Raw genomic sequence first — 57,671 nt, forward strand, 5'->3', positions numbered from 1 at the left:
CGCAGTTAAACCAGGGTCGAGAATTTAATGAGCTACTGAGCTGGCTCGACAGCCAGTTGCACGCAAGTATTCGGGTGGAGGATATGGCGGCGCGGGCGGGTTTGTCTGAGCGCAGTTTTCATCGCAAGTTTACTGCGGCTGTGGGCGTAACGCCGGCGAAGTATTTAGAGGTGCAGCGATTAGAGCGTGCCAAACAGCTACTCGAAGGTGGCCGGGCGATTAAGGCCGTGGCGGGCGATGTGGGATTTCGCTCCGAGGCAGCCTTTCGCAAGGCGTTTCAGACCCGTTATGGTCTGACTCCCTCAATGCATAAAACCATGCACGCTGCGAGTTAGTCGGGGGCCGCTCTCACGCAGTTTCGTCCGGAGGCTTTCGCCTCGTAGAGTGCCTGATCGGCGGCTTTTAAAAGCTGATCTGGCGTGTCGTTGATTTCCGGCTGCAGGGTTGCCACTCCGCAGCTGACGGTAAGATGCGGGAGCGAAACGCCCTTGGGAGACGGGATAGCGAGGTCTTCAACCGATTCGCGAATATGTTCCGCCAAAATTTGTGCCGGCTCCGCTTTCAGATTTGAAATCGTCGCAACGAACTCTTCGCCACCGTAGCGGGCGAAGAGTTCGTTGGCGCGTTTAAAAAAAGTACCTATCCGTTGTGCAACCCGTTTCAGGTATTCGTCGCCTTCGGCGTGGCCAAAGGCATCGTTATAATGCTTGAAGTGATCGATGTCGATAAAGATAACCGTTATCGGAAAATGTTCCCGTTTGGATCGCCGAAATTCCGAATGAATTCGCAAATCAAAAAAGCGCCGATTGGCAACACCCGTGAGTGCGTCCATGGTCGCCAGGTCCTTTAACTTTTTGTTGGACTTGAGCAGGAGTTTTTCCGAGCGTTTCAGAGCCTCTTCATATTTTCTTCGCTCGATCGCATTAACCAACATGTTGCCAAACAGCTGAAACAGTGCCAAGTCATCATTACTCCAATCCTTGTAATGATTAGCGGTGGACAAGCCCAAAACGGCGTGTAACTTCATGCCGTAGTTGACGGGAACAATCGCGATGGACTTTGTTTGCAATCGCTCCAGTTTTCGTCGGTCTTCGTTGGCTTCTGCTGGCAGGTTCTTTATGTCGGGGTAGTAAATCAGGTTCTTCTTTTTAGCCTGCCCGAGAATCCATGGAAATTCTGACACTTGAAACACTTCGCGCTTGGGCACAACCGGCTCGACGCCATCGCTCAGCCATTCGTGATTCTTAATAAAGGAGCGTTCGTCTTCAAGCACCTCCACAAAGTTGCAACGCTCTGCACCGCAATATTCACCCACGGATTTAAGAGCGTCGTAAATTCCAATATCAAAATCTTCAATTGGCAGATTGATAAATTTTGTGGAAAAGCTGGCCACGATCATCTCGAAATTGGCTTTGTGCTCCAGCTGAGCGGTACGTTCATTGACCAGGTTTTCCAGATTGGCTTTTTGTTGCTCTAGGGCGGCTTCGGCGGCTTGCCGGGCCTCGTGCCCCAGGGCCTCCCTGATGGCCAGTTCGAGATATTCGGCCACCTCGCGAGTTGCCAGAATTTCGTGTTCCTTCCAATGGTGCGGCGCATGGCTGTCCAAGCAAATCAACCCCACCAACCCTTCGGAGTGCAGTAGTGGTACATCCAGTACGGCAGCGGTATTACCTAGCTGCATACTTTCTTGCAGTGAATCGAAGCGGGGGTCAATCGATACATCCTGGACGACCAGTGCTTGTTGTCTTTGCAGCTGATTTAAATAGTCCGGCGCTATGGTCAGGTCTGCTTCCTGACCCTCTATGCTTGGCATGGCGTCCGGCGTAAAACAGACGGCGACCTTGAGCACCCCCCGGGTGGAGATGGTGGCATAAGAGGCTCGAAATTCCGGGAACTTTTTAAACAGTCTGGATAAGGTAATCATGATCACTTCTTGAGTGGACATTCCGGCTTTGATGCTGCTGGCGATACCGTTGATCAGTGCCAGGCGCTCGCTGGTCTGTTGTAAATTGAGCTCGGCCTGTCGCCTTTCGATTGACTCCATGGCCAGGGACACAAAGTTGGCGACGGAGGTGGCAAAATGTACCTCTTCTGAAGTCCACTTTCGAATCGGGCCGACATGCTCATGGCAAACCACACCCACCACTTTCCCTTTGTGACGAATCGGTATGTCCAGCATGGAGGTGATGCCCTGAGGGCGAAGATAACTGTGGTCAAAGTCGTTGGTACGGGGATCGGTTCGAGCGTCATCGGCGACGATGGTTTTTTCCTCTGCGAGCGCGTCGAAGTAATTGGGGTAGTCCTCAGAGCGAAGTTCTGTGCCTCTGGAGTGTTTCCCCAATCCAAGTTCAAACAACTCGACACATCGAATCAGTTGACGGTCGTCTGATTGAAACCAGGCGCTGACTCTCTCCACATCCATTGACCTGGCAGCAGTTTCCGTAATTACCTCCAGGGATTTCGTCAGACTGGTGGTCGACAAATGTGTATTGCGCGCAAGTTCAGAGAGGGCCTCATTGTACCTTAGCAGGGTCTCCTCCGTGGATTTGATGGTATTTTCCTTTTGCAGTACGGAGTGGGCCAGATTTCTCTCTTTAGCCAGCTGGTTCACCCGCCAGCGATAAAAAGACAGTGCCAGCAGCAGTGTTGCCAAAACGCCGATGGTCACAGTCGGAGCCACCGTCAGTAAACTCACCGAATATGCCGAACGCTGGGGGGTGACTTCCACTTGCCAGCGCCTCTGCATGAGCGAGAATTCCGATTGATAAAGCCGCGAGGGATTATCAACCGGGGGAGCCTCTTGATAGGCGTGGTTGCCATCGCTGCTATGATAGTAAAGGAAGCTCTCCGCGTTAGAGACATCTTTATCACGCAACAGGATATTCAGCGGCAACCTCTGTTGGTTATCAAGCGCCGTTTGTACCAGATCATTGACTCGGAATACGCCCAGCGTTAACCCTCTTAATCCAGGCAGCCTTTCCTCATAGGAGGCCGCCAGATCTTGTGAATCGAAAACAGGGTGAAATACCAGTAACCCCGATTGTTTGCTATGATCCTGGATCAGGTGTATACGACTGCTGGAGACGGATTTTCCGGAAACTACGGCGCGTTTGATGGCCTGTTCGCGGAAGGGTACCGCTGAGGGTGAAAGCCCAAGTGCTTTCTCGTTACCGAGATAGGGCTCCACGTAATACACCGGGAAAAGGATATCCTGTTCTCTGGCGGTGAATACGTTACCCGCTTCATCACGATCGGTAAATTCGAACTCCGGGAAGCTTTGTCTTGCTCGCTGTTCGAAGTCGTTGCGCGTTGCGGCGGTTACCTTGGGAACCCACTCCAAGGCCTGGATACCACGATGATGTCTGAGTTTGGTATCACTGAAGGTTCGAAACTGCTCTCTGGTCACTTGATCAGAGGATTGAAACAAGGCCGCCAGGTCCTCCACCACGTGTTCACTCAACTCAAACTCTCTTTTGACCGCATTGGCATAAACCATTGCGTGTCGATCGAAACGGCTGCTTGTCAACGTGGATTCTTGACGGTAGTGGGATAGTGATAAGACAACAGTGATCCCTAATCCCGCTAAGGAGATCAATAAGGATGCGAGAAATGCTCTGCTGTTTTCAGCACCAAGCAACGGATGTTCTCCTTGCGTCAGGAGATCAGATCAACCTTCAGTCCTATATAATATTTCAGCATAGCAAGCCGCGCTCATATTAAAATGTGCGGGTCTGAAATTTTTTGGATAACCCTGTTTTTAGTAAGGTGTCGCTATAAACCGAGACCGGCTTGATATCAAAAGGTTACATAAAGCGCTGATAGACTGAGGCCCATGAGCATTCTGCCGTAACCAGGGAAGCTCTGGAGGCGAGGAGAGCCTGTTCATTTTTATTTGGATCTTCAGCAACATTTGTGGGTTGTTTGGATTTAGACTATGGCGGTAAAGTGCCATAACCGGAAGTTCATAATCCTGGTTCAGGGCACCATGGGCCTTCGATGATGTCCGCAACGGCCGCACGAGGTAGGGTGGATTAGAAGCGCTTTGCGCTTCGTAATCCACCGATCCGCCGAAGGTTTAAATTGGCGGCGGCCGTGTACAAATCACCTGTTGCAGGCACATTCAAGGGTGTTAAAAACCGGGCCGAAGCCAACGAACATCTCCGGCAGAACCGGCGGATTACGGCGCAAGCGCCTAATCCGCCCTACGCATAAACAACGCCGTCAGAGTACCAATCCTGCGAATTTCTAAGACCGGTTATGGCACTTTACGGCCCGCCCGATCCCTCCCAATGCTTGCTGTAATTAACGCTCAAATAGAAAAGTTCGATCTTCAATATGAACAGCTGGAACTTCAATAAGTTAAACATCTTTCCGTGCAAATTATTGCCTCGAGTTCTTCGGAGCAACCTATTATTCTAACCAAGGCGTTTAACCTCAAAACTGTAGGACGGCTGCAGTTGGTCTATATCTTCCACGGGTTGGGGCGGGAGCCAGTTAAACATATCGAATACCAGTTTATCGGCAGTAACATCAATGAGGGAAAAGCCATTGTTCTCCAATGGTTTTAGGAGCTCCTTGACATCGAGATCCGACGGCACCTGGGCACCTATGCCGCGATACTGCGTGGGAAATCCCGGCCCGGAGCTTCCGAGCGGGCCGACGCAGAAACTGTGAATCGGGTTATCGCCAAAATCCAGCTCACCGCTGCGGGCAATTTGGCCGTAGGAAAGCGCGTGGAGATCACCTGATGCGATCACCGGTGTACGCTTTTTCTGAGCTTGTAACATTTTTAAAATGCGCTGGTGTTGCGACCACCAGCCTCGTGGCCAATAGGGCTTTGGTTTCTCTTGCCCCAATGAGCCATCACTCTGACGAATATCCGGGTACCACTCGCCCCATTTACCGGCGGACCATCCGATAGGTGTCGAGGGAATATGGAGCAAATGCCGGGTGTCTTCCGTCGCGGTGCGATCCGCGAGCCACTGTTCGGTGTTGGGCGGAAAGACGAAGGCGCTTTCTCCATCGATGCTGCAGTAGCGTTTGGTGTCATACATCAATGCTTCGAGCAGTTTGCCGTAACGCAAGGTACCATAAACTTCTGACAGGCCGGCACTGCGATCCGGACTGTTGCAACCGGATAATGATTGTGGTCGGTTGGCGTCGGGCAGAAATTCCGGGTAGTAGAGATATTGGGTTGTGCGAGCCGAAGCCAGCATATGTTGGTCGGGCGGCAGCGTAATAAAGTCGTCGTTGGCTTCGTCATTTTCAAACATGTCGTGGTCGTCGGTCAACATAAACACTGGCGTTGAACGAAACCGAACGCCGTATAAATAGGCGATTTGGGGGTCGACGATGCGAGTCAGTATTTCCTCGTTAGGGGAACCCAGCATGGGCAATTTCGGGTCCAGGGAGCCATATTCTTTGAACAGTTCCAGCCAGGGGGTTTTAAAGGCATCGGGTTTGTTGTGAACGGTGCGTTGATCCCAGTAGATATGGTCGCCATTGGAGATAACCACATCCGGGTTAAAGTCCATTCCCCTTTGCAGCAAACGATGGCGGGCTGCCATCGGCAGAAAAAACGGTGTGCCGTTGTCCATACGCAGTGCTTCGTTGCCACCGGCGCAGGTGTAAGCGAGGATGCGGAGTTGGTCCGGTGTAGCGTCGGGATGTGGAAAGGTTTTCAGCGGCCAGGGATCGGTAAGCGCTTTGCCGGTTCTGTCTTGCAACTGTAGTTCGTATTGTCTGCCCGCTTGCAGACCCGCAGCGTGGAATTGCCAGAAACGCCCCAGGGTGTCGCTGGGGCGACCGGCGACCTTACGGCCATCGATACTGAGGTAAGGGGTGACATCTTGTGCGCGAACAAATGAGGTCTTTATGAGTAGCTGTTCGTGGTTGACCAATGGGATCAAGTGGGCGAGCTCGCCTTGGTTCCAGGTGTCTTGAGACTCTGAAGCGGATGATGTCAGTTCTGCGCACGCCGGCAGCATGGCCAGGGATGTGGAGGCGGCTGCCAATTGCAGGAGTTTGCGTCTGGTAAGTAGTGTTTCAAATTCGCTCATTATTTCGGCTCACAATAGTAGTACTTTTTATTCCTGAAGCTTCGTCGCTCGGCATTGGGTGAATTACGCTTCGCTATTCCACCCAATGGTCCTCAGTGAAAACTCAATGTTGCTCATATTACTCGCCCCGGATTCAAAATTTGTTTGGGGTCGAGCGCCAGCTTTAGCGTTTTCATAAGCGCTATCTCCTGCTCTGTTCTGCAATAACCCAAATAGGGCTTTTTCAATACGCCTATGCCGTGCTCTGCGGAAATGGAACCTGAAAACTCGCCCGTAAGGCTTAGTACTTTTTGGCTGATCCAATCTTTGTCCTCTGCCCTGCCCGTGCCTGCACACACGTGCAGATTACTGTCGCCGATATGGCCAAACACCAACAGCGTCAGTTGCGGATGGGTTTGGCGAAGCTCGCTCTCCGTGCGTTGCAAAAAATCTGGAATCTGTGCGATCGGTAAACTGATATCCAAATTGGCGACCGGCCCCAGCAGCGGCAGTAAATCGGCAATGCCATCGCGAATGTTCCAGAACGTCTCTGCCTCCTTGAGTGACTGGGCGATGACGGCGTCTGTGACCAGCTCCGCTTCGATGGCCTCGTACAGTGCCTGTTCAAATATTTCCCGCGAGTTATCTCGGTCATTGTCTTGGTATTCGATCAGCGCATAGAGAGGATGTTGCTCTGCAAACGGACTCTGCAAGTGTTCAACGCTGTCCACAACGGTATCGAAATAGTTGGCCCACATCAGTTCGAAGGAGTTCATGCCGCCATTCAAACCGCTGCCGCAATAGCGTAGCAATGAGGTGGCGCTGGCGTAATCAGGCAAGGCCACCAATGCCGTGCGGGTATTGCAGTTGTGCGGGTATAACCGCAACACTACTTTGGTGACAACGCCGAGTGCTCCTTCGCTGCCGATAAACAGGTGCTTGAGGTCAAAGCCTGAGTTGTTCTTTAGCATTTTGTTCAGCGAGGAAATGACGGTGCCATCGGCCAGTACTGCCTCCACACCCAAGACCAGCTCGCGGGTCATGCCGTAGCGAATCACCTGGGTGCCACCGGCATTGGTGGCGACGTTGCCGCCGATGGTGCAGCTGCCGCGGGCACCGAGATCAAGGGGCAGGTAAAAGCCTGCGTCGCGGGCGGCCTCTTGCAGTGTTTGCAGCGGTGTGCCGGCCAGAGCGGTAAGTGTCATGGATTCGGTATCGAGCTCTTCAATTCCTACCAGGCGTTCGAGCGAGATTGCCACTTCACCGGTTTGGGGCGTAGCTCCGCCGGATAAGCCCGTCAGACCACCTTGTATAACCACCGGTTGATCGTGTTGGTGACAAAGTTGCAGAATGCTGCACAGCTCCTCAGTGGAGGATGGCCTTAGCAGCGCCTGTGGCGCACAGGGGGAAACGCCACTCCAGTCACCGTGGTGGTGTTCGCCGATCTCATCTCCGCTTCGAACGGTCGCTGGATTCAGCAGTTGATTTAACACATCGATTGTTATCGCCATTACTTCACCCTTACACTACTTGCAACGATGTTGGTTGTTGCACGGCAGATCCCGTTTCGAAATCTACACCTTGTTTTGCCATTCGCAGATAGCTGCTGTCCAGTTCTGCTACCGAAGGGCAACCCAACAATTGCAGGGTGCGATGGAATTCCTGTTGAAACAGTTGCAGTGCTCTCAGCACCCCCGCCTCACCGCCCGCGCTAAGCCCGTAGAGATAAGGGCGACCGACCATACAAGCCTTGGCACCCAACGCCAGGGCTTTGGCAACATCGGTACCGCGACGAATACCACTGTCGATAATAATCTCCAATTGAGCACCGACTTGATCCACCATTTGCGGCAACAGATCCAGTGTGGCGGCGGCGTGGTCCAGCTGGCGGCCACCGTGATTGGAAAGAACAATGCCATCTGCGCCCATGCGAGCGGCCATGCGGGCATCTTCCACGCTCATTAAACCCTTGATCACCAGTGGGCCGTCCCATTGAGAGCGCATCCATTCCACGTCGCTCCAAGTCACTGTGGGCGTCAGCTGTTGGTTAACGTAGGAGAGGAACGAGTTGGTGTCGTTTTTACCCGCCATGCGCTCACCGCTGACGTTGGCGGTGGTAACCGTGGGCGAGGTAAAGTGGTGCCATAACCATTGGGGATGGGTCAGGGTTTCCACGACGGTTTTAAAACTGGGTTGGGGTGGCACCGTAAAACCGTTACGCAGGTCCTGCTCCCGATTACCGGAGACCGCCGCGTCGACAGTCAAGCAAAGTGCCCTATAACCCGCTGTGCGAGCACGGTCGATAAATTCTTTCACCAGCGAGCGATCTTTGTAGACATAGATCTGGAACCACTTGGGGCCCTCAAACTCAGTCACCTTCTCGATGCTAACACTTGATAGCGTCGACAATGAGTAGATGGTGTTCATCTTACTGGCTGCAGCTGCCACGGCCCATTCACCCTGATGATGGAAGAGCCGCGATAATGCAGTGGGCGCAAGGATAACCGGAAAGTCGATAGACTCACCCAGCACTGTTGTGCTCGTATCTACATCACTGACGTCCCGCAACATGCGTGGTACAAACTCGTAGTGATAGAAGGCAGAGCGATTGCGTTCACCACAGACGCCATCTTCGGCGAAGCCAGCGATATAGTCGTACATGGCTCGCGGCAGGCGCTTTTTGGCCAGCAGACGCAGGTCGTCGATGTTGTAACATTGATCGAGCTTGGAAGTCATAACGGTTTTCTTTCGTAAGTCATGTTTAACCCATCACCATGAAATGAAGATAGTAGAGCCCGAACATGCCCATCAGAACGATGCCCACCTGGCTCCAGGTTTTCATCGCCACGCCGGGGCGATGCTCTTCAGCCACCTCGTTAGAGAAGACCGCACGGTGATTTAAAAAGGCCAACAGCGGCGCCGTTAGAAATGCGACGCTGGTGGCAAGATCGATAAAGGTTTTAAAGGAGCTCATAAAGAACAGCAGTACAGCCATGGCGCCACAACACTGGATCACCACCAATGGGGTGTAGTAGCGGTTGTCTTCACAATTGCCCCCGCCTTGGGTTGCCAAAGCACCCAGTGCTCGCGGGCAGGCGTCTATCAACGTTAACAGTGTTGATAACATCACGGCGACGGCCACTACGGCGATAATCGGATAGGCGAAGGCGCCAATCGATTGGGTGAACAAACCAATCAGTTGGGCGGCAAAGCCAGTGGAGCTGTCGGATACCACAATCTGGGGTTGGTACATCAGCACGGTACCCATAATCAGAAAGCACATCGCCAGCACCACGGTTACGCCGTAACCCAGATTAAAATCGAAACGGGCTTCTGCTTTGGTGAGCGGGCGGCCCAACGCCTTAGACTTGGCGCAGACCCACAGGGACTGAAACACTGATGCCCCCACGGCTGTCGGCATCCAACCGGCCAGAGCAATCATAAACAGCAGCGTGTGTTTCTCGCCGCTGAAAATGGGCGCCGGATTGAGGCTGCCGGATTCCAGATCGGGGGCGGACAGGGCCACTGCCACCAGTATCAACAGCATAAACAGGGCGACCAATCCTTTGGTGAGTTTCTCGAAAACCTGGTAGCGCCCGCTGATTAACACTGCAGCGCAGAGCCCCAACAGAACTGCAGTTAGAGCTGTCGCCGGTAAATCCAGTGACAGTACATTGTTGACCAACCCTGAGGTCACCAACCCCACCGCAGCTGTGGCGATAAACATGGTGACCATTACTTCGATGCCGTAGATCACCACCGCCCAGCGCCCTTGACGAAAATAGCTGTCAATCAGGGTCTGGCCAGTGGCGACGGCGTAGTCGGAACCAAAACGGAAGGCGGGATATTTAACCAGGCAGGCCGTAAGAATCAGACCTGCCATGGCCAACCCGTAGTCCGCACCCGCTCGTGTGGATTGCACCAGATGAGAGGTACCGACCGAACTGGCTGCGAACAATAAACCCGGCCCCAGTTTCTGGCCCAGGCGGGCCCACTCAGAGGTGGTAGCCTGGGCAAGGTTCTCCCGGGCGGGATTTTTGCTGGAATAGGAATCCATTGCCGTTCAGCCCATTCAGAACTGGTAGTCCAGTTTAACGCCAAACTCGCGGAAGCGGCCGGGCTCGCCCTGAATCACACCCAGTGGTTTACCGGCGTCCAGGTTGAGGCCACTGACCAGGTATTCTTCGTCCGTCAGGTTGGTTCCAAACACGCTCAGGCTCCAGTCAGCGTTGTCCGGCTGATAGGTCAGGTTGAGGTTCAGCAAACCGTAGGCGTCCTGAATCACGTAGTCGTTATCAGCCTCAACCGTGCGGAAGTCGTCCTTCCAGCCGTAGTCCAAGCGCGCAATCAGCGTATCGAAATCCGCCTCCAGTCCGATGGAAAATGAAAGCTCGGGCGCACGCGGAAAGTCGCTGTCCGTAGTCATTGCTGTAACCACATCGTCCAATTGAACGTACTCGGTATCGAGATAACCAAAGGTCGCGTCGATGGTGAGGGTTTCGGTGAGTGCGAACATCAACTCGGCTTCAATGCCTTTGATTTCGGACTCGCCGGCATTCTGCACGACGGTACGATTGGTGCCGGGAATGATGCTGCCCAGTTGCATATCGGTGTATTCGCCGAAGAACGCTGTGGCATTGAGACGCAGGCGGCGGTCCAACAGTTCGCTGCGAACACCGATCTCGACCATGTCGAGGATTTCTTCATCAAACTCGGTGATACCAAAGTGGTTGTCGGGCAGATTGGTGCGTATGCGGTCGTTAAAACCGCCGGAACGGAATCCGCGTGCAAAGGAGGAAAACAGGAAGATATCTTCCTGTACCTGCCATTCCAGGCTAAGGCGACCGGTGATGGCATCCCAGGTCTGGCTGCGATTGACCGTCTCCACTTTTTCCGCGCCATCGGCATTGAGCTCGTTTGCGCTGATTTCTTTTTCGTCTTCGGTATAACGCAGCCCCAGCGTAACGGACCAGGCGTCGTTAAGATCGTAAGTACCCTGCCCGAACACGGCCCAGCTCTGGACTTCGATGGGGTCTACGATGCGGGTATTACTGCGATCACGGGAGTTAACGGTGGTGGGCACAAGACGAACGTCGGAGGCCTTCTCGTCGTAGTAGAACAGGCCCGTTACCCAACTGAGTTTGCCGTCCAGAGAAACTCCCGATAGGTTAAACTCTTGAGAAAACATGGTGATGTCCCGCTCATACTCCTGCTCAAACAACGAGGCGTGGGTGCCGTCGGTGTCGTAGGCGCCCTCTACATCAATGTCGCGATAAGATGTCGCAGCTTTCAGAGCGATGTCTTCAGTCAGGTCCCAATTGATGGTCAGATTGGTTCCGGTATTATCGGTTTTGTTGAAGTTCCTTGCAGTTTGATAAGAGGTATCGTAGTCACCGGTGGGCAAGGTGGTTGCATCAAAACCTGCGGCAGCTTCGCCCACAACAAACGGTGCATTGGGATTTACGCCCAGCAAAATACTGGCACCACCATTGGTGTCCATGGTGGTGTAATCGGCAGAGAGCAACACTTCCACATTCTCGGAGGCATCCCACCGCAGATAGGCACGTACCAGATCACTGTTCACATCGCCATAGTCTGTGGAGTCGTAAGCGCTTTCCACATGGCCGTCCTGATTCAGCGTCGCGCCCACCAGGCGCAGCGCCACCTCGTCACTGAGCGGGATGTTGACCATGCCTTTAAGATCGCGACGGTTTTCGCTACCCAGCGTTGCCTGTACCTTGCCTTCCAGCTCGTCGGAGGGTTTGGCGGTGATGTAGCGAATGGCACCGGCAGTCGCACTGCGACCAAATAAGGTGCCCTGGGGGCCACGGGAAACTTCGATCTTCTCTACGTCCATAACGCTAAGCAGTGCACCATCGCTGCGGCCGTAATAGCCGTCGTCAACATAGAGCGCTACCGCCGACTCCTGGTTGACCGCGTTGCGGGAGGTGCCGATACCGCGCACGTAGAATGCCGCATTACTGCCGCCCAAGCCACCGGAGCCGCCAATGGCCACGTTCGGCATTTTTACGTCCATGGCGGTGATGTTGGAGACGTTTTGTTGCTCCAGGGAATCGCCCCCAAATGCCATAACCGAGATGGGTGTTTCCTGCAGGCTTTCCTCCCGCTTGCGGGCGGTAACCACCACCTCCTCTAGAGCAAACTCTGCGGCGTTGACCGGGGCGCTCGGCACAGAGCCGGTCACTGCGGCGGCAATAGCGACGGACAATGACAGCGGGCAACGAATAAAAGCTGAACGACTCATGTATGACTCCTCTCTATGGGATGCAGACCATTCTGGATCACACCTGGCAGTTGGTTGTGTGTGACTGGCGGTCTTCTTTATTGATGATAGTTATTGCTCTTGATGTTGTTGATTATGCTAACCCCGAATACTTGAAGTTTCAAGTATTTATTTTTATATTCAATTTAAGAGTTTGAAGATGAAAGTAGACTCACTTAGAATTCTGATTTCCTAATCCGATACGAAATACAGAGCCAAGTGGTGTGAAGGAGCTTCTCTGATGCCCTCGAACGAAGAAAAAACTAAAGACTTTCAAGGAATTAGAAGCGTGACCCTGCCCACAGCAGCCAAGGTACGCTACCCAATGGATCTGCAGAGCTTTCTGCCCTATCGCTTTTTCCGAATGGCGCTGCGCATGTCGGATACCGGCAGCAAGCTGTCTACTCTGTTGAAGGAGTCGGAGGCCAATATCGGCGAAAGAGAATGGCGGGTGATGGGCGTGCTGGGGGCCTATGGCGGCCTCACCAATACCCAGGTGGCCGAGGTGACAGGGATGGACGCCGCCACCATCACCCGTGCCGTTAAGACCCTGAAAACATTGGAGTTTGTTGAAACCCGCAGCTCCAAGCGGGACCGCCGCAAGACTCTCGTGCTGCTGACCCAGGCGGGCGCCGACTTCCATGACAGCATCACTCCCCAGCGCATCTCTACTGGTGAATCCATTGATGCCTGCTTTGCCCCTGAAGAAAAAGAAACTCTGCTGCGGTTGATGAACAAGCTGGACCGGCACCTGGAAACGCTCGCCAATCAATACGATGATGAATGGGAATAGCCCTCATTTAATTGAAAGTTCAAATAACTAGAATCAAGTTTTTAAATCTATTTTCATATCGAATGTTACGATTGATCTGGATCAAGTCATTAGTTGTGCGAACAACTATAAAATCTCTCCATCGCTTGTCACTTAACACACAACAGCAACCGGAGAAGGAGAGAGAATAATGACTATCGAGAATCCCATGGGCCTGGACGGCTTCGAATTTGTAGAATACACCTCCACTGAGAAGGGCCTTCTGGAGCCCCTGTTTGAAAGCCTGGGCTTCACCCATGTTGCCAACCACCGCTCTAAGGACGTGACTCTGTGGCGCCAAGGTGACGCTAACTTTATTATCAATTACGAACCCAATAGCCCGGCGGCCTTCTTTGCCGAAGAACACGGCCCCTCCCCCTGTGGTATGGCGTTCCGTGTAAAAGACGCGCAGCAGGCATACCAATACGCCATCAAACACGGTGCCCAGCCAGTGGACATCCCTACAGGCCCCATGGAGCTGCGCCTGCCCGCCATTCGCGGTATTGGCGGAGCACCTGTGTACCTGATCGACCGTTACGAAGACGGCAGCTCCATCTACGACATTGACTTTGAATTTATCGATGGCATTGACCGTCACCCAGAGGGCTTTGGCTTTCACACCATCGACCACTTGACCCACAACGTCTATAAAGGTCGCATGGATTACTGGACCAAATACTACGAGCAGATCTTTGGTTTTGCCGAGTACCGCTATTTCGACATCAAAGGTGAGAAAACTGCGCTAAACTCGCGCGCAATGGCCGCGCCCGATGGCAAGATCCGTATTCCACTGAACGAAGAGCGTTCGCAGGGCACCGGCCAGATCGAAGAGTTTCTGATGCAGTTTAACGGTGAAGGCATTCAACACATCGCCCTGCTGAGCGATGATCTTTTCGCCACCTGTGACCGCATGAAAGAAGCCGGCGTTCCCTTTATGACCGCGCCACCGGAAACCTACTACGAAATGCTGGAAGAACGTCTGCCCGGCCACGGTGAGCCGGTGCAAGAACTGCAATCGCGCGGCATCTTGCTGGATGGTTCTACCGAAGGTGAAAGCCCCAAGCTGTTGTTGCAGATTTTTTCAGAATGTGTGATGGGGCCGGTGTTTTTTGAGTTTATCCAACGCAAGGAAGATAACGGATTTGGGGAAGGGAATTTCACCGCGCTGTTTGAATCCATGGAGCGTGATCAGATTCGGCGTGGAGTGATTTGATTCGGGATTGCTTGTTTATACGGATCTTCAGGAGAATCTGTGAGCTGTATGGGTTCAGTCTATAGCGGCAAAGTGCCATAACCGGAAGTTCATAATCCTGGTTCAGGGCACCATGGGCGTTCGATAATGTCCGCAACGGCCGCACGACGTAGGGTGGATTAGAAGCGCTTTGCGCTTCGTAATCCACCGATCCGCCGAAGGTTTAAATTGGCGGCGGCCGTGTATAAATCACCTGTTGCAGGCACATTCAAGGGTGTTAAAAACCGGGCCGAAGCCAACGAACATCTCCGGCAAAACCGGCGGATTACGGCGCAAGCGCCTAATCCGCCCTACGCATAAACAACGCCGTCAGAGCACCAATCCTGCGAGTTTCTAAGACCGGTTATGACACTTTGCTGCCTATCCGATCACTCCGATTGTTTTTGAGATACCCTCTCCTCCAGAAGGTCTTCGCTCACGCTTTCCTGAGCTTTGAAAAAGCTGCCCCAGGGGGTTTTTGGAGCGGATATCACCATATCTTTTCCGATAACACGTGCGTTTACCTTCTTCACTTCGTCAGGAAAACACGTCTGCGCTGGTAGTCTTATGACTTGGGTTCCGTTATTGTCAAAAATAGAGCCAATAGGCGTTTTTAAACCCTCATGATTGCTCTAATCACCGTATATAGTCCTCCTAAATAGATAGCACGTGCTCCCTGCTTCATAAAGCTACTCAGCCCTTGTGACCACAGTGAAACAACAGCCATGTAGTTCATCGCCTTACAATCTGAACCCAATCCGTAGAAATACCCTCCGCCCTCTTGGATCGCCTGTGCGCGGGTCATAGTTGCCCGCAATGGCGACAAAGGGCGGATTTTCATCGGTGATGTTAATCACACCCAGGGTCACCTGGGTCTCGGAATCCTTCCTCAGGCGCGACCCGAGATTAAGACTGTATTGCAGGTCAAACGTGGAGAAGTGGTCAATGCCCTGGCCGGTTTGTTCATCGTCGTAGCTGCTGACGTAACGCCAAAAGAGGTTGGCGCTGTGTTGACCGAATGCCCAGTTTAATCCCAGGTTGGCTCTAAATTCCGGGGCCGGGTTGCCATAGTTGGTGCCATTCCGTTGCCCGGCACCGTCTATACGCACGCCGTTGGCGTTCACTAGATCGTAGCTGAGCAAGTAGCTGGCGTTGAAGGTGGGCGTCCAGGTGCCGTTGGCCCGGTTATAGGTACCGACCACATTGAGGTCAATACCGTCAGTGGTGATTTCGTTGGCATTAACAAACGCGGTGCGCACAATGGCAATGGTGCCCGCCGAGGTGCGCTCAACGCGTTCGTCAAACGGGTCGTTGCTCACGATTGTCTGAGCCGACTCCTGCGTAAGTACGTCCTCAAAACTATAGCGCCAGTAATCAAGATCCAGATTCCAGCGCTTGTCGATCTCCCAGGATACTCCCAGGTTGTAGGCTGTTGATTGCTCAGGAACAAGGGAATCGCGCCCAACCGTGCGATTGCCAGCAAAGGTGGTGGAGCCGTCGGCATCGGTAATATTCACAAAGCTGGTTTGAATACCCGCGGTCTGGAACACAGAGGGCGCGCGAAAAGATGTGCTGGCGGAGGCACGCAGAGATATTGTTTCTCGCGGTCGCCAGAGGAGAGACAAGCGTGGGTCCATAGTATCACCCACTCCCCCACCGTAGTCTTCGTAACGCAGTGCAGCACGCAACTCCAGGTTGGCAGTAACGGGGGCAAACAGCTCACCAAATATGGCATCCACATCTCTGCTGCCGGAGAAGTTGGGGTTACCAATCAAGAAGGCGTAGCCGTCTTGCTGGGTGATGGAGTCGTAGGTGTAGCGCAGCGATTCCTCCCGACGCTGCAGGCCCAGGGCAAATGCCATCATGCCATCGCGCATTGCAATCAAATCGCCGGAGTAGACAACCTCCAGTGTTTTTAATTCTGACAACGCATCGCCCAGGTAGTCGCCAATAATATAGTTCTTTAACTGTGGATCGTTGGGTGCGACGTTAAAGGCGCTGGAAAATGGATTAAAGTACTGACAACCGTTCACGCCCGGGCTGTTGCCAACGCAGTTGATACCTCCCAACCCCATCAACGCTGCTTGAAAGTTGGCGGCAATTACGTCTCTGACATTGATGAGCGCGTCGTTCTTGGCGGACACGAAAGAGGCATCCAGATAGCGGTTGCCGGACAATTCCACCGAGACTCCCAGTGCCGCCCTGAAGGTATTGTGTTTGTAGCGGTTGATCTCTGTGGGTTGGCCATTGCCGTAGGGCCGCCCTTGAAAAAACACATCCTCCTCAAAAAAATTCAGCGGATGACCGGCGGGAATAAGCGGTGTATTCAGTACCGGAAAGCTGGGCGATACCTCGCGGCTGATGTCATTCCTGGCATGACCAATCTCTGCCCACAGCTCTGTGTTGTCGCTCCAGGCCCAATGGCCTTGAGCAAACGCCAGCAACCTTTGTTCGTCGGGGACAAAGGTGACTTGAGGACCAAAGTCAAACCGACACAGCGTACTGCCATTGTTCAATTGTTGGAAAATACCGCCGAAGGTTTCGCAATCGGGATCTGCGACTGTTAATCCGGCGGAGGGCACCACAAAGCTACCGGGATTGCCAAAGCCACTGGAACCGTCGATGGGGTCCAGCCAATCCACTTCGCCCGCCACCAGACTGCTGCGATCCAGATAACTGAGGGCAATAAGAAAGTGACCATGATCGCCAGTGGAGGCTCCCGCAATGAGGTCAATATTGGTATCATCCTGGGTGCCGTTATCGGTTCGCTCGCGGTATTCCCATTGAAGCTCAAAGCCCTCGAAGTCAGAACGGGTGATGAAATTCGCTACCCCCGCCACCGCGTCAGAGCCGTACACCGCCGATGCTCCATCCTTTAACACTTCCAGCCGTTCTATGGCTAACATTGGCACCAGCGAGGCGGTGTCAACAAAGCTGGAACCGTCGTTGGTTTGTACCGCCGACAGCACCTGGCGGCGCCCATTGAGCAATACGAGCGTTGACGATACCCCAAGCCCACGCAAATTGATATTGGAGGTGCCGGCGGTAAAGTTCTGGGTGAGATTGTCAGAATTGTTCTGAGCGCCTGAGTTGATGGGCATTAACTCGATGAGGTCACGAATATCTTTAACGCTGTTATCCTGCAGGCTGGCCTGGTCAAACTGGATAAAGGCACTGGAGGAGTCGGCCTGATCCGGGCGGCGGATATAGGACCCGGTCACCACAATTTCCTCAAGCTCAGACTGCTCTTGTCCGTCGCTACCCCAGGCACCAACCTGCAGAGCCAAATAGAGCCCAACACCTATATAGATAAGAGAGCGGGATGCAAGCATGTGTGGACGTCCTATCAGGCCGCCCAACGATCAGACGACGCTTTTGGGTCTACTCACCTTGGGCGAAAACAGGTAGCCCGCGCCATGTTCCGTTTTAATGATAGTTGGTTTTTTGGGGTCGGCCTCAAGTTTCTTCCGAAGTTGGAGCACCAGGTAATCAATGTTGCGGTCGAATACGCTAGAGGGGTCCTCGTAGCAGGCCTGTAGCAGTAGATCGCGGCTGAGCACGCGATTTCTGCGTTCTATAAAAGCCATGAGCAGAGTGAACTCCGAATTGGTCAATTTGACCTGGAGCTGTGTGGGAGAGGTGAGCATTCGGGTACGAATGTTGAGCTGCCAACCGGCAAACTCCAGGCAATTACCCTGTGATTCTATCGTCGATTGCTCGCTGTTGTCCGACTTTGACGAATGGTCCAGCTGGTCATTGAGTTTTTCGCGGCGGAGCATCGCGTGTATACGAGCAAGAATCACCCGATCATGGACATTGGCCTGCACGTAATCGGTAGCCCCCATTTCGATGGCCAGAATTTTGTCGATTTCATCGGCCCCTTCGTCAATGACCATGACCGGCGCGCCATTGCTAGACCTGATTGTCTTTAACAACTCTGTGCAACTATCGGAGAAACCTCGAATATGGAGGATGAAAAAGTCGGTTTTACTGTTTTCTTCGCTGAGATCAAGACCATCGGAGGGTATTGTCAGGGCGCGAACCTCCATGTCGCGCTCTTCCAGATAAGCAATAAGCCTTTGCCGATCGCGGGTATTTTGAGTGCTGAAAAGGGTACTTTGCATGGTCTGTGAGCCTTTATTAGGGTTGTGAGTAGCTTTTATTGACCCTTTCTATCGCCAGGCGATAGGAGTCCTCACGTTTATACGCTTTGAGATAGTGATCAAATTTCATTCTCGTCTCTGTTAGCGCCTTGGCCTTGGTAAAAGCCAGATAGCTGGGCACCTCCTCCAGTGTCGGCTCAAGCACTTTAACACGGTTTTGAGCCTGCATTTTTCTCAAAATATGTTCCGCCCCCAGTCGGTTGCTGATGAGGATATCGAAGCGCATTCTCAGCAGTTTTCGTAGATTGTTTTCGCCATTGTCCACCAGATCAGGCGGCAGTATAACACCCGCTGTTACGGCCTGTTCAAACAGTTCGCCGTAGTAGACCGCCCTCACCGCGCCAAAGGAATAAGGTTTAAGGCTGGCCAGCGTGCCGTCGTAGAGTATGTCGTGCTCTCGCCTGGCATACAGCGAGATAGTCTGTCCGATAATCACCTCGTTGGAGTAATCTGCAAAGGCCTGACGCTCCGATGTTTTGTAAATTGTAAAAATGGCGTCTGCCTGCCCTTCACGGATTCTGCGGATTGCTCGCGGCCATGGCAGCAGTTCGATGACAAAGGGTTGTTCCATACGGTTGAGCACTTCAGTAACAATATCCACCGCCACCCCCTTGACGTGTTGACCACTTTGATAAGAGTATGGGGGGTATTGCAGAGTCACCAGCTTCAGGGGTGAGCTTAAAACCCCTTTGCTGCTCAGCAACGAGAAGCACAGAAACACGGTGGTTACAGCCTTGAGCATTAACCACGCTGGTACTCTAGGCATTGTGCGTAACATCGTTTGCCTCATTGAGAACCTGTTCCAGAACCTCCAGAGTTTCCATGGCCAATTGGTTTAATTGTTCGACTTTGTTGCCATTTTCTCCCACGTCCTCCGCATCATTTTCTAAAAGTGACTTTTCGATCTCCGTTGCCGATTCGTTCAACAGGGAGAATCCGAAGTTAAGGCACAGACCGGACAGCGCGTGGGCCTTTTTGGCAAGTTCCTCTTTTTCCCCTTCGCTCTGTAGCCTGTTGATATCATTGACCAGCCCCCTGAGTGTCTTTTTGGCCTTGTTGTACAGTGCAATCGTTTTTTCATGACCCAGCGCATTATGATGCTGGTTGATTAAGGTGGAATTTAGATACCCGAGACTGTAGGAGGTGGACGCCCTGCCCTCATCGAGTTGATCGCCCTCAAAGTAGGTGGCAATCACGTTGTGCAGGCTTTCGTACTCGATGGGCTTGATCACCACCTCGTTCATGCCTGCCTCTTTGCATGTTGCGAGAACGGCTTCCGAGCCATTGGCGGTAACGCCAATAATGGGCGTATCACCTGCGTTGTGTAACGACAAGGTTCGGATGCGTCGGGTCGCCTCCAGCCCATCCATAATCGGCATTTGCAGATCCATTAACACCAGATCAACCGGGCGTTTTTTCATGATATTGATCGCCGCCACCCCGTTGTTGGCCAGCAAAACCTCGTGATGGTCGTTTTCCAATTGTCCCTTCGCCAGCCGGCGATTGATTTCGATATCGTCGACCACCAGAATGGTCAGTGGCTCCAGCTTAGACCTGGTGACGGCACCATCTGATTCACCCGCTCCTTCCGGCGCGATCTGGAACGGCAGTTCAAACCAGAAGCAACTGCCTTTCCCCTCCTCGCTGGTAAACCCAATGGTTCCCTCTTGCTGTTCCACGATTTTTTTGCAGATCGTGAGTCCCAGACCGGTACCTCCCCGTCGACGCCCCTGGGCGTTGTCGGCTTGCGCGAAGGGTTCGAATAGGGCATCGCCGGAGGTCGTGGGAATCCCCACGCCTGTATCGATGATGTCAAACCGAACCTTGGCGTAGCCACCGTCGCTTTCTTTTAGCGATACTTTCAGTGTCACGTGCCCTTTGTCGGTAAACTTGAGGGCGTTAGACACCAGGTTAAGCAACAGTTGACGAAGTTTTTCGGGGTCTCCCAACAGCGTATCGGGGACATTTTTCTCTATGTCAGAGGTGAGTAGTACATTTTTTTGATCGGCGAGGTTGGAAAAGAAAAACAGAATGCCCTTGATCAGGCTTTCCAGCCTGAAGGGGATACTCTGAAAGGTAAACTGCCCCTTTTCGTATTTGGAGTAGTCCAACACTGTATTCATCAAGGTCAAGAGGGTATTGCTCGACTCCAGGATGGATTCGATATAGTCCTTTTGTTTTGGCTCTTTGACCTCATTGTTAAGTAGGTTGATCATGCCCATGATGCCGTTCATAGGCGTTCGGATCTCGTGGCTCATCATGGCCAGAAAATCCGATTTGGTTTGGCTGGCCTGCAACGCGGCGTTTTTCTCTTTGTCAAGTTCGCGATTCTTGTCAGCAAGTTGCAGCGTTCGCTCAGCCACGATTCGCTCAAGGTTGTTGTTGTTTTCGACGATTTGCCGGTGTTGATCCTCAATGATTTCCAGATGGCGATTAAACTCATCAATAAGTACGCCAAATTCATCGGAGTGATGGGCCTCCGGCATGGGAATACGCTCGTTGGGCGTTCCGGTTCGCAATCGACTGCTGACTTTGAGAATGGATTTTGTCAGCGTAAAATAAAAGACCGCCAACAGGGTAACCGCAAGAACAACGTTCCTGAAGATTCCGGACAAAAACACCACAACGGATCGCTGGATAAAGGTTTCGGCGGTCACCAGCGGATCGATCTCGACAATCAATCGGCCGGCCAGAAAATCACTATTTGCATTTTTGAACAGCTTTTCTTCTATGGTCTCCGGTGAGCCGAATACCCAGCGTAGGAAGGGAGACTCCTCCAGCTCGATGTCTTTCTCGGCATGCGCCAGCACGATATTAAAATTGTCCTTGATGGTGGCTTTGGTAATCGGGCCATTGCTCACCAACCCCCGGGTGATTTGCAGCGACCCCGTTTCGTCCAGATTGTAGGCTACGTGGCCTGAGGCGCGGTTAGCGGTACGCAGAATATCGACGATGGAGGTTCTTACTTCGTTTCGAAGTGAAAAATAGTCCAGCCAGATCTGAAACGCACTCACTACAATGCCGATAATAAACGCGACGATGACCGCGTTCTTGGCCTGTCGGAAAGAAAGACTGTTGCGCAGCGGGAAATCTGATGTGCGCTTTGGCATGGGCGTGTCCTGTCGTTTAACCTTAATGACTACTAACCTTATTTTCTATTTGCCTTTTTACTGCAATATTGCGAGAGAGTATTAGCATCTACCTCTATATTTGAAATAGTAATATCCTCTGTTATCCCACGCCGGTGCTTTTGTTTACTATTTTAGGTATAGATTGACGTCTCTGCACCCTTGCACTTTCTTGTAAAGGCCTGGCTCCTGAATTACACTCACTGGCCTGTTTCACCCCGGAAATGGAAGGAATGACACAGACTACCACCCCCAGAATTCTGATTGTCGAAGATGAAGAAGCCAGCCAGGAATTGTTGGTCAGCTATTTTGAATCCGAAAACTACACCGTTTTTAAAGCCAGTGATGCCGAGGAGGCCGAGCAAATTCTCGAACGGCAATCGGTTGACCTTATTTTGCTCGACATTACCTTACCGGGCAAAGACGGACTCACGCTGACCCGCGAAATCAGGAGCCGCTCCAGTGTCGGTATCATTCTGGTCACCCAGAAGTGCGACGACATTGATCATATTGTGGGCCTGGAGCTGGGTGCCGACGACTACATCACCAAACCCTATGATCCTCGGGAGCTGTTTGCGCGGGCAAAAAACCTTTTGGACCGCATGAACTGAAAATATCAGCTCCACATTCTTTGACTGATGACCTCCAGCAGTTGTTGAGCCTCTTCAGCGCGGCTGAGATTACCCTGCTCAATGGCAATCAGTGCATATTTTCTTGCCATCCCCCATTCGTTATGAACAAAGCATTGCCGCGAGAACTCCAGAAAAAGGTCGCCTGATGCCGCTGCTTTGGCGGCTTCTTTTAGGTAGTGAGAAAACGGTTTCATCTTATTGCATACTCTCTTCTCCAAAAAAAGAGCCCCGCCTAAGCGGGGCTGATCACCGATTGATGCTGAGCGGACCCTTTCACAATCGACGGTGCAGAAGCGTGTTGGCCTCAGATCAGAACTTGGTTCCAATCTTTACGTAGATCCGACGACCGCGGGGATCTCCTGTACGAGGGTCGTAGTTTGCCGGGGTTTTTACGAAGGGAGGGTTTTCACCGGTCAGATTCACGACCCCCAGGGTAAGAGTGGATTCGGTATCGTCTTTTAGCCAGTCACCAAGATCCAGACTGTACTGGGCGTCCATGGTGGTACTGCTCTCGATGGACTGGCCATACTGATCATTGTCATAGCTACTGACATAACGAACAAATAGATTGGCACTGTGCTTATCATAGGCCCAGCCCAGCCCCAGATTCGCTCTGAGTTCCGGCGACGGGTTACCGAAGTTGGTACGGTTGCGGCTGCCGGCACCGTCGATCTTGTTGCCGCTTTCGTCTTCGAGATCGTAGGTAAGCACGTAAGTGCTATCGAACGAGGGCGAAAAGCTGCCAATATCGGTTTCATAGTACCCGCGTACAGACAGGTCTATACCACTGGTCTCGATAGCGTTGGCATTTACGAATGCTGTATTAACGATGGATACCGTACCAGCGGAATCTCGGACCACTCGGGGGTCGCGGAAATTCAGGTCAGGATTGGGGTTGTAGACACCGTTAGCATCGGGAGCGCCCCCGCGAATGTAGTTTTCATTGCTGACAATAGCCTGGGCATTGGTTTGCGTGAGAACATCCTCGAAGGTGAAGCTCCAGTAGTCCAGATCCACTTCCCATACATCGTTGGGCGCCCAGGACAGCCCAATATTCAGAGCGGTTGAGGTCTCTGGCGTTAGAGTGTCAGTACCCACCGTGCGGTTGCCACTGAAGGTAGTGTCATCTTTGAGTTCGACTTCGCCATCCACCAGATTGGCGTCACGATCGCGAATATTCACAAAGCTGGTTTGTATGCCCTGGGTCTGGAACACCGAGGGCGCCCTGAAGGAAGTACTGATGGAGCCTCGAAAAGAGAGGGTTTCCGTGGGCCGATAGAGTACGGACAGTTTCGGGTCGGTGGTATCGCCAACTACGCCGCCGTAGTCTTCGTAGCGTACCGCTGCGCTGACTTCTATGGTTTCGGTCAACGGCAGCATTACCTCGGCAAATACCGCTGATACGTCCCGCTCGCCTGAAAAGTTGGGGTTACCGATCAAAAAGCCCCAGCCATCGTGTTGAGTGATGGTGTCGTATACGTAGCTCAGGGATTCTTCGCGGTACTGAAAGCCCAGTGCAAAACCCGCCTCGCCACCGGGCAGAGAGAACAGGTCATTACCAGAGACGATAAACTCCATGACATTCATTTCGGATTCTGCATCACCCAGGTATTCACCAATAATGTAGTCCTTGAGTGCCGGATCATTGGGAGCGGTGGTGAATGACGTAGAGAACGGATTAAACCGCAGGCAGCCTTCAGCGTCTGGCACGTCCCCCTTACAATTGACGCCACCAAGACCATCAATGGCTCGCTGGTAGTTATTGACGTTCACGTCTCGTACATTGATGACCACATCATTTTGAGCGCCCACATAGGATGCCTCCCAGAAGAGGCTCTCGGTAAATTCCCCACTGGCACCAAAGGCGAAACGAAAGGTGTTGTGATCGTAGTGATTCAGTTCCGTCGGTGCGCCGTTACCGTAGGGTCGGCCGATAAACAGGACGTCCTCGCCGAAAGTGTTTTCGGGGTGGTCGGCAGATACAGTGGGCGCATTAAGTACGGGGAAACTGGGAGAAACTTCCCGGGTGATTTTGTTTCGGGCGTAGCCGATCTCCGACCAGACTTCCGTGGTTTCGTCCCAGTCCCAGGTGGCACGGGCAAACCCCTGGATACGTTGCTCATCCGGTACAAAGGTCACCTGGGGACCATAATCAAACCGACATGAACCGCCGATCAGGTATCCGCCGTGCTCTTCGCAGTTGGGGTCTGCAACCTTGCCAATGGAATCGCCAACGAAAGTGCCAGGGTTACCTGAACCACTCAGTGAGTCGGTAGGTACCAGCCAATCCACCTCTTCGGCGACCAGACTGCTGCGATCGAGGTAACTGGCCGCCAGCAGGAAGTGGCCGCTTTCTCCGAATGAACCACCCACAACCCCGTCGATATTGAGATCATCCTGGCTACCGTTGTCGGTACGTTTGCGATACTCCCATTGCAGTTCCGCGCCGTCCAGGTCATCGCGGGTAATAAAGTTGGCAACACCGGCAACGGCGTCAGAGCCATAAATCGCTGAGGCGCCGTCCTTCAACACTTCCATGCGCTCCACCGCCAGGGTTGGAACCAGAGAGGCGGTATCGACAAAGCTTGAACCATCGTTGGTTTGTACAGCCGACAGCACCTGACGCTTGCCGTTCAGCAGCACCAACGTCGAAGAGACACCAAGACCCCGCAAGTTGATATTGGAGGTACCGGCGGTGAAGTTTTGTGTCAGGTTATCGGAGTTGTTTTGGGCTCCCGAGTTGGTCGGCATGATCTCAATCAGGTCACGCAGATCCTTTACGCCAGCGTCCTGTAAGCTGGACTGGTCGAAACTCGACAGTGGCGTTGACTGGTCGGATTGGCTCTTGCGCTTAATGTAAGAGCCGGTAACCGTGATTTCTTCCAGCTGGAAATTGGTCTCCTCGGCCAAAATCTTGGTTGGCACCAGTATAGAAGTGGCCGCCACCAGGGCAGGCATGGTTAAACGGGCAAGTTCGTTGAGTCGGAATGACATAAGTAAGCTCTCCTCGGTGTTATTTTGGTGTGGCGAGTCTTTTTTGCCCTTCTATGAAACCGCGAGCTTGTTGGATTTATATTTGCAAATGGCCGCAATCGAAAAAAAGTTGTCAGTTTATCGTGGATTCTGCAAATAAGTGGTTGGTAAACCCTGAAAATACGCCTGATAGAAGGACAAATCTCTCGATTCACCGGTTTTTTTGGGCTGTGGGGGAATCTTCAGGCGGGTCTCGCGTGGAGATTCCCTCCCCTTGCCACCCTCTCAACCTCATAAACCGACGCAAATATTTGAATTTCCCAACATTTGGCCAATAAACCCATGAGAACGCAGGTTCGCACAAATAATTAAACAACATCCGTCGAGTTAGATAGACGAACTGCGATTCAAGGGTATCTGTATGCAATCTCAACAAAAAACTGCCTGTACCACAGCACCACTTAATGGCGTCTCGCCACTGGCGCAGCTTAGCGCCCGACTGCGCAATCTCGGTCCGGGGGTGATGGTGGCCGCCGCCATTATTGGACCAGGCACCATTACTGCTTGCACCCTGGCCGGTGCCAACTTCGGTTATGCACTGTTGTGGGCATTGGTTTTCGCCACCTTGGCTACCATTATTCTTCAAGAGATGGCCGCCCGCCTGGGAACCATCACCCAAAAAGGGTTGGGAGAAGCCCTCGCCTACAGCCTGAGGGACTCCTTGCTTAAATGGCCCCTCTTTGCCTTGATCTCCGTCGCTCTGTTTGTGGGCAATTGCGCTTACGAAGCGGGCAATTTGACCGGGGCCGCACTTGGTATTCAGGCCTTGACCGGTGAAGACCCGCACTGGTATCGCCTCTCTATCGGCGCCATTGCGCTGGGCGCGGGATTTGTACTCTGGCGCGGCAACTATCAACAGATCGAAAAAGCACTCCTGACCCTGGTGGTAATCATGGGGCTGTCGTTTATTACGACTTTCCTGGTGGTTAAACCTGACTGGTCCGCTCTGTTTAGTGGGCTTTTGACTCCGACGATTCCCGCTGAAGGATTGTTTACGGTTGTTGCCTTAATCGGAACCACGGTTGTGCCTTACAACCTGTTCCTGCATGCCTCTGCCGTTAAAAACCGCTGGCGCGGAGAACAGGCCCTGGGTGAAGCACGCGCAGACACCTACCTCTCTCTCAGCTTTGGCGGTCTTATTGCCATTCTGGTGGTGTCCACCGCGGCGGCCAGCTTGTTTGGCAGCGGTCTGGCCGTCAGGGGCGGAGCCGATATGGCCGTTCAACTTGAACCCCTGTTTGGCAGCTACGCCAAGTATCTGTTGGGCATTGGTTTTTTCGCGGCAGGGTTGAGCAGCGCCATCACGGCGCCACTGGCAACCGCCTACGCCATGTCAGAGGTGTTGGGTTTTGGCAAGAGTAATCAAACCGGTCGTTTCAGAACCATTAGCATGGTGGTATTGGTGTGTGGCAGCCTACTGGCAATGACCGGCATCAAGCCGCTGACAATTATACTCTCCGCTCAGTTTGCCAATGGATTGCTGTTACCTATTATCACCGGCTTTTTGTTGTTCGCCATGAACCAGAAAACTCTTTTGGGCAAGTACACCAACGGCCTGCTGGCCAACACACTTGGGGGCGTGGTGCTTTTGGTGTCTGTGGGATTAGGGGCCAGGTCTATACTCAGTGCCTTGAATATTTTGTAGCTGGCGCAACCGGAAGTATGCATATGATGGATTCCACAGCGCATCGTAACGCGAGCATTGTACGAACCTACATTCGTGCCAAGGATGACAACAAGCCTCACTTGGCTCGACAAATTTTCAGCGCCTCTTCTTTTGTAAGAGTAAGCTGGGACCGCTCGCTGTTGCCCTACCCTTCGGAACTGATAGGAGCGGACGACATTACCACGTTGCTCTGCCAGGAATTCAACCAACGTTTCGAGAATATCTATACGTTCTGCCTTTCCCATCCACCGGACAACACGGGCTCCAATATTTTCCACTGCCCCTGGTTAACAACAATGACCGCCAGGAAAGGCGCCGAAGTCTATGTGGGGTGCGGTACCTACGAATGGTTGTTTACTTACAATGAGTCCGCCAAGGTCAACCAGCTGGCCATTAGCACGGACCATATGATCAGGCTGAAGCCACGACACCAGAACGAAGTCCTGGATTGGCTAGGGCAGGCACAATACCCTTGGGGAAACGTGGGAGAGCTACTGGGGACCATGCCCCGTCTTGAATCACTGATCGCCATTCAGGATTGGTTGCACGGCCAAATGGGCGGACAACAGTAACTGATACTCAGTCTCCACGCAAAGGCACCACCACAGCATCTCCACGGCTTGCGATCCCCAACTTCTCATTCAAGAACGCCAGATACTGATCCAGGGGCATAGGCCGAGCTCCGAGATACCCCTGATAAGAATGACAATAGCGTTCGCTCAAGAACACCAACTGTTCCTCAGACTCAACCCCCTCCGCAATCACATCGACACCGAGATGCTGCGACATGGACAGAATCGTCTCAACCACCGTCACTCCCTGAGGGTCCCCGGGCACCTGATCCACAAATGACTTGTCCACCTTAATCTTATCCAATGGCAGCCGGCTTAAATACCCCAGTGACGAATAACCGGTACCAAAATCATCGATCGCGAAACTGATTCCCATGGCCTTCAGGTCACGGATAATATCCACCGCGTGATCGATATTCTGGACCAGAATACCCTCCGTCAGCTCAAAACACAGATGCCGGGCATCCACCTCATAGCAGTCAACAATCTCCTTCACAGTTTTTACAAAGCCATTGCTGTGAAACTGCAGCGGGCTGATATTCACCGCAAGTTGCAACGCCTGCCGCCCGCAACTATGTGCCTCCACCCGTTTTAGTTGCTGACACGCCTTTTTCAACACCCATTCACCGATTTCGACAATAATGCCATTCTCTTCGGCGGCAGGAATAAAATCTGACGGAGGAATAAAACCCTGCTTGGGGTGCCGCCAGCGAATCAGACATTCCGCCCCGACAGGTAACCCGGAAAGCACATCAAGTTGTGGCTGGAAATAGAGCTCAAACTCCTCCAACTCCAATGCCCGCCGCAGATCGTTGCGCATCAACAATCGACGATCCGCCATATGCTGCATATCTTCCGAGAAAAACCGAACCACACCGCGACCGGAATCTTTCGATTGATACATTGCCGTATCCGCCTGACGCAATAAATCAGCAAGATTGTCGGAGTCGGAGGGGAAGAAGCTGATACCGATGCTCACACTGATGCGCAGCGTATGCCCTTCAATACAATAGGGCCTGGCGATATCGGCTATGATGCGCTCACCCAATTGTCGGACTTGCTCTGCGGCTGCCGCCCTTGGATCCTCTTTGCAGTGCACCAGCAAGACAAATTCATCTCCGCCCAGACGAGCTAAGGTATCCTCTTTACGAGTATGCTGCGCCAAACGCTGAGCCACCTCATATAGCAATTTGTCCCCTACCAAATGACCAAGAGAATCGTTCACATCCTTAAAATGGTCCAAGTCTACAAACAACAGAGCGCCAAGGTGGTTGTGACGCTGTGCGCTCGCAAGTGCCTGCTCAAGCCGTTCATTCAGCAAGCGACGATTGGGCAACTGTGTCAGCTCATCATAGTAGGCCAGCTGTTGAATGCGCTGCTCCGCATTCTTACGCTGGGTAATATCTTCAAAAAAGGCGATGTACTGAGTCACCTCACCGCGCGGGTTCTTGACCGCAATAATGGTTTCAAACTCGGGGTAAATCTCGCCCCCTTTGCGACGATTGTAAATCTCACCTTTCCAAACACCCTTGTCGCGAATATCCGACCACATTCTTGCGTAAAACGCTCTGTCGTGTTGGCCCGATTGGAACATATTGGGATTTTTACCCAACACCTCATGGGGCTCATAGCCGGTGATATCCGTGAAGGCCTGATTGACCTTCACAATGCTACCCGTAGCGTCAGTGATCACAATCGCCTCATGAGTATTAAAAGCGGCAGCGGCCAGGCGCAGGTCTGCCTCGTTTTTCTTGCGCAAGGTAACATCCCGCAAGAACACCAATACCCGACCGGCCTGGTCACCGCTACCCTGCTCATACTTGGCAACCGCATCAATCCAGTGGACATTGGCGGCTTTATCACAAAGACGAAATTCCAGGGATCTTTCTTTGCCCGGTTTCGCCAGTATTCGACGCCACAGCGCATACAAACCCTTGCGATCTTCCGGATGACAGAGCTCCAGCCAGACCTCCGCGTATAGTTCGTCTTCGGTGTAGCCACTGATATCGGTAAGCACCCCGTTCATTTCCTGAATGCGACCTTCCGGATCGATCACCAACATACCCACCACACCGCTTTCCAGATAGGCCTGCAGGCGTTCGTGGCGACGATTGATATCCTGTTTAAAATTATTGGCAGATGCGGCGAATTGATTGACGGCCCCGGCAAGCTTGACGATTTCACGCCCTCCGGTTTCGGGCAAACGTTTATCGTATTCCCCCGCTGCCATACGGTCTGCCCATTTGGCCAGCAACGTCAGCGGACGTGTTATGGTTCTTCGCACATAGAACAGGAGCGCCAACAGCGCCAAAGAACCAACCCCCAAGACCAACACCAGCTGCATCTGCAGCTCCTTGCGCATTTCGTCTGAAAAACGGGTGAGATCATAAAGCACGAAGGTCACACCCACAGAGCCCGCATTGGAACCTGAGCGGTGAGGAGGAATGGCTTGCGGAAAGTAGGCACCGATACGCAGATTATTTCCGTCGATGTGAGTTATCAGTCGGTTTTCCTGAATTGCTGCGTTTGCGCTGCGAGAGTCAAACTGTGGAGGTAAAGCCGGTATGATACGATTGCGCACCAGACGCTGATCGCTGGCCTGAACACTCATATCGTCATCCACCACCACAGCCCGCAGAATCTCATCAACCTTGGAAAATGCCGCCAGATGATGCTCTGCCGCATCCCACCCATAGAGCGCCAGCACTTCGTCCACCTGGGGTTGCAACACATGCATATCCCGTTCAATCAGGTGCAGAGTTCGCTTTAGCATCATTTTGTGATTGCGGTAGTCGGTACCGAGCATCACCACCGTGTAAGTGGCGAGAGAAAGGAGAACTGTGACCAATAAAAGAGAAGTGGTTAAGGAAAGATGGCGAAATTTGGTAAAGCTAAAACGCATGTGGTGGTACCGACCTGATCAATCACATTCAGTACCCGGAAAGTTTATTGTCCTTGTGAGTTTTGCGGGCATATAACTTTTTGCATATTACCTATGCCTACAAAGAGGTACTTTGACATGGATCAAGATCAGAGACTGATACCGAGCAACGCCTTGCGAATAAGCTCGTCCAAGACGACGCGGGTTACGGGTTTACCATAATGTCCGTCCATGCCACAGCGTAAGGATTCGCTGTGAACCTCTTTTTCGATATTGGCCGTAATGGCTACAATGGGGATTCGATCCCAACCCAATTCCTTTTCGTGCTTGCGAATCATGCGCGTGGCTTCGTGTCCTGATATGCCCGGCATTTGAATGTCCATCAGGATCAGATCGTACTTGGTATCGCCGCGGATGTATTCGCCCAACGCCTCCACGCCATTTTCCACCACCATGGAATGGAATCCGAGTTTTTGTATTAAACGATCAACTATCATCTGTTGGGTGGGATTGTCCTCCGCCACCAGTATGAAATACTCGGTCTCGTCTTTAGGCAGGTCGAGCCCCCCTGCATGTTCGGATCTTTGATAGCTGGATTTCTCGTAGGGCAACTCAAAGGTGAAAGACGCTCCCTCTCCCGGTGCGGAATCCACGTAAATGTGCGCATGTTCGTTGCCACTCATTATGATCACGCACTCCAATGCCGACGCCAACCCCAGGCCGATGCCGCGTTTGGTGCGAGTATCGCACATATCGCCGAGTATGAACGGCCTGAAGATAATGTGCTGATCACTCTCGGAAATGCCACAGCCATTGTCACTCACCCGAAACCGCAGCAAGCGATCTTCCACAATGTCACAGTTGACATTCACCTCACCACCATCCGGGGTGAATTTGAGGGCGTTCTCGATTAATTGCAGCAGAGCTTGTTCCAGCAACAGCGGGTACCCCCGCACCGGCGCCGATTCGCTGCCGAAGGAACACTCCAAGTGGAACTTCAAACGGCGGTGGCCCTCCAGAATACTGCGGTTGGCCTTTGAGGAAATGGAAAACATTGTCTCTGCCAGATCAAAGTTCTCTCGATTGTAAGACTGGGATTCCGTGCTGCTCAGGCTGAAGTAATTAACAATGTCGGAGAGATGGGTTTTGAGCTTGGAACAGGATTCGGTGTGCAGGCTGAGAATCTCGCGGCTGCTGTCGTCCAGCAGTGCTTCGCTGAGTTGCTCGTTGAGCCCCTGCATGGAGTTAATCGGAGTCAGCAACTCGTGAGTGATGTTGCGGGTAATCTTGCGTTCAAGATCACTGACCTTAGGGCTTCGGGGACGGTGAGACAGCTCAAACGGAAACGGCACCTTGTTGTATTTTATCACGTAGAAGTCGCTGGCCTGGACCGGCTCCATAGACTCGATGTAGAGATCACCAAAGTCGCGGTCAATATGCTCGGCCGACTGAGAGTAGACCCGCTGGCCCGCGTCCAGGATCAGGGAGGCGATCTCTTTGGCCGATACCAGCAGGTAATCTTCGATGCCCTCCTCGGCTCTGAGCATGGAAGACATACACAACAAATCGGCCTGACGGCTGGTAGTATCCAGTTCCCAAAGACTGGTGAGTTCGTGGGCCTTCTCCATGGCCAGCATGATGCCGGTTAGCACATCGTCCAGATCACTCATGGCTTTCCCCTTTTGCGCAAAAAAAGGTGGAGCTGCAATTACAAATATAGATGCTATTCCATGAGGTTCTTAGAACAGAACGCGCTATCCAGAGGACTGTGAGCTACACTGTTCGTCTTACCGCATTGTTCACCCTTCTTTAGAGGCATCGAGCGATAATCTCGGCAGACCAGGCAACAAACTCCGGCCAAATCCTGTATGATCAGCGCCAATTAGCCGGCAACTGACAACTTCTATGAGCACCATCAATGGCCTTCCACGCGATCGCGAAGACACTTCGGAACGCAAATTTATCGAAGCACTGGCCCGTGGCCTGGATGTTTTGCGGGCGTTCCAGCCTGGCGACGGCTTTCTCGGCAACCAGGAGATCGCCGAACGTACCCAATTGCCTAAATCCAGCATCTCCCGGCTCACCTATACCCTGACCAAACTGGGTTACCTCACCTATTCCGAGCGCTTGGGCAAGTACCAACTCGGCAGTGGTGTGCTGGCCCTGGGTTATGCCTTTGTGTCCAATCTGGCCATCCGCCAGGTAGCCAAACCCCTGATGCAGGACCTGGCCGAAGCCACCGGTACAGCGGTGGGGCTGGCGGATCGGGATCGCCTGGAAATGATCTATGTGGAATATCAGGCCCCCGAAGAGGTGCGTACCTTTCGCATGGAGGTTGGGGACCGGGTTCCCATTGCACAGAACTCCGCGGGGCGGGCCTATCTGGCCGGGCTGAGCGATGAAGAGCGGGAATACCTGGAGGGCTATATGGAGCGCAAGGCCGGTGACCAATGGCCGGTGCTCAAGGCCGGAATCGATGAAGCGGTGAACAGTTATCGGGAGCACGGCTACTGCTACTCATTTGGAGATTGGGACCGCGATGTGAACGGCGTGTCTGTGCCCCTGGTGATGAGCGAAGGGATCATCTACGCCTTTAATGCCGGCGGTCCTGCTTATCGTTTGTCACCGGATTATCTTCGCGAGGAAGTCGCCCCACAGCTCAAAAACATGGTCCGCAATATCGAAGCCATGCTTATCCGCTACTGACATTCAAACGTTCGTTTTTAAGCCTCTCGCTTTTAAACCAAAGTTCCGCAGAGTGGAACTGAAGTGCTACTTCTGATATAAAGTGCCCCTGACTTTTCAGGAGGTAGCCCCATGTCCGAAGCTTATATCTACGACGGTGCCCGCACACCGTTTGGTCGCCACGGCGGTAGCCTGGCCCCTGTTCGCCCTGATGACCTGCTGGCGCGGGTGATTGAGGCGCTGGTGCAGCGAACCCCGTTTAACCCCGATCAATACGAAGATGTGATCATCGGCAACACCAACCAGGCCGGTGAGGACAGTCGCAATGTTGCCCGCCACGCCGGTTTGATCTCCGGCCTGCCTGTCAGTGCAGGAGGCTTGACCCTTAACCGCCTGTGTGGCTCAGGCATGGCAGCCGTATTAGATGCCTCGCGTTGCATCAAGAGTGGCGAGGGCGAGCTGTTTGTCGCCGGTGGGGTCGAATCCATGAGCCGTGCGCCATTGGTTATCTCCAAAGCCGCCAGCGCCTGGGATCGCGGCCAGGAGCTGGCGGACTCAACCATGGGCGCACGCTTTACCAATCCCGAAATCATTTCCCGCTTTGGTGGCCACACCATGCCCCAAACCGCTGACAATGTGGCGGCGGATCTGAATATCGACCGCGACACCTGCGACCTCTTTGCCCTGGCATCCCAGTCCAAGTACGAGGCCGCTCGCGAAGCCGGGTTCTTTGAACCGGAAATGATTGCCATCGAAGTTTCCCAGGGGCGCAAGCGACCGCCTGTCAGTGTCGATGCCGACGAACACCCCCGCCCTGCCACGCAATTGGAAAGTCTCGCGAAACTACGCTCACTGTTTGAGGGCGGGGTTGTGACCGCCGGAAATGCATCCGGTATTAACGACGGTGCCGCGGCACTGATCCTGGGCAGCGAAGCGGCAGGCAAGAGCGCCGGCATTGAACCTCGCGCCCGAATCGTCAGCGCCGCCATTGCCGGAGTAGAACCCCGCGTGATGGGACTGGGCCCTGTGCCGGCCACCCGCAAGGCATTGCAGCGCGCGGGTTTGACCCTCGCCGATATGGATGTGATGGAGTTTAACGAAGCTTTTGCCGCCCAGGCGCTGGGTTGCCTCAAGCAGCTGGAAATCGCCGCCGATGATCCGCGGGTGAACCCCAACGGGGGCGCAATCGCCATTGGTCATCCACTGGGTGCCAGTGGCGCGCGGATTGTTCTAACGGCGTTGCGCCAGCTGGAACGTACCGGTGGACGCTACGCCCTGGCGACCATGTGTATCGGTATCGGCCAGGGTATTGCGGTCATTATCGAGCGTCTGTAAACGCGTGCCGGCAGAACGTCCATACTTAAATTCTGGTAACGCGCACGCGGTATGAATTCAGGAGAGTAATTGTGTCCATTGTTAGCTATGAACTGATCGACAACATCGGTGTTATCCGCCTTAACTATCCACCGGTAAATGCGCTTTCGCACGCCCTGCGTGTGGGTGTGATTGAAGCTGTGCAGCAGGCGCAGGATGACGCCAGTGAGATTCTGGTGCTGATGTGCGAAGGCCGTACGTTTATCGCCGGGGCCGATATCCGCGAGTTTGGCAAACCGGCGCAGGATCCTTCCCTGCCCGATATGCTGGAGCAGCTGGAAAACTCCGGCAAACCTATTGTGGCGGCCATTCATGGCACTGCTCTGGGCGGAGGTTTTGAAACTGCACTGGCGTGTCATTATCGCTGCGCAGTCAAGAGCGCCAAGGTCGGGCTGCCCGAAGTAAATCTCGGACTCTTGCCCGGTGCCGGGGGTACCCAGCGGACACCCAGGTTGGCTGGCGCCGAAGCGGCTTTGGATATGATTACCAGTGGCAGTCCGGTATCGGCAGAAAAAGCCCTGGCACTGAACCTGGTCGACCGGGTGGTGGAAGGCGATCTGCAGGAAGCGGCCATCGGCTACGCCCGAGAGCTGCTGGAGCAAAATGCCCCTGCGCGTCGCGTCCGGGATCTCAGCGCCGAATCTGCCGAACCGGAACTGTTCGACCGCTACCGCAAACAGTTGGCAAAACGCAAACGCGGGCAAATCGCTCCGCAGCATATCGTGCGCTGTGTAGAAGCCGCAGTCACCCTGCCAATGGACGAAGGCCTGGCACTGGAACGCAAGCTGTTCCTGGAATGTAAAGCGTCTCCTCAGTCAGCCGCCATGCGTCATATGTTTTTTGCCGAACGCGAAGCTGCCAAAGTAGAGGGGCTGGCAAAAGACACGCCAACACGGGACATTAACAAAGTTGCCATTATTGGTGGCGGCACCATGGGCGGCGGCATCGCCATGAATTTTGCCAATGTCGGTATTCCGGTCACACTGGTGGAAATCAGCGACGAGGCCATCGAACGCGGCCTGGGCATTATTGACAAGAACTACAGCATCACGGTCAGCAAAGGCAAACTTAACGAAGATCAGAAACAACAGCGGATGGCGCTGATTCAGGGCACCACCAACTACGCCGATCTCGCCGATATGGATCTGGTGATTGAGGCGGTGTTTGAAAACCCCGATCTGAAGAAAGAAATCTTTAAGAAGCTGGACGCCAGCTGTAAGCCCGGTGCCATTCTGGCAAGTAACACCTCCTACCAGGATATCGACCAGATTGCGGCGGCCACATCACGCCCGCAAGACGTGCTGGGCATGCACTTTTTCAGCCCCGCCAATGTCATGAAGCTGTTGGAAATTGTTCGCGGAGAACACAGCGCGGACGACGTTATCCAGACGGCCATGAAACTGGCCAAGACCATCGGCAAGGTGCCTGTGTTGTCCGGCAATTGCTACGGCTTTATTGGAAATCGCATGCTCAAACCCTATGGCAGTGAGGCGCAATTGTGTCTGCTCGAGGGCGCCACTCCGGCACAGCTGGATGCAGCGATGCAGAACTTCGGTATGGCCATGGGCCCATTGGCGGTAGGCGATCTGGCCGGCCTGGATATTGGCTACAAAGCTCGCGAGGCGCTGACCGAAGAACAAAAAGGCGACCCCAAGACCTTCTGCATTCCAGACGCCTTGGTAGAAATGGGACGCCTGGGCCAGAAGAGTGGTGCCGGTTACTATCGTTACGATCCCGAAACCCGTGCACGCCAGCCTGATCCGGAAGTGGATGAACTCATTGCTGCCAAAGCGGCGGAGTTTGGCATTGAGCGCCGTGAACTCAGCGACGATGAAATTGTTGAACGCCTGACCTCTGCCCTGGCTCGCGAAGGCGAGAAGATATTGGAAGAAGGCATCGCCCAGCGCCGCAGCGATATCGATGTGGTCTATGCATTTGGCTATGGCTTCCCGGTGTATCGCGGCGGACCGATGTTCTACGCACAGCAAACTGCCGCTGAAGGTTAAACGTCGCTATCACAGGTATCCCGTTGCTTTAGCCGGCAACGGGATGTGTCAACACATACTCGTCAAGCGCATCCAAATAGGATTGTTTCTCCTCTGCACTTAAAAAACTCGCCTCAAACCCATTACGGGCCAATTGCACGATTTCACCCACACTGAGGTCCAGGGCGGCCTGAATGGCCTCATAGTTATCATTGAGTTGCCCCCCAAAATACGCCGGATCATCCGAGTTTACCGTCACTAACAGACCCTCACGCAGTAACCGGCCGATATTGTGCTCCGACATGGTTTGGTAGACCTTAAGAGCGGTATTGGATAGTGGACATACCGTCAGGGGAATTTGCTGTTCGCGAAGATGATCCACCAGAGCGGGATCTTCGTCACAGCGCACGCCATGATCGATCCGCTCCGCATGCAACAGCTTCAGAGCCTGCCAGATGTAGTCTGCCGGCCCCTCCTCCCCAGCGTGGGCGACGCAACGGTAACCCTGTTCTCTGGCGAGATCGAAAACCCGCTGAAACTTCTCAGGCGGGTTACCCGCCTCACCGGAGTCCAGACCCACACCTTCGATCCACTGGCGGTAAGGCTTGGCATGCTCGAGGGTGTCCAGGGCGGAGTCTTCGTCCAGGTGACGCAGGAAACACATGATCAGTTTGGAACTGACACCAAAGCGTTTGCCGCCTTCAACAAGAGCAGAGTGAATACCTTTGATAACGGTGGAGAAGGCCACGCCCCTGTCGGTGTGGGTTTGGGGATCAAAAAAGAGCTCCAGATGCCGGACCTCTTGATAAGCCAGCTTTTCCAGATAGGCCCAAGTGAGATCGTAGAAATCCTGCTCCTCGATCAGTACCTGCGCGCCCTGGTAATAGATATCCAGAAACGATTGAAGGTCGCTGAACCGGTAGGCCGCCCGGACCTCTTCGACACTGGCGTAGGGCAGCTCGATATGATTGCGCTTGGCCAGCGCAAACATCAGTTCGGGCTCCAGGGTACCTTCAATATGGAGATGCAGCTCTGCCTTGGGCAGATTGGCAATAAAGTTCTTCATCCTGATTCTCTCTGTGCGGTCCGCCTTGGTTTTCAGGTTTGGCCTTGTGTTAATAACCTTAGGCCAGGCACCGAGGCAGACGCAAGAGAGAATCAACAATCAGCCAAATACGTACTGGCCGGGCGCATCCTGCAGAGGTTTATAGCCCTTCTTGGTGGCGCCCATGGCAGGCGGCTTGCGGGAGCCGCTTATGCGCTGGTCCAGCCATTGATTCCAGGCAGGCCACCAGGAGCCCTGAGTGACCTCCGTCGCTTCAAACCAGTCATCGCGCGCAACAAAATTGTCATCGGCGTTAAACGTTGACAGACGGTAGCGGCGACGGGGATGCTCGGGGCCGCAGGCGATACCGGCGTTATGGCCACCACTGGTGAGACAGAAGGTCACAGGACCACCCATCAGGTGATTGATCTTATACACCGACGCCCAGGGCGCCACGTGATCAGTTTCCGTACCCACATTGAACACCGGCACGCGAATATCCGCGAGGCTGATGTTCTTGCCATTGACCTTAAAATTGTTGGTGGAGAGTTCATTGTTCAGGTACATGCTGCGCAGGTACTCGCTGTGCATTTTATAGGGCATGCGGGTACCGTCGGCGTTCCAGGCCATCAAATCATTGAGTTTCATGTCCTTGCCGAGCAGATAGCGGTCCACCGCCGGGCCAAATACCAGATCATCCACCCGCAGGTGAGCAAAGGCACCACCCATGTTCTCGATGCCCAGGTACCCCTGTTTCCACATCAGTTTTTCCAGGAACATCAACTGGGATTCACTGATAAATTGAGTGATTTCCCCGGCCTCGGAGAAATCCACCTGGGAGGCAAACAGAGTTATGCTGTTAAGGCGATCATCCTCTTCACGAGCCATCAGTGCTGCTGCGATGCTGAGAATAGTGCCACCGAGGCAGTAGCCCACCGCGTTGAGTTTGCGATTGGGACACACGGCATTGGCCGCAGCCATGGCTTCGAACAGACCATGATTGAGATAGTCCATAAACGATACGTCGCGGTCTTCTTCACCCGGGTTCTTCCAGGAGATCAAGAATACGGTTTTGCCCTGCTCCACCAGATATTTAACCATGGAGTTTTTTGGAGACAGATCAAGGATGTAATACTTCATGATCCAGGGCGGGACTATAAAGACCGGCTCGGCGCCAACGTCTTCCGTGGCAGGCTGATATTGAATCAGCTCCAGCAAATCGTTTTGATAAATCACCTTGCCCGGCGTCACACCCACGTTTTCTCCAACAACAAAATCGCTCTTGGGTGGCTCCTGCCCAAGGGCTTTGCCAAAGGTGTCACTCATGAAGTTCTTCCAGCCACGCACCAGATTCATGCCACCTTCTTCCATGGTGGCTTTGATCACATCCGGATTGGTCAACGGAAAGTTGGACGGTGAGATCGCGGCCATAAATTCCGTGGCCATAAACTGCACAAGTTGTTCGTGTTTGCCGGTAATGCCCTCAACATCGGTGGTGGCCTCTCGCAACCAGGCTTTTTGCAGTTGGTGCAATTGTGCAAGCACATTGAATGGCCACTTTTGCCATTCTTCACCGGAATATTTACGCTCGGTCGTCATTGGTGCCTGAGTATCCGGATTGACCGCCGCCTGCATGCCATAAACGCAAATTTGCGAGAGACCTTTAAAAAAGCTTTGCACCAGCGTTAATTGCTTGCCGGGAGAAATGGCAAGGTGCGAAACCCAGTCCAAATAGGCCAATGCCATCTCCAAAGGCGACGTGCCCTTAAACGCTTTGGCAATGGCACCTTTGAATTCATCGTCCAGGCGTTGGCTATCCCAACCGGAGGAATCGGTCCACTTGGAAAATAAACTGGCGAAGGGGTTATCGCTGTCGAATAAACTGTTATCGAAAAGGTTTTGATCGGCGGTATTGCTGGTGCTCATAGTCAGAAATGCTCGCTTACATCATGGGTGCGCGCACATTACCACAGCTATGTTACCGGAGCTATGACTATATAGTCAGATTGCGCTCATCATAAAGTCGGAGCCCTGACGCCGACGCAGATCCAAAATAGGTGGAGCAATAAAACACAAGGCAGCGGCCAGAGAAACAACGCCCAACCAGATCGCATTGCCAAGATCCTGGTCCTGAATCAACTGAACAGCGACGGCCGGCCCCATGGCCAATCCAACCATTTGCGCGGAGGTGGCATTGGTAACAACCTTTCCGCTTAGGTCAAGACTGGCCATAACACCTAACAAATAAGGATGCAGCAGGTTCCAGGCAAAGTTGTACACGCAAACGGCAACAACAAATGCCGACAGGTTTTGCAATTGAAATAAAAACAACAGAGGTACGATGCCGCCCAAAATTCCCAGACAAACAGGGCCCAGCCTGCCATAACGTGTTCCCACTGTCGCGGCTCCCAGAGCCGCGGCAATGGCAAGAAACTGAGACAACGACAAAGCACTGGCAACCTGTTGCTCGGAAAACCCCTTAGAGGTGCCGATTAAAAACAGGTACGTCCATACGACTCCCTGCCCGAAGAAATACAGAAACATTGCCAAGACTGCAGCACTGCGCATGTGTCGTGAGCTGAGAACCGATGTACTGACTGCGGACACTTCCTCCGGCTCTGCGCGGTTCGGCAAGTAGTCCACTAACGGTAATACACTGCCCCCCAGAAGTGCGAAAAACAGAAACACCCCCTCTGATCCCACTGCGCTGGCCGCGACGGGCAACAGCCACATGCCCAGCGCCCCATAGCTCAACAGCGCGGCGATCATCAAACCAAAGTTTCGATCCGGTCTGGCACTGATGCCGAGCACCGTAAAACCGATGGAGATCAATGCGCCACACCCCAGGCCTGCCACAAAACGACATAATGCCAATGCCTCCCAGCAAGGCATCAGTACACTGGCGAGATTGCCAATGACGATAAACACCGACGCCACGCGCAACATTCTGCGCCATTGGCAACGACGCATCAGCACCGTCAAGGCCAGTGTTGCCAGTGCAATCCCCCACATTTCCGCAGAGGCAATATAGCCCGCAGCACGCGTCCCAAACCCCAGGTGTGCCACCAGCATCTGGACAAATGACGGCTGTACGATAAACACGGAGGGACCGACGATATTGATATAGATCGCTACCAGTAAGGGCAGATTCCGACCGTTGAGGGTGCCGCTTGTGCGATTCATAATTGAGCCTCAAACGCCAGGGTTCCCACATCCACCGCTTGACCACCCCCGTCGGCCAGTAGCGTTGTGCCTGTGACAAAGGAAGATCGCTCAGACGCCAGAAACTCCGCGCAGTCGGCAATTTCCTCGACCTCCGCCATCCGCCCAAGAGGCAGAAAACGGGTGACCTCACGGGTCGCCTCTACCACACTGATCCCCCGTTTGCGGGCGAGCACTTTCATTTCTTCATCGCTCATTGGCGTTCGCACCCAACCCGGGCAGAGGCTATTGACCCGGATACCCATGGGACCATAGTCCACCGCCAATGAACGGGTTAGTCCCAGAACCGCAGTCTTGCTGGTGACATAACTGCTTACCCCTGGCCCGCTGGCCATTGCGGCAACCGAGGCAACGTTAACGATGGCTCCGGCTCTGTTCTGTTCCATGGCAGGCAGCACTGCCCGCGCCATATTCATTACGCCAGTAACGTTAATATCCAAACTGCTCTGCCACTGCGCGAGATCCTGCTCCGTCACACTGCCTTCAAACAAAACGCCGGCATTGGCCACCAGGATGTCCAATCCGCCCAGACATTCGATGGCTGATTTGACCGCCGTCTGGCATTGCGCATAATCGGCAACATCACAGATGCAAAAATGACAGCCTATTTCTTCTGACAGCCTCTGCAGGGGTTCACGGCGCCTTCCTGTAATCAACACGGCGGCCCCCACCTCCACGAAACGGCGTGCAATCGCTGCACCAATGCCCGTACCACCGCCGGTAATCAGTGCCTTCTTGCCTTGCAGTGTTTTTGCTGTCATTCGTTGATCCTCACGGCGGTGTCAGTCTGCGAGAAAGTATATGTGGCTGTGATTTCACACCGCCATCCACCAAAGGGTTGAGACGCAAAAATTGATTCGGTTGATTTTCCCTCTACGCTTGGCTACCGTGAAAAGGACCTCGGCTCGGGCATCCACTATGGTTGAAGGCGGCTATGTTTAAAAGCAAGTACAAATCCACCGACTTCCCTCATCGCTTCCAGGAAGAGAGCCTGGCATTGGTGAACGGCCTGCTGCCGTTAACCTCGTCGGCGTTTTATCTGGTCGACCCCAATATGCACCATAAGGGCATCGTTCTTCATGGTATCGAGCAGGAGATGGACCAGGCCTATCGGCTTCACTACAAGGACTTGGACCCGGCGCACCCGGCCCGCTACCAGAAGCGGAAAGAAAATTTGGTGTGCCTGGAGAACATCATGTCCACCTCCACCCTGCATAATACGGTTTACTATCAGGAGTTTCTCAAGCCCAGAAACATTGAGCACGTCACCGATTTATTTTTCCGCCAGGAAGACCGTATTATCGCTGTGTTAACCATGTTGCGTGATGCCAGCCTTCCGGCCTTCAGCCCTGAAGAGTTGCAAACACTGACGGTCACGCAACGATTTCTGGAATACGCCATCAATACCGTCTATTTGCCAGAAAGAGCGTCCCAACGAGCCACCATCACTGATCGCTTTGAACTCACGGATCGAGAATTGGATGTACTGGAATGGGTGATTGCCGGTGCTGAGAACAAGGTAATCGCCCGAGAACTGGAGGTAGGGCTGGCGACTGTAAAAACCCACCTCAATCATATCTATGCCAAGGTTGGTGTCTCTTCCAGAACTCAACTGTTGTCCCGCGTGTTTGCGGAAATCGGTCACTGACTCACTGCCCCACGACTCTTAAATCTTCGCCTATCAACCCTTTGGTGGATAGGCACTGCCGCCCCACTCCTCCTAAGCTGTAAGCCTCATTCACAACCCGCGGTGAACGCGGCTACAGACGGGATTAACTATGAGTGCGGAACAGAAACTTTCCAGCGAGTGGATTCAGGTCGGCGAACTGGTCGACGGTTTTGGCGGCAATGAGCTGCAGCCGACGTCAGAGCTGTCCGGCAGGAGCCTGGATTTGCATTTCGACAATCATTTGGACAACGATTCAGACAAAGGCTGGATCATCCAACATCGTTTTCTTTCACCAGATACACTCGAATGGGAAGTAATAAACGGCGAAGGACAGGGGCAAACCTCTATTGATGAATATCGGGCCACCAGTCTCAGACCGGGTATTGTGTTGGTGGACTTTATCAAAAACAGCGAAAGAGCCACTTCCGTCAGCCTGGTGTTGGACCTTAACCGGGGCATTTTTACTGCCATTATCGGTACACTGCCTACTGAGGAGGCAACTAATCTCGCCGTATACAGTCGGGTACTCAAGGGCCAAAGCCTGACCCCCGTCGACACGGTGTTTATGCACGGCTCCATCGATACTCCCGTCTCAGACTCGACGCCTGTTCATCAACAAACCACTGATCTGGTGGGCAAAAGTGTCCTCTACGATTACGGTGAAGAAGACAGCTACGAGCACCATTACCTCAATCCCAATCTCTATACCTGGCACTGTGTAAAAGGCGCGGAATCGGGCCTTGCTGATACCGACAAGTGTCACTACTACAAAGTGGACGAAGAGCTGTATCTGTTCGTCTGGCGGGAAAAAGTCATCCCCACACTCGGTGTGATAATGGTGGACTTCAACAAACGTAAAACCACTGGCAAGCTGTTTGGTTACAAATCCTATGACTTCGGTGAGCTTTCCAACGGGCCGGTGGGCGCACATCTCACCCTATTGAACGATGCCCGCTGATCACTCAACCCAGAGACAATAATCAATAAGCGAGGAGAGTCTCCCATGCACATCACAAAGAAAGCCCTGCTGGCAAATGCCATTGCCGTATCCTTATCCGCCGGTTCCGCAAACGCGCTGGTGCTTGAGGAGGTAGTCGTCACGGCCCAGAAGCGTGAACAGAACCTACAGGATGTGGGAATTTCTGTGAGTGCCTTTAACGGCAATCAGCTCAAAGAGCTGGGCGTGGGCAACACTGTGGATATCACCCAACAAATTCCAGGTCTGCAGTATCAGTCGTTTACGCCCGCCTTCACCGCGTTGAATCTACGCGGAATTTCCCAGAATAACTTTCAGGACAATCTGGAAGCTCCGGTCGCGGTATACGTGGACAATGCCTATATAGGCAGCATGAATGCGATCAATGGCCAGCTGTTTGATATGGAACGGGTCGAGGTACTGCGAGGTCCTCAGGGAACACTGTTTGGTCGCAATGCCACCGGCGGGTTGGTTCACTACATTACCAAGGGTGCCAGTGATGACGAACTCAATGGCTATCTGGAAGCGTCAATCGGCAGCTTTGATCGCTACACGCTCGAAGGCGCTGTTGGCGGTGCCATCAGCGACAGTGCGCGCGGACGTCTTGCCGCTCGTTGGGAACAAGCTGACGGTTATGTGGAGAATCAGGTGGGGGCCAGAGACTCTCACGGCGCCGACGGCCATGCGATTCGAGGATCGCTACAGATCGACTTAAGCGACCGCCTTGTGGCAGATCTGACCCTGGCCTACTCGAAGGACGATGACGTGCCTACCGGCACCTATGTGATCTTTGCGGCAGATGTAGACGATCTGGGCTTGGGGTTTCCTGAGCAGGGCATCCCTGCTCCAGCGCCGCACAAAGATTTTTCGGACGGCGGTTACTTTGATCGGGAGTCCACCAATGCGACACTTAAACTGACTTGGGACGTCTCCGACAATATGGAGCTGGTGTCTATCACCAACGCATTGTCATTGGATAAATTTTATCTGGAGGACGCGGATGGCACCGTCTCGGCAGACACCGGAGCCCTGTTCGAATTCTCCACCAAAGCGGATTACAGCCAGTGGTCCCAGGAGCTGCGTTTGTCGGGAGAAGGCGACGCCCTGCGCTGGCAGCTCGGCGCATACTACCTGTCTATCAGTGCGGATCTGGTTTCCAATGTCACCGGCAATGTGCTCACCGCACCTGTTTTCAACAGCACAGACAGCACCACCGATTTGGATTCTCGCAACTGGTCTCTGTTTGGTCAGCTGGAATACGATCTGACCGAGCAGTTGACTCTGATCGCCGGTTATCGTTGGTCACAGGATGACAAGGACATCCGTTTCCAGAATGTTTCAGATGATCTCAACCCCGATGGCTCCGACGATGGTATCCCGGCCATACTGGTGTACGAGCTGAGCGATGGTGTCGAATACGATGCCCGCAGCGGATCGCCTGTAACCACAATCCGCGCCGGTGTTGATAACATTGACTACGGAGACTACGCGGCGCGCCTGCAACTGGACTATCGTCCTGACGAAAACGTGCTTGTGTTTGGCGCCTACAACCGAGGTATCAAGGGCGGCAACTGGTCTCCCAATCGGGACGTAAGCATTGAAAACTTCAAGCACGATGAAGAAGTGCTGCACGCCTGGGAACTGGGCACCAAGCTGGATCTGCTCGATGGTCTTGCCCGCTTCAATGCCACAGTGTTTTACTACGACTATCAAGACTACCAACAGTTTTCTCTGCTCAATGCCACACCACAGGTCGTTAACCGGGACGCCACCAACCAGGGGGGAGAAATCGAGTTATTCCTGACCCCCGCCGAGGGCTGGGACATTATCTTTGGAGCTTCGTTTATTGACTCTAACGTAGAAGGTGCCCCAACGGCGTTTGGCATTGATCATACCGATGTGGAATTGCCCAACGCTCCCAATTACAGTTACAACGCTTTGGTACGCTACGCCTGGGATGCGCTGGGTGGCCGCATAGCCGCGCAGGTTGATGGCGTATACAACTCAGAGCAGTTTCTGGAAGGAACCAATAACGGCCTGGCCGAAGAAGATGCGCACTTCGTTGGCAATGCCAGCCTCTCTTACACCAGCGATTCAGAAACCTGGAAAGTGACCGGCTGGGTCAAGAATCTGACTGACGAGGAGTATCGTCTGTACAGCCTGGATTTGGGTATCCTGGATGCCTTTATTGGCCAGGGCGCGGGGTTCGGTCAGTCCGTATATGCTCAGCCGAGAACCATGGGAATCACCGCCTCTTACTCGTTTGATTAAGCCCGGATATATTAATTGGTTTAGTCAGAAGACTGTTGAAAAACTCAAGGGACCTTTTCAACAGTCTGCCACAATCAGGTTCTCGGGTGGTTTGTTGATCGAGGCCAGTACACAGTTAACGGATCTTCGCCCTGGTTTGCTTGCGTGTCCAGACTCGCCCCCAGAGCTGACAAGAACAGTGAGAACAAATCTGACTGGCTGCAAACATCCAGTTTCACATAAATATTCTTGCGGTGGACTTTCACCGTACCACAGGATATGCCCAGTTTCTCGGCGATGGATTTAATGGAATGGCCGCGAAGGATCAGCTGTACCACCTCCTGCTCCCGTTCAGACAGGCGCGAACGACCAAAATTCTTCTGCGCGGATGCCAGCTCTTGATGAATGCGCCCGGTGCCAGAGGTGGCGTTGACGGAATCAAAACGCCGGTAGCGGCTGCGCACCAGCTCGCAAATAACCGGCGCGACGTATGCGCAACCCTGCCGTTGTACTTCCTGGTATGTGAGACGATAGCTGCCGCAAGAAACCATGACGACTGTGTTCGGGTTCACTCGGCTGACAAAGGCCAACTCAGAACGTAAACCTGTCTTACAGAAGTAGTGACGATGGTAATCACTCTGCAAAAAACCTTCGGGGGCGACGTCTTCAATTCGATACACCCCGTCGTTCAGCTCTGCCCGGCGATTGGCCAGAAAATAAGGCGCCACCAGATATCCGCCCTGCAAGTGGTAGTCATGCAGCACTCGAACATTGGCCTCACTGATATTGGCAAAGAGCACATCGGGGCGATTATCCCGGTGGTAAGCCAATACCAATAGCCCATCGAGGGGCAACAGTGTCTTAAGAGTCGCCTGCAAGGCGCACCAGAATTCTCCCGAATCCCCCGCCCTGATCAGCTCAGCCACCCACTGGGGCCACGAATTGCTCACTGCACCATCTCCACGTTTCTGATTAAAGGTCAGTCGTATCTGCTCTACCCTATCGACGACTGAATCTGGCCGGAAGTGAAAGCTTCTTATGGAATTGGCGAAATAAATTCACACTCCATGTCACACAATCTGTAGTTTAACTACAAAAACAACAACCAAATGGCGCTCCTTAATTTTGGCCTCAACACCTTGAAATCATGAGCAACCCAATAAACTCCATAACCAGCTGAAAAATAGATCTAAACAAAAGACTTATAACAAAAGGGGTATTGCCCAAAAAGTAATTTAACTACAAGAATGACAGCCTTCACTTTCATCAGTCACAAAGAACAATACAGGAGAGTACCCATGGCCATTAAAAACCGATTGCACCGAAGCGAGCTGGCGGTTCCTGGATGCAATACCAACATGCTGGAAAAGGCTCCCCGCGCTGGCGCCGATCTGGTCTTTCTGGATCTGGAAGACGCCGTGGCCCCTGCCGACAAAGATCAGGCGCGCACGAACGTGATCGCCGCCCTTAATGATTTGGACTGGTCTGCCTGTGCCACCTCTGTGCGCATCAACGGCCTCGACACCCACTATATGTACCGTGACCTTGTGGATGTCATGGAGCAGGCCGGCGATAAACTGGACACCATACTGATCCCCAAAGTGAATACGCCCGAAGATATCTATCTTGTCGCCACAATAATGACCCAGATTGAGCAGGCCAAGGGCTATAAACCTGTAAACCTGCATGTGTTGATTGAAACCGCCGAGGGCATGGCCAATATCGAACAAATTGCCCGTGCCTGTCCGCAGCGAATGGAAGCCATGGTTTTTGGTGTCGCTGACTATGCCGCATCCATTCGCGCGCGCACGACCCAGATCGGTGGCGCCATTCCGGATTACGGTGTTCTCACCGGTGAGGCCCGGGATTCAGATCGTGGATTTTTGCTGGGCGACCCCTGGCACTTTGCCCTGTGCCGCCTGGTGGTTGCCTGCCGTGCTAATGGCCTGAGACCGATTGACGGTCCTTTTGGCGCTATCGATGACCCCGATGCCTATGTGGCCGTCGCCAAAGCTGCCGCCGCGCTCGGCATTGAAGGCAAGTGGGCTATTCATCCCAGCCAGGTCTCTCTGGCCAACGACATATTTACTCCCGCAGAGAAGGAAGTGGTTCGGGCCCGCCGCATCCTCGAAGCCATGTCCGAGGCTGCCACCCAGGGGCTGGGGGCGGTCTCTCTTGATGGTCGCTTGATCGACGCCGCCTCGATTCGCCAGGCAGAAGTTGTCGTTGCCCAGGTTGAACAAATTGAAAATGCCCGTGGGCTTTAAAGCGCGGAGACCTTGCCAATGAATCAATCCTCGCCAGACTTAACTCTTTTTATTCAGCAGCAACGGCAAGCATCGAAGGTTGAAGACTTGCCCCTAAACGGCAAGCGAGTTCTCGATCTCTCCACGGTGATAGCGGCGCCTTTTGCTGCTGCCCTGCTGGGAGACGCCGGCGCCGAAGTCATCAAAATTGAAAACCCGGCGGCGCCCGATGCACTGCGCTCCTGGGGAACCCATCATGAAACCGGCATCGAACCTTTTCACGCGGTTATCGGTCGTAACAAATTGCCCATAACCATCAACCTCAAACGCGGCGAAGGGCGTGAGATTTTTCAGGAGTTGATCAAGAAGGCCGACGTTCTGATCGAGAATATGCGCCCGGGCGTAATGGGCCGACTGGGCCTTTCACATGAACAACTGCTTGAAATCAATCCGGGTTTGATCATTGGTAAAGTATCCGGATTTGGTATGAGCGGCCCCAAGGCCGAACTGCCTGGCTTTGGCACCGTAGCAGAAGCCTATAGCGGATTTTCCTATCTCAACGGCACCGCCAACAGCGGGCCAACCAGTCCACCCAATGCACTGGCTGATATGACGACAGGTGTGCATCTGGCGTTTGCGGTCAGCCTCGCATTACTGGGCCAGGAGCGTGGCGCCAAGGGCGGGCAAGTTATTGACATGTCTTTGTACGAACCACTGTTCGGTTATCTGGGTGGAGAGTTTCTCAGCTATAAACTCACCGGCGAGAACCCCGAGCCCATTGGCAATGAGCTCAGGGCAGCCGCTCCGCGTAATGTGTATCGCACACAAGACGGTCGGTGGATCGCACTTTCCTGCTCTTCCCAAAAGCCCTGGGAGGATCTGGCTCGCGTGATGAAGCGGGAAGAGCTGATCAAGGATCCGAGGTTTCTCACCAACAACGATCGCATTCGCCCGGAAAACCGTGCAGCACTGAACGATATCATTCAGGATTGGCACAGCACCAAAACAGAGTCGGAGATATTGGCTCTTTTCCGCCAAAAAGGGATTACCGCAGGGCCGGTGATGACCATGGCGGCTATTGATAACGACGAGCACTTTCAACAGCGCGGTTCATTTGCCACGGTGCAGGACCCTGCCACCGGTGTGGAACTGAAAATGCCAAATGTCCCGATTCGCCTGCTGGGCCAGACGGGACATGTGCGTTTTCCGGGACTGCCCCAAGGCAGTGCAAACCGCGCGATTTACCAAGACCTGCTCGGTTATAACAGCGAAATGATCGAAGATTTAGGGCGCGGTGGGGTTATCTGAATCCTGCGGATGCCACAGCAAGGCGGCGTCCGCTCAATTCGGGATTTTAGTGCTTGTGCGCAGGGTAGTATCCTTCAATAGCCTTGATCGCCTTGTGCAGCGCCAGGGCGTATTTATCGTCGGCGTTTTGTTTGGCCTTCATCGCGGCAACGATTACCGCATGGTGCTTTTGCAGACGTTCGGCGTAATCTTTTTGTTTGGTTTTTACCCGCTGGGTCAAAAAGTAATCACTGATGGATTCGATGACGTTCTGGGCATGTTGTTCTTTGTTCATGACCCAACGAACCATCTGATTGCTGGACTGAGCATCGGTCTTGCCGGCCAGCTTGGCGATTTCGTCGGTGGCCTTGATCACCGTGGTGGCGTCTTCCAACATCAGTTTTACGCGCAGGTTGTCATCATAAATGCCGCAGGGAATCTGACAGTGAGCGATGGTGGTAGTGCTGGCCATAACCGTCAACAAGCCTGCGAACAGAACAGTCAGTGTTTTTTTCATGGTGGTGTCCCTAAAAGAAATTTTGGAGGAAGGACATTGTGACGATTTGTGCTAAGGGAGGCAACGACAGATAACGGTCTACTGAATCTCCTGGCGTATACGTCGAATCTCGGGCAACAATTCCAGAAACACTTCGAACAGGTTCGGATCGAGATGATTGCCCGCAAGTTCCCGCATCATATTCAGCGCTGTGGGCTCATCGTAGGCAGGTTTGTATACGCGTTCGTGCACCAATGCATCGTAGACATCCACAATAGCGGTGATGCGGCAACTGATGGGTATGGCCTCCCCCAAGAGTCCATCAGGGTAACCCGTGCCGTCCCAACGCTCGTGATGAAAGCGGGCAATATCACTGGCCATGTCCATCATGGGAATCCCGGTATTGGCGAGCATTTCCGCACCGATAGCGGCGTGTCGCTTCATGACACTCCATTCTTCCTTTGTCAGTTTACCGGGTTTCAACAGCACATAATCGGGGATGCCTATCTTGCCGATATCGTGCATAGGCGCCGCCATACGGATCTGGTCGACCTGGTCCTGAGGCCAGCCGAGATGCTTGGCAATGGCTTCAGAATACATGCCGATGCGACGAACATGAGCGCCGGTTTCTTCATCACGAAAACCCGCAGCTGCCAACAGGCGAAGCGCAATCTGCTCTTCCCGCTCGCGGATTTGCGCCGTGCGTTTGCGCATTTCCTGTTCCAGGCGCTCCTCCGTTAGTAAGTGCTCACGAGCGGCCTGAAGCTTGCTGGCTGCTAATTCGTGCTTTACGCCCGGTGCTTCGATCACCAGAATCGAGCTGCCGTCCACCGTCAATGCGATCGCTTCAAGCGCGACATCAACTCCACTGCGAGAACGTTCATACCAGGTACCGGAATGGCGGGGGAAATCGGCGCCGCTTTGCCAGTGCGCATCGGCGTCAATCAGGAAGTTATCCAGAAACAAAAGATCATCGCCCAACTCGAATGGCTCACCACTGTTATCAAAGAATTCCGCCAATACCTCAGGCACCTGTGAGTGTGCGATAAACCACCGACCTTCTGTACGCTGCAACACCAGCTGGTCAAGTTGCTGAAACACTCGATCAAGCATCACCCTGCCCCCCCAACAACATAGACGAAGACAGCTTCACGAACAGGGCTTCCACCTCTTCCCCTGTTTTCGCGCTGGTGCGTAAAACCGGCATATCCAATGCCTGCAGTTGCTGTTGATACGCTTCCTCCAGGCGCCATTCGTCCAACAGGTCCACCTTGTTGAGAGCAACCACCCCTCTCGCGCCAGGTGCTGATTGCTGCGCTTTTTGCAGTAGTTCGAACATCTTTTCGACGGTTGCGGGGCGCGTTGGGTCCGCTACCAGTATGAAACCGGAAGCACCACGCAGATAGGAGCCATTAAGCTTGGCGAATTCGTCCTCTCCGGCCAGATCCCAGATCATCAGATTGACCTGCCGACCGTCAATCTCAACCACTTTCTTGTCGATCTTCACCCCAACCGTGGTCAGATAGCGCTCATCAAACAGACTCTCCACATAGCGCCTGACGAGGCTGGTTTTCCCAACCGCAAACCCGCCCAGCAGACAGATCTTCTTCTGAATCACGGCACTGCCTCCTCTTGCGCGATCACTTGCGCATTCACGGTAACACTGCGCCGAACAGCCCCGGCCACACGGTCGTCAGCCAACACATATTCTGCCCTGAAGTCTGTGGTGACTACGCCCAGCGCGTTAAGCATAGCGATGATGTTCTCCGCTCTTTCGCGGCCGAGTATACGGTTGTCTTCATCAGACCCCAGTGGATCAGTATGGCCCGTGATCACTATTTGCAGACGCTCACCATCGGCGCCAATCATTGCCTGGAGCTCAACAATATTAGCCGCCAGTTGCTTCAGTTTTTCACGATCATCCGGGGAGGGCACTGCGACCCCAACTGAGTAGTCCAAAGTGACGGCATTAATACTCGTCATAAGAACTCTCATCGCCTGCTGCCGCGCTTCGATATCCTCCAGCCCTGCCACATCCAATGCCGACACCCCCAGCATGGCTAAAGGCATTGCCATCAGACGCTGATACCAGGCAGTGTCGCTCTGGCCACTGATCACCAGGCGGTCGCCCTGTAATCCGATTGATACGCCTGCCGGCGGCTGCAGCACCTCTTGTATCCGGCGCTGCAAAATGGGGGCGTCCAGGGCAAGATAAGCTTGCCAGTGAAAATTGACCTGATCCTCACCAAAATTATGCTGCTGCAACAGCAACTGTAGATCACTGGCCAGTGGGTCCCGCAGACCGGAAATTTCACCACGTCCGTTGCGCCAGCGAGCGGAGGTAACCAGAACACCGGGCTCTGCGGCCACAGAATTGACCAGATTGGCCCAGGCCTGTTGTTGCTGTTGGCGAGTATAACTCCAGTAGGACAAGCCCAAGGCCAGTGCGGCCAGGGCTAAGGTCGCCCGCCAGGGGAAGCTGCGTGGTTTTTCCACCTGAGACTGGGAAGCCAGACAGGGCGCAAGCAGCTGTGGCAACTTTACCATCAGCTCCGCGTCGCCGTTGAACTGAGCGAACTCAACAGAGTATTGGGTGTGGCAGGCTTCCAGCACCTCACTCATCAGCTCCCGATAATCGGCGCTGACATTGCCCCGCACCGCCACCGCCAATACCGCGCCAGGCCCCTGCTCCAGCAGTACGTTTAATTCCCCCAGGCGCAGCGTACTGAGCCGATCCTCTTCAGAAGTGGTGAAAGAGTCGCTGATAAAATCCTGAATGGCAGTCAGCATACCAGACACCATGTCCGGCGCTTTGACGATGGCATTGTCGGCCTGCAGGTGCTGCAATAACAGCCCCGTCTCACGGTGAATCAGGAATACCTGCTCCACCTGATAGACCATGGTGTTGAGCAACACGATTTCGGAGTAGGACTTGCCTGTGCGCCAGGCGTCGAAACGCCATTTCAGCGCCCTGGGGGACATGCTCTGCTCCAGAGCCCGATTAAAGCTCTCCAGCATGCCGGTCAGGGTTTCTGCTATGGATTTGCGAATGGCAGGCCCCATGACCGGATAGAGGGCGTCAGCGAGAGTGGTGGGGTTTTGCCGGATGGACTGGGTGAGAGCGCCGTCGATGGTGCTGCCAAGAGCCCGGGCCACCGAATCGTCCCGGCCGGCGCGAATGGCAAGGGCTTCTGAAATAACGTCAGCAAGTTGGGCACTGTGCTGGTTGGGGTTGCGCAACAGATCCCTGAGCGCAAGCAGCTCCTGGTACTCTGCGCCCAGCAGAACCCTTCGCAGGGTCTCAAATTCCGCCGAATCGGAAGCACTTTCTCCGACTTCGGGGGGGTCGATCTCCGCAGCACCCCTACTCAAGTTTACCCCCTTCCCTAGCGTGTTCCCTTCCCCGAGGCTAAGCGCTAGCTGCTTTGCGCTCCGGCAGCTTCGGTTTCGGAGAGCTGGTTGGCAATGCCACTCAGCAGGCTGGCAAGACTGGTGCGATCCGCTTTATCGCGGCTGAGTTTCTCCACCGCCTGGCGCAGGGCCTCAGTGAGTTCATCATGCAACTGCTGCTGTTGCTGCTTGACTTGATCAGCGTGGTTCAGCAATTGGTCCTGAAGGTCGTTATCTGTGGTCTGGCAGGCGGCTTCCAGCTGCGCGATGGAGCTCTCAATCGCCTGTAAATTCTCATTCACACCCTGGATCTCCGTTACCCGCTGCTGCTCCTCAGCGGCGAGGGACTCACACACCTGGTCGATACGGGCATTGATCTCTAGGGACATACTGTTCATTTCGTCCCGCAGCTGCTGGACCGAGCTGTTAACCAGGGTCTCCAGTTCGGCGTGTTTTTGCTGATGCTGCCGGACTTGCTGCCCGAACAAGATATCCCGCACGGTTTCCAGCTCGGTAATCACCCCGTCTTCATTGCTGGCGGCAGTGGATTTGGTGCTTCGTTTGGTGGCTTTTCGGGTGGTCACGATGCAACGTCCGTTTGAGTTTTATAAAGAATTGGAATTCCCTTATTCAACTATAGACCCGAAAGGACAATACTCCAGTTTCTGGCGCGAATGCCTACAGCTGGGACAACCACCACGCCTGTATCAGCACCAGCAGCAATAAAAGGGCGGAAATGGATTGCCAAACCAGCAGCGGATTGCGCTTTAGCAGTGGCGCGCTCTGGTGGTCCGCCAGCAGGCTGCTGTTGGGTGTGGTCAGGTCCGAGAGCAATTCCGACATGGCGCCGTAGCGCTCCCCAGGGGCCTCGGCGCAGGCTTTCTCCAGCGCCAGGTCCATCCACAGAGGCACGTCCTTGCGGGCGATTTGTGCCGACTTGTAATTCCAATCCTGATAGCGCTGGGGGTTGCGCTGCTGCTCCGCCGAGGTTTTGTAGGGCAATTTGCCCGTCAGCATCTCGTAGGCCATCACACCAATAGAGAATATATCCGACGCGTGTGAGCCCTTGTCGCCGCGCAGGTATTCCGGTGCGATATAGTCTACGGATCCCACCGGCACCTCTTCCTCCAGGGGGGTACTGATCTCTTCAAGCCCATCCACCAGTACCGTACCAAAATCAATGATCACCGCTTTGTTTTGCGGAGTGATCAACACATTTTCGGGTTTGAGGTCCCGATGCACCATACCCATGCGCTGGAATACCCGCACGCCGCGGATAATGGACTCGACCATGGTCCGCACGGTGTCGAAGTCCGGGCTGGGGTTGTCGTGCATCCACTGGCGCAGACTGATGCCCGGAACATACTCACACAAGTGATATAAGAACGGCGACTCGTGGGGGCGCTCGTAGATTTTCATGACAAAGGGACTGTTCAGGCGCCGGCCCACCCACTGTTCACGAATAAAGCCGTCCAGGTATTGGGCATCTTCAGCGAAATTATCCGAGGGCGCCTTGAGCACAAGCTCGCGACCGCTGTCCGCATCTTTAACAAGGTATAGATGACTGCGAGTGCCGCTGTGAATAATCCGCTGCACCTCAAAGCGATCTATGCGGTTGCCTTCGTCCATCACCGGCGGAATCACCAATTGGGTCAGCTGCCGGTGCACTTCGTCCACATCCGCTGCCGGCAGGTTCTCCACCCGTAACAACAGACAGCTTAAATTGTCATCGCTGCCATTGGCCAATGCCTGGTCCACAATGCGTGTGGCCAATTCTTCCAGATCACCACTGGCGGCAGACAGCAACTCCAGCGACTGCGCTGACGACATCCACTCGTGCACGCCGTCGGTGGTCATCACCAGCAAGTCGCCGACTTCGACGGGCACCTGGTGGTAATCCACTTCAAGGTGGCTGTCCATACCGAGGGCGCGGGTCAAGAAACTCTTGCGGCCGTATTGTTGATGACAGTGATCGCGGGTGAGCTGTTCCAGTTCCTTGCCCCGAAGCCTGAAAATGCGACTGTCACCAACGTGTATCAGATGAGCTGTGTTGGACTTTAACACCACACCGGAAAAGGTTGTGACCAGCCCATTGTGACGCAGATCACTCTGTTGACCGTGGTGAAACAACCAACTGTTGAGTGAGGTCAGCACCCTTCCCGCTGACTTTTTAACACTCCAGCTATCGGGGGTGCTGTAGTAGTCCTCAATAAATTGAGTGACGCTGGTCTGGCTGGCCTGTTGCGCGTTTTCACTGCAGCTCACGCCATCAGCAACGCAGGCGACGATCCCCTTGTAGTTGACCACGCCCTGGCTGGCCGGCAGTTTTGCGGCGAAGGCATCTTCATTCTGTTGCTTGCTGCCCGCAGTGGTATAACCGCCAACGCTGACCGTCAGACCTTGCGTTTTTGCATCGGCAGACGACTGCTCGTCTGGCATGGTGCTCCCCCAGGAAAAGTTTTGAACCTGCCCCATATTCGATCTACCTAGTCTAATCAACTACCCATTGGAAACAAACCGTTAGGCATAAACACAAAAACGGCCGCCCCGAAGGACGACCGTTTTCGTTATCTCTTGAGCTTGCATGTATCAGTCAAGGAATATCAGGCCTTGGCGACGTCGATCAGCTCCACACTACCGTCTTCGTTGATCTCAGCAATCTGTCCGGAAGGCTCTTCCATAAACAGCAGAGTTACAAAACCGAGCACAGCGGTACCGGCAATCACATAGAAGAACGTACTGTAATCCACCAGCGACAGAACGGTCAGGTACACCACCGCACCGACGTTACCGTAAGCTCCTGTCATTCCTGCAATCTGACCGGTCATACGACGCTTGATCAGAGGTACGGCGGCAAATACCGCGCCCTCACCGGACTGTACAAAGAATGAGCAAGCCATGGCAGCAACAACGGCGAGCCAGATCGGCCAGCTGCTATCGACCTGAGCCATCATAAAGTAACCTGCAGCAAGGCCAGCAGTCAGGATCAGCAGGGTCGGCTTGCGACCAAAGCGATCAGAGATCCAACCACCACCTGGACGAGACATCAGGTTCATAAAGGCGTAGGCAGATGCCACCATACCCGCAACCACCGGGGTCAACTCAAAGGTCTCGGAGAAAAACAGAGGCAGCATGGAAACCACGGCCAGCTCTGAACCGAATGTGGCGAAGTAAAGAACGTTCAGTACAGCAACCTGCTTAAAGCTGTAACGGTGCAGCTCAGGTACGGGCTCCTTGAAGATGTGCTTGTTCACCTTCCACACGTGAGAAGCGTCGTAGAAATAAAACAGGGTCAGGCCAACATAAATCAGGGTCGCACTGGTCTCACTCAACAGGCTCACACCGGCGGGAGACAGCTTCCAGGTCAACAGGGCCAGGGCAGCGTACATGGGGATCTTCATCAGCAACAGGAAGAACAGGTCGCCAACGGAAGTGACTTCCATCGCACCCAGGGTTTTGGGGCGGTAGTAAGTAGATCCCTTCGGAGTATCAGTCACGTTGTTGTAGTAAATGAAACCAAAGATCAGGCTCATCACACCAGTGATGCCCATGGCATAACGCCAGCCGTCGTCACCACCGAAGAGGATAGCAACAGTGGGCAGGGTAAAGGCCGCCGCCGCGGAACCGAAGTTACCCCAGCCGCCGTAAATGCCTTCAGCGGTACCCAGCTCATTGTGCGGGAACCACTCGGACACCATACGGATACCGATCACAAAGCCGGCACCAATCAGGCCCAGAGCAAAACGGGCGATGGCGGCCTGCACAAAGTTGTCGGCCAGGGCAAACATAAAGCAGGGAATGGAACAGATGATCAGCAGCGCCGAGTACACCAGGCGCGGACCGTATTTGTCGGTCAGCATGCCAATAACAACCCGGGCGGGAATGGCGATGGAGACGTTCAGCAACAGCAGCGTTTTAATCTCCTGGGTGGTCAGACCCAGAGAGCTTTTTACCGCCTGCAGCAGAGGTGCAAAGTTGAACCACACCATAAAGGTAATAAAGAAGGCCATCCAGCTTAGGTGCAGGATTTTCATCTTCCCCGTGAAGGAGAAGAGATTGAATTTTTCGGCGGAACTCATAGTGCCATATCCCCTGAGAGTTAATAGATCGAAGTTACCCTCACAAAAGCACAGGTTATGCCAAGTTAGTATTTTCTTTATTTATCAATAGGTTATGAATAACCCTAAAAAACCGCACCAATTTATGGCCCCATAATGAGGCGCTCACGCACCAGAACGCACCCCAAAACCTCCCGAGAAGGTCTGTTTAGGCCAAACTGGAAGCTCATCGACGAGGCGGGAGTGCACCAATAGAGGACACTTCCCGGTATCGAATCATATCGGGACGCAGGCAATAAGCCGCCGCGATATATTTCCAGCTGTGCTTCAGTTCAGTGGGGTGAGACTGACCAACAACGCGATGGCGACAGTCAGATAAATAAAGGGGATCAGTAGATAACCCATAACATCCCGCGCCTGAATTCTGACCCCAGCCCCCATAACCGGCAGAATGGTGAGAATAAAAAAGGGTTGCAGCAAGTTGGTCGAAGATTCGCCGTAAGCCACGCTCATGGCGATCCGCCCGATCAGTGCCTGTGTTTGCTCTGCA

At 53.6% G+C, this 57,671-nt stretch carries 42 protein-coding genes (2 of these 42 cut by a window edge); 14 read left to right on the forward strand and 28 right to left on the reverse strand.

Translation table 11 applies throughout. The features are described from left to right. On the forward strand, window positions 1-335 hold the 3' portion of the coding sequence (locus HBA55_RS28700) for a GlxA family transcriptional regulator (RefSeq protein ID WP_166998596.1). It extends 643 nt beyond the left edge of the window; only the last 335 of its 978 coding nucleotides appear in the window; the start codon falls outside the window, past its left edge; the stop codon is at window positions 333-335. Here HBA55_RS28700 and HBA55_RS28705 read toward each other — a convergent pair. The 6 genes from HBA55_RS28705 to HBA55_RS28730 form a co-directional block, all read right to left on the reverse strand. Further along, window positions 332-3,526, reverse strand: a complete 3,195-nt coding sequence (locus HBA55_RS28705; RefSeq protein WP_166998604.1) for a diguanylate cyclase domain-containing protein — start codon at window positions 3,524-3,526, stop codon at window positions 332-334. The two genes, HBA55_RS28700 and HBA55_RS28705, sit on opposite strands and share 4 nt — an antisense overlap. 889 nt (window positions 3,527-4,415) lie before the next feature. Then, entirely contained in the window at window positions 4,416-6,059 is a 1,644-nt protein-coding gene (locus tag HBA55_RS28710) for a metallophosphoesterase family protein (RefSeq protein ID WP_166998606.1), read from the reverse strand. Between the two features lie 113 nt (window positions 6,060-6,172). Further along, entirely contained in the window at window positions 6,173-7,549 is a 1,377-nt protein-coding gene (locus HBA55_RS28715; protein WP_166998608.1) for an FAD-binding oxidoreductase, read from the reverse strand. A gap of 10 nt (window positions 7,550-7,559) precedes the next feature. Continuing rightward, window positions 7,560-8,774 carry an alpha-hydroxy acid oxidase gene (locus HBA55_RS28720; RefSeq protein WP_166998610.1) on the reverse strand — a complete coding sequence of 405 codons (1,215 nt, stop codon included), beginning with the start codon at window positions 8,772-8,774 and terminating at the stop codon, window positions 7,560-7,562. Window positions 8,775-8,799: 25 nt separating this feature from the next. Next, on the reverse strand, window positions 8,800-10,095 hold the full coding sequence (locus HBA55_RS28725; RefSeq protein ID WP_166998612.1) for an Nramp family divalent metal transporter: 1,296 nt from the start codon (window positions 10,093-10,095) through the stop codon (window positions 8,800-8,802). Window positions 10,096-10,110: 15 nt separating this feature from the next. After that, a complete protein-coding gene (locus HBA55_RS28730; protein WP_166998614.1) occupies window positions 10,111-12,303 on the reverse strand; it encodes a TonB-dependent receptor in 2,193 nt (730 codons plus the stop codon). Between the two features lie 307 nt (window positions 12,304-12,610). Here HBA55_RS28730 and HBA55_RS28735 point away from each other — a divergent pair, with 307 nt between their 5' ends. Together HBA55_RS28735 and hppD are read left to right on the forward strand one after the other, a co-directional pair. Further along, window positions 12,611-13,114, forward strand: a complete 504-nt coding sequence (locus HBA55_RS28735) for a MarR family transcriptional regulator (protein WP_166998616.1) — start codon at window positions 12,611-12,613, stop codon at window positions 13,112-13,114. 169 nt (window positions 13,115-13,283) lie between these two features. Next, window positions 13,284-14,345, forward strand: a complete 1,062-nt coding sequence (hppD, locus tag HBA55_RS28740) for a 4-hydroxyphenylpyruvate dioxygenase (protein ID WP_166998618.1) — start codon at window positions 13,284-13,286, stop codon at window positions 14,343-14,345. Window positions 14,346-14,752: 407 nt separating this feature from the next. Here the strand turns inward: hppD and vapB are convergent, their stop codons facing one another. From vapB to HBA55_RS28760, 5 genes are all read right to left on the reverse strand, one after another. Continuing rightward, window positions 14,753-14,968 carry a type II toxin-antitoxin system VapB family antitoxin gene (gene vapB / locus HBA55_RS37605; protein WP_338109483.1) on the reverse strand — a complete coding sequence of 72 codons (216 nt, stop codon included), beginning with the start codon at window positions 14,966-14,968 and terminating at the stop codon, window positions 14,753-14,755. A gap of 135 nt (window positions 14,969-15,103) precedes the next feature. Beyond that, complete coding sequence (locus tag HBA55_RS28745) at window positions 15,104-17,695, reverse strand: TonB-dependent receptor domain-containing protein (protein ID WP_166998619.1); 2,592 nt, start codon at window positions 17,693-17,695, stop codon at window positions 15,104-15,106. A 30-nt stretch (window positions 17,696-17,725) separates the two neighbouring features. Continuing rightward, entirely contained in the window at window positions 17,726-18,487 is a 762-nt protein-coding gene (locus tag HBA55_RS28750; RefSeq protein WP_166998621.1) for a response regulator transcription factor, read from the reverse strand. A 16-nt stretch (window positions 18,488-18,503) separates the two neighbouring features. Next, window positions 18,504-19,292 (reverse strand): substrate-binding periplasmic protein, encoded by a 789-nt coding sequence (locus HBA55_RS28755; RefSeq protein ID WP_166998623.1) that lies wholly within the window; start codon window positions 19,290-19,292, stop codon window positions 18,504-18,506. Then, the gene (locus HBA55_RS28760; RefSeq protein ID WP_166998625.1) at window positions 19,285-21,636 is read right to left on the reverse strand and encodes an ATP-binding protein; all 2,352 of its coding nucleotides are present in this window, start codon (window positions 21,634-21,636) and stop codon (window positions 19,285-19,287) included. Before HBA55_RS28760 ends, HBA55_RS28755 begins: the two co-directional genes overlap by 8 nt. A gap of 251 nt (window positions 21,637-21,887) precedes the next feature. On the opposite strand from HBA55_RS28760, the gene HBA55_RS28765 reads away from it, so the two are divergent. After that, entirely contained in the window at window positions 21,888-22,265 is a 378-nt protein-coding gene (locus HBA55_RS28765; RefSeq protein ID WP_166998627.1) for a response regulator, read from the forward strand. A 5-nt stretch (window positions 22,266-22,270) separates the two neighbouring features. On the opposite strand, the gene HBA55_RS28770 is transcribed toward HBA55_RS28765, so the two are convergent. Then, complete coding sequence (locus HBA55_RS28770) at window positions 22,271-22,480, reverse strand: hypothetical protein (RefSeq protein WP_166998629.1); 210 nt, start codon at window positions 22,478-22,480, stop codon at window positions 22,271-22,273. Between the two features lie 115 nt (window positions 22,481-22,595). After that, complete coding sequence (locus HBA55_RS28775; protein ID WP_166998631.1) at window positions 22,596-25,280, reverse strand: TonB-dependent receptor plug domain-containing protein; 2,685 nt, start codon at window positions 25,278-25,280, stop codon at window positions 22,596-22,598. Window positions 25,281-25,680: 400 nt separating this feature from the next. Between HBA55_RS28775 and HBA55_RS28780 the strand changes: the two genes are divergently transcribed. Both HBA55_RS28780 and HBA55_RS28785 read left to right on the forward strand, forming a co-directional pair. Further along, window positions 25,681-26,964 carry an Nramp family divalent metal transporter gene (locus tag HBA55_RS28780; RefSeq protein WP_240946346.1) on the forward strand — a complete coding sequence of 428 codons (1,284 nt, stop codon included), beginning with the start codon at window positions 25,681-25,683 and terminating at the stop codon, window positions 26,962-26,964. 23 nt (window positions 26,965-26,987) lie between these two features. Beyond that, window positions 26,988-27,557 carry a hypothetical protein gene (locus tag HBA55_RS28785; RefSeq protein ID WP_166998633.1) on the forward strand — a complete coding sequence of 190 codons (570 nt, stop codon included), beginning with the start codon at window positions 26,988-26,990 and terminating at the stop codon, window positions 27,555-27,557. 7 nt (window positions 27,558-27,564) lie between these two features. Here the strand turns inward: HBA55_RS28785 and HBA55_RS28790 are convergent, their stop codons facing one another. Continuing rightward, complete coding sequence (locus HBA55_RS28790) at window positions 27,565-30,459, reverse strand: EAL domain-containing protein (RefSeq protein WP_166998635.1); 2,895 nt, start codon at window positions 30,457-30,459, stop codon at window positions 27,565-27,567. Window positions 30,460-30,587: 128 nt separating this feature from the next. Continuing rightward, window positions 30,588-32,108, reverse strand: coding sequence for a hybrid sensor histidine kinase/response regulator (locus HBA55_RS28795; RefSeq protein ID WP_166998637.1), 1,521 nt, complete (start codon window positions 32,106-32,108; stop codon window positions 30,588-30,590). 235 nt (window positions 32,109-32,343) lie between these two features. On the opposite strand from HBA55_RS28795, the gene HBA55_RS28800 reads away from it, so the two are divergent. The 3 genes from HBA55_RS28800 (at window position 32,344) to HBA55_RS28810 (ending at window position 36,503) form a co-directional block, all read left to right on the forward strand. Then, window positions 32,344-33,144 (forward strand): IclR family transcriptional regulator, encoded by an 801-nt coding sequence (locus tag HBA55_RS28800; RefSeq protein WP_166998639.1) that lies wholly within the window; start codon window positions 32,344-32,346, stop codon window positions 33,142-33,144. Window positions 33,145-33,255: 111 nt separating this feature from the next. Continuing rightward, complete coding sequence (locus HBA55_RS28805) at window positions 33,256-34,458, forward strand: 3-oxoadipyl-CoA thiolase (RefSeq protein WP_166998641.1); 1,203 nt, start codon at window positions 33,256-33,258, stop codon at window positions 34,456-34,458. A 71-nt stretch (window positions 34,459-34,529) separates the two neighbouring features. Continuing rightward, the gene (locus HBA55_RS28810; protein WP_166998643.1) at window positions 34,530-36,503 is read left to right on the forward strand and encodes a 3-hydroxyacyl-CoA dehydrogenase NAD-binding domain-containing protein; all 1,974 of its coding nucleotides are present in this window, start codon (window positions 34,530-34,532) and stop codon (window positions 36,501-36,503) included. Between the two features lie 28 nt (window positions 36,504-36,531). On the opposite strand, the gene HBA55_RS28815 is transcribed toward HBA55_RS28810, so the two are convergent. From HBA55_RS28815 to HBA55_RS28830, 4 genes are all read right to left on the reverse strand, one after another. Further along, entirely contained in the window at window positions 36,532-37,548 is a 1,017-nt protein-coding gene (locus HBA55_RS28815; RefSeq protein WP_166998645.1) for an adenosine deaminase, read from the reverse strand. 99 nt (window positions 37,549-37,647) lie between these two features. Then, entirely contained in the window at window positions 37,648-39,453 is a 1,806-nt protein-coding gene (locus tag HBA55_RS28820) for a PHA/PHB synthase family protein (protein WP_166998648.1), read from the reverse strand. A gap of 75 nt (window positions 39,454-39,528) precedes the next feature. Further along, entirely contained in the window at window positions 39,529-40,710 is a 1,182-nt protein-coding gene (locus HBA55_RS28825) for an MFS transporter (RefSeq protein WP_166998650.1), read from the reverse strand. After that, window positions 40,707-41,510 carry an SDR family NAD(P)-dependent oxidoreductase gene (locus HBA55_RS28830; RefSeq protein WP_166998652.1) on the reverse strand — a complete coding sequence of 268 codons (804 nt, stop codon included), beginning with the start codon at window positions 41,508-41,510 and terminating at the stop codon, window positions 40,707-40,709. Before HBA55_RS28830 ends, HBA55_RS28825 begins: the two co-directional genes overlap by 4 nt. Window positions 41,511-41,683: 173 nt before the next feature. Here HBA55_RS28830 and HBA55_RS28835 point away from each other — a divergent pair, with 173 nt between their 5' ends. The 3 genes from HBA55_RS28835 to HBA55_RS28845 all read left to right on the forward strand — a co-directional run bounded on the left by HBA55_RS28835 (window position 41,684) and on the right by HBA55_RS28845 (window position 45,665). After that, a complete protein-coding gene (locus tag HBA55_RS28835; protein ID WP_166998654.1) occupies window positions 41,684-42,397 on the forward strand; it encodes a helix-turn-helix transcriptional regulator in 714 nt (237 codons plus the stop codon). Window positions 42,398-42,527: 130 nt separating this feature from the next. Continuing rightward, window positions 42,528-43,376 (forward strand): molybdenum cofactor biosynthesis F family protein, encoded by an 849-nt coding sequence (locus HBA55_RS28840; protein WP_166998655.1) that lies wholly within the window; start codon window positions 42,528-42,530, stop codon window positions 43,374-43,376. Between the two features lie 45 nt (window positions 43,377-43,421). Next, window positions 43,422-45,665, forward strand: a complete 2,244-nt coding sequence (locus tag HBA55_RS28845) for a TonB-dependent receptor (protein WP_166998657.1) — start codon at window positions 43,422-43,424, stop codon at window positions 45,663-45,665. A 74-nt stretch (window positions 45,666-45,739) separates the two neighbouring features. Here the strand turns inward: HBA55_RS28845 and HBA55_RS38090 are convergent, their stop codons facing one another. Continuing rightward, window positions 45,740-46,594 (reverse strand): LuxR C-terminal-related transcriptional regulator, encoded by an 855-nt coding sequence (locus tag HBA55_RS38090; protein WP_166998659.1) that lies wholly within the window; start codon window positions 46,592-46,594, stop codon window positions 45,740-45,742. A 348-nt stretch (window positions 46,595-46,942) separates the two neighbouring features. Between HBA55_RS38090 and HBA55_RS28855 the strand changes: the two genes are divergently transcribed. Beyond that, the gene (locus HBA55_RS28855) at window positions 46,943-47,911 is read left to right on the forward strand and encodes an HpcH/HpaI aldolase/citrate lyase family protein (protein WP_166998661.1); all 969 of its coding nucleotides are present in this window, start codon (window positions 46,943-46,945) and stop codon (window positions 47,909-47,911) included. 18 nt (window positions 47,912-47,929) lie between these two features. After that, window positions 47,930-49,198, forward strand: a complete 1,269-nt coding sequence (locus HBA55_RS28860) for a CaiB/BaiF CoA transferase family protein (protein ID WP_166998663.1) — start codon at window positions 47,930-47,932, stop codon at window positions 49,196-49,198. Window positions 49,199-49,244: 46 nt separating this feature from the next. On the opposite strand, the gene HBA55_RS28865 is transcribed toward HBA55_RS28860, so the two are convergent. From HBA55_RS28865 to HBA55_RS28900, 8 genes are all read right to left on the reverse strand, one after another. After that, complete coding sequence (locus tag HBA55_RS28865) at window positions 49,245-49,694, reverse strand: superoxide dismutase [Ni] (RefSeq protein ID WP_166998665.1); 450 nt, start codon at window positions 49,692-49,694, stop codon at window positions 49,245-49,247. A gap of 78 nt (window positions 49,695-49,772) precedes the next feature. Continuing rightward, window positions 49,773-50,786, reverse strand: a complete 1,014-nt coding sequence (locus HBA55_RS28870; RefSeq protein ID WP_166998667.1) for an HD-GYP domain-containing protein — start codon at window positions 50,784-50,786, stop codon at window positions 49,773-49,775. Continuing rightward, on the reverse strand, window positions 50,779-51,291 hold the full coding sequence (locus tag HBA55_RS28875; RefSeq protein ID WP_166998669.1) for a GTP-binding protein: 513 nt from the start codon (window positions 51,289-51,291) through the stop codon (window positions 50,779-50,781). Before HBA55_RS28875 ends, HBA55_RS28870 begins: the two co-directional genes overlap by 8 nt. After that, entirely contained in the window at window positions 51,288-53,045 is a 1,758-nt protein-coding gene (locus HBA55_RS28880) for an OmpA family protein (RefSeq protein ID WP_166998671.1), read from the reverse strand. Before HBA55_RS28880 ends, HBA55_RS28875 begins: the two co-directional genes overlap by 4 nt. 44 nt (window positions 53,046-53,089) lie before the next feature. After that, on the reverse strand, window positions 53,090-53,647 hold the full coding sequence (locus tag HBA55_RS28885; RefSeq protein WP_166998673.1) for a hypothetical protein: 558 nt from the start codon (window positions 53,645-53,647) through the stop codon (window positions 53,090-53,092). A 94-nt stretch (window positions 53,648-53,741) separates the two neighbouring features. Next, a complete protein-coding gene (locus HBA55_RS28890) occupies window positions 53,742-55,502 on the reverse strand; it encodes a bifunctional protein-serine/threonine kinase/phosphatase (protein ID WP_166998675.1) in 1,761 nt (586 codons plus the stop codon). A gap of 164 nt (window positions 55,503-55,666) precedes the next feature. Continuing rightward, window positions 55,667-57,142: a NarK family nitrate/nitrite MFS transporter gene (locus tag HBA55_RS28895; RefSeq protein ID WP_166998677.1), complete on the reverse strand. Its 1,476-nt coding sequence runs from the start codon at window positions 57,140-57,142 to the stop codon at window positions 55,667-55,669. Between the two features lie 306 nt (window positions 57,143-57,448). After that, window positions 57,449-57,671, reverse strand: the 3' end of a protein-coding gene (locus HBA55_RS28900) for a short-chain fatty acid transporter (protein WP_166998679.1). Its footprint extends 1,172 nt past the window's final position; only the last 223 of its 1,395 coding nucleotides appear in the window; its start codon lies beyond the right edge, outside the window — the gene reads right to left on this strand; its stop codon occupies window positions 57,449-57,451.

Source organism: Pseudomaricurvus alkylphenolicus (assembly GCF_011683955.1).
GTDB lineage: Bacteria > Pseudomonadota > Gammaproteobacteria > Pseudomonadales > Cellvibrionaceae > Pseudomaricurvus > Pseudomaricurvus alkylphenolicus.

What these genes read in the sequence shown, in the direction of transcription:
- HBA55_RS28795 (WP_166998637.1), bottom strand. Translation starts at nt 32,108, where the DNA reads ATGAGTGATCTGGACGATGTGCTAACCGGCATCATGCTGGCCATGGAG.
- HBA55_RS28840 (WP_166998655.1), top strand. Translation starts at nt 42,528, where the DNA reads ATGAGTGCGGAACAGAAACTTTCCAGCGAGTGGATTCAGGTCGGCGAA.
- HBA55_RS28865 (WP_166998665.1), bottom strand. Translation starts at nt 49,694, where the DNA reads ATGAAAAAAACACTGACTGTTCTGTTCGCAGGCTTGTTGACGGTTATG.
- HBA55_RS28720 (WP_166998610.1), bottom strand. Translation starts at nt 8,774, where the DNA reads ATGACTTCCAAGCTCGATCAATGTTACAACATCGACGACCTGCGTCTG.
- HBA55_RS28710 (WP_166998606.1), bottom strand. Translation starts at nt 6,059, where the DNA reads ATGAGCGAATTTGAAACACTACTTACCAGACGCAAACTCCTGCAATTG.
- HBA55_RS28715 (WP_166998608.1), bottom strand. Translation starts at nt 7,549, where the DNA reads ATGGCGATAACAATCGATGTGTTAAATCAACTGCTGAATCCAGCGACC.
- HBA55_RS28845 (WP_166998657.1), top strand. Translation starts at nt 43,422, where the DNA reads ATGCACATCACAAAGAAAGCCCTGCTGGCAAATGCCATTGCCGTATCC.
- HBA55_RS28860 (WP_166998663.1), top strand. Translation starts at nt 47,930, where the DNA reads ATGAATCAATCCTCGCCAGACTTAACTCTTTTTATTCAGCAGCAACGG.
- HBA55_RS28835 (WP_166998654.1), top strand. Translation starts at nt 41,684, where the DNA reads ATGTTTAAAAGCAAGTACAAATCCACCGACTTCCCTCATCGCTTCCAG.
- HBA55_RS28830 (WP_166998652.1), bottom strand. Translation starts at nt 41,510, where the DNA reads ATGACAGCAAAAACACTGCAAGGCAAGAAGGCACTGATTACCGGCGGT.
- HBA55_RS28760 (WP_166998625.1), bottom strand. Translation starts at nt 21,636, where the DNA reads ATGCCAAAGCGCACATCAGATTTCCCGCTGCGCAACAGTCTTTCTTTC.
- HBA55_RS28895 (WP_166998677.1), bottom strand. Translation starts at nt 57,142, where the DNA reads ATGAGTTCCGCCGAAAAATTCAATCTCTTCTCCTTCACGGGGAAGATG.
- HBA55_RS28785 (WP_166998633.1), top strand. Translation starts at nt 26,988, where the DNA reads ATGATGGATTCCACAGCGCATCGTAACGCGAGCATTGTACGAACCTAC.
- HBA55_RS28730 (WP_166998614.1), bottom strand. Translation starts at nt 12,303, where the DNA reads ATGAGTCGTTCAGCTTTTATTCGTTGCCCGCTGTCATTGTCCGTCGCT.
- HBA55_RS28750 (WP_166998621.1), bottom strand. Translation starts at nt 18,487, where the DNA reads ATGCAAAGTACCCTTTTCAGCACTCAAAATACCCGCGATCGGCAAAGG.
- HBA55_RS28790 (WP_166998635.1), bottom strand. Translation starts at nt 30,459, where the DNA reads ATGCGTTTTAGCTTTACCAAATTTCGCCATCTTTCCTTAACCACTTCT.
- HBA55_RS28775 (WP_166998631.1), bottom strand. Translation starts at nt 25,280, where the DNA reads ATGTCATTCCGACTCAACGAACTTGCCCGTTTAACCATGCCTGCCCTG.
- HBA55_RS28800 (WP_166998639.1), top strand. Translation starts at nt 32,344, where the DNA reads ATGAGCACCATCAATGGCCTTCCACGCGATCGCGAAGACACTTCGGAA.
- hppD (WP_166998618.1), top strand. Translation starts at nt 13,284, where the DNA reads ATGACTATCGAGAATCCCATGGGCCTGGACGGCTTCGAATTTGTAGAA.
- HBA55_RS28815 (WP_166998645.1), bottom strand. Translation starts at nt 37,548, where the DNA reads ATGAAGAACTTTATTGCCAATCTGCCCAAGGCAGAGCTGCATCTCCAT.
- HBA55_RS28820 (WP_166998648.1), bottom strand. Translation starts at nt 39,453, where the DNA reads ATGAGCACCAGCAATACCGCCGATCAAAACCTTTTCGATAACAGTTTA.
- HBA55_RS28780 (WP_240946346.1), top strand. Translation starts at nt 25,681, where the DNA reads ATGCAATCTCAACAAAAAACTGCCTGTACCACAGCACCACTTAATGGC.
- HBA55_RS28825 (WP_166998650.1), bottom strand. Translation starts at nt 40,710, where the DNA reads ATGAATCGCACAAGCGGCACCCTCAACGGTCGGAATCTGCCCTTACTG.
- HBA55_RS28745 (WP_166998619.1), bottom strand. Translation starts at nt 17,695, where the DNA reads ATGCTTGCATCCCGCTCTCTTATCTATATAGGTGTTGGGCTCTATTTG.
- HBA55_RS28805 (WP_166998641.1), top strand. Translation starts at nt 33,256, where the DNA reads ATGTCCGAAGCTTATATCTACGACGGTGCCCGCACACCGTTTGGTCGC.
- HBA55_RS28755 (WP_166998623.1), bottom strand. Translation starts at nt 19,292, where the DNA reads ATGCCTAGAGTACCAGCGTGGTTAATGCTCAAGGCTGTAACCACCGTG.
- HBA55_RS28870 (WP_166998667.1), bottom strand. Translation starts at nt 50,786, where the DNA reads ATGCTTGATCGAGTGTTTCAGCAACTTGACCAGCTGGTGTTGCAGCGT.
- HBA55_RS28765 (WP_166998627.1), top strand. Translation starts at nt 21,888, where the DNA reads ATGACACAGACTACCACCCCCAGAATTCTGATTGTCGAAGATGAAGAA.
- HBA55_RS28890 (WP_166998675.1), bottom strand. Translation starts at nt 55,502, where the DNA reads ATGCCAGACGAGCAGTCGTCTGCCGATGCAAAAACGCAAGGTCTGACG.
- HBA55_RS28770 (WP_166998629.1), bottom strand. Translation starts at nt 22,480, where the DNA reads ATGAAACCGTTTTCTCACTACCTAAAAGAAGCCGCCAAAGCAGCGGCA.
- HBA55_RS28725 (WP_166998612.1), bottom strand. Translation starts at nt 10,095, where the DNA reads ATGGATTCCTATTCCAGCAAAAATCCCGCCCGGGAGAACCTTGCCCAG.
- HBA55_RS28855 (WP_166998661.1), top strand. Translation starts at nt 46,943, where the DNA reads ATGGCCATTAAAAACCGATTGCACCGAAGCGAGCTGGCGGTTCCTGGA.